Source organism: Streptomyces sp. NPDC048751, from assembly GCF_043198595.1.
Taxonomy (GTDB): domain Bacteria; phylum Actinomycetota; class Actinomycetes; order Streptomycetales; family Streptomycetaceae; genus Streptomyces.
This window is the reverse complement of the sequence record NZ_JBICUX010000002.1, coordinates 112,681-169,434: the sequence shown is the minus strand read 5'-3', so window position 1 is coordinate 169,434 and position 56,754 is coordinate 112,681. Positions and strand designations below refer to the sequence as shown.

The window sequence follows — 56,754 nt, the reverse complement described above, 5'->3', positions numbered from 1 at the left end:
CGAGCGGGGCAGCCGGGACAGGCGGTCGTCGAGGACCGGCCTGATCAGGCCGTCGGGGGACTCCAGCAGCAGGGCCGCGTCGGACAGGACGAGGTACTCGACGGTGTCCGGGGACCAGCGGGCGACGGCCACGGTGGCCTGTGGGGTGCGTGGGTGAGAAAGGTCACAGGTTTTGGCGTGTGCTTCGGAGGTACGCGCGATGGCGCGAGCCAGGGCGTCGGACAGAGGAACATCCGTGAGTGAAACGGTCAGTTCGGTCAACGCCCCACCGAGGCGCGCTGTGTACCAGGGGACCGAATGCAGACAGCCCGTTCCGCTCGACGGCGGCGTCACACCGTCGAGGACGACGAGCGAACCGCCCTGTCCGGAGGCGGGCAGTCCGACACTCGCGAAGTCCTCGTTGGGGCACGCCCTGACGCCGGGCTCCGACACAAGTTCCGTTCGCATCCGGCCAGTCTGCACGAGGTCTGCACAAGGTCCGCAAAAGGTCGGCATCGGACGCCGTACGGGCGCACCGAAGCAGGTCAGGCGCCCGGTTTGAGGCGGAATGCTGCGCTCCGGGAAGGCGTGGCGGCGAATACTGTCAAAGCCCGTCGCCCACGTCCAACCGGCAGGCCGAGCACGGCAGTCGCACACGCCGGAGAAACTTGCCCGCCAACTCTCCTTGGATGTTCACTCCTTCGGGTGGCGGGTCAGGTGATGCGCGACCACTGCCCATCGGCGCTGGGAGGGTCGGGGACCGGTGGGGCCCCCTGCTCCGACGACGCCGAGAGCGCGGGGGAAGGCGTACGCAGCAGTTGACGAAAAGTCACCCCGTCCCATGGGCACACGAGTCAGGAATGCGAGCACCGGTGCAGAAGACGCGGCCGCGGCGCACAGGCAGGCAGACGGCCCCCGAAGGGGGCGCGGAGCGCACCCCCGTCGGCAAGGGCCGCCCCACCCACGTACGCAACCGGCTGATCGTCGCCGTGGCCGTGGTGGCCGCCGCCATCGCCGGGGCCGGAGCCCCGTCGGTCCTGGCCGCCTCCGGGGAGCTCAAGGACTCCCAGGACCTGGTGGTTCTCGCCGAGCAGACCCAGGACGCGCTCGCCCTGGCCCACTCGCTCGCCGACGAACGCGACGAGATCACCTCCTACATCGCGGCCGGCCGCGTCAAGTCCGAGGCACCCTCCGAGCAGCGCGGCGCCCGCGTCGACCGGCAGGTCGAGGAGATGCGCGCCGACCCGGACACGCCGGCTGCGGTGCGCCAGGACCTCGACGCGATCGCCTCCGTCCGCAGGTCCGCCCTCACCGGCAAGGACACCGCCCTCGAGGCGCACCAGGCCTACTCCGCCACCATCGCCGCGCTGCATGGCCTCGCCGAGCAGCTGGCGGCCCGGATGCCGCCCCGCGCGGGCTCCGGCACGTACTCCCTCGCCGAGCTCGACGCGGCCGTGCAGCAGTCCGCCGCCGCCCGCGGACTGCTCCTCGCGGCCCTCAACGTGCCGACCAGCAAGCAGACGGTCGTCAACCCCGTCACCGGCGTCGCGAGCACCGAGGTGGTCTCCTCCGAGGCCGACACCAAGCAGCGCGACGCCCTCAGCGCCGCCGCCCAGCAGGCCCGGCTGCGCTCCGACGCCGCCCTCGCCGACTTCCGGGACAGCGCGCCCAAGGCGGCGGTGACCTCGTACGACTCCACGGTCACGGGTTCCGACGTGCAGTCCGCCGACCGGTACCTCGCCTCCCTCACCGACCAGCCGCAGCTGAGCGACGACGAACTCGGCACCGACCCCAAGAAGCTGGACGAGGCCCTGTCCGCCCGCGTCGACGCGATGCGCGGGGTGGAGTCGTCGCTCTTCGACCACCGCACCAAGGACCTCGAGAAGCTGCGGGACGACGACGTCACGGCGCTGGAGATCCGGATCACGGCGCTGGGCGTGCTGATGCTGGTGGCCGTCGGCATGGCCACCGGCATGGCCCGCAGCCTCACCCGCCCGCTCGCCGTCCTGCGCCTCGGCTCGGCCCGGCTGGCCGCGGCGGAGGACCCGGTGGCGGAGGAGCCGGTGAAGTTCACCGGCCGCAACGACGAGTTCGCCCAGGTCGTCCGCTCCGTCAACGCCCTGCACGCGCACGCCACCGCCCTCCACGAGCGGGTCACCACCCTGGAGGACGACCGCAAGCACCTCGTCGGGCAGCGCCAGAAGATGGCCGACGCCCGCGAGGAACTGCGCGCGGAACTCAGCGACTCCGCCGCACAGCTGGAGCGGCTGCGGGGCAGCATCGGCGGTACGTTCGTCAACCTCGCCCTGCGCACGCTGGGACTGGTCGAGCGGCAGCTCGCCGTCATCGAGAACCTGGAGGAGCGCGAGCAGGACCCCGAGCGCCTCGCCACGCTCTTCAAGCTCGACCACTTCGCCACGGTCATGCGCCGGCACAGCGAGAACCTCCTCGTGCTGGCCGGTACGGAGCATGTGCAGCAGAGCGCGGGTCCCGTGCCGCTGGTCGACGTGGTCCGCGCTGCCGTCAGTGAGATCGAGCGCTACGAACGCGTGCGCATCGCCGCGCTGCCGCCGCACGCGCACATCGCCGGGTTCGCCGCGGACGACCTCTCGCACCTGCTGGCCGAACTCATGGAGAACGCGACGTCGTTCTCCCCGCCCGACCTGCCCGTCGAGGTCTCCGGCTGGTTGCTGGAGAACGGCGAGGTCATGCTCTCCGTCCAGGACGAGGGCATCGGGATGGCGGGCGACCGCCTGACCCGCCTCAACACCCGCCTCGCCGAGTTCGACCCGGAGACGCCGTACGACCAGGAGGGCGAGGAGGGGCTCGGCCTCGGCCTCTACGTCGTCGCCCGCCTCGCCCACCGCCACGGTGTCCGCGTGCAGCTGCGCGAGCAGAAGCAGGGCGGTGTCGCCGCGGTCGTCGTGCTCCCGCAGTCCCTCCTCGCGGCGGCCCCCTCCGCCGCGGTCCCCTCCTCGTCCTCCTCACCCCTCGCCGGTACGACCCCCGCCTTCTCCCTTCCGGGCGCCGACGCCGAGGCCAACTCCAACGTCCTCCCCGGCCGCACCACGAGCGGCGACCCGCTGGTCAGGCTGGCGGAGCAAACGGTGCGGGACGCCGACGCGGCCGACGCGGAGTCCTCCGGGGTGGCCGAGGAGGACGTACGGGAGTCCGAGGGGACTGCCGGGGCCGAAGGGGCTCTTCCCGAGCTTGGAGCCGCTGCGGAGGCGACCGAGGGGGCCGTAGGTGAGTCCCCGGAGGCCGAGGATGCCGTGGAGACGGCCGGGGACGCGCGGGAAGCCGTACCGGAGAAGTCGGAGCAGGGGCAGGAGCAGGAGCAGGAGCCGACGGCGCTCGGTACCGATCCCGAGCCGACCACCGACGCCGAGCCGGAAGCCGCCCCGAGGGCCCCGGAGCGGCCCGCCGAGATGACGATGGAGCTCCTCCTCCCACCCCAGGCATCCACCGAGCCCACCACCCACGAGCAGGACCCGACCGAGGACACCCCCGCCGAGCCCGAGCCTCCGTCCGAGCCCGCGCCTGTCGAGGCCACTGCCCGTGAGCGCAGGGCGGCTCTGCGGGCGGCACTTGAAGGCGCGTCCGGCGAGTCCGCGTCCGCTGGGCCCGCGTCGGGCGCGGGCGAGTCGGCGTGGGCCGCCGGCGAGCCCGCCGAGCCCGAGTCCGCCGAGCCCGAGTCCGCTGGGCCCGTGGCTGAAGAGCCTGCGCCTGTCGAGGCCACTGCCCGTGAGCGCAGGGCGGCTCTGCGGGCGGCACTTGAAGGTGCGTCCACCGAGCCCGCGTCCGCTGGGCCCGTGGCAGACGAGCCTGCGCCCGCCGAGCACACTGCCCGTGAGCGCAGGGCGGCTCTGCGGGCCGCCCTTGAAGAGGCGTCCGGCGAGTCCGCGTCCGCTGGGCCTGCGTCGGGCGCGGGTGAGCCCGCCGAGGGCGTGACGCGCGAGCCCTGGGCAGACACGCGTGCGAGCGAGAACGAGCCCGCTGGGCCCGAGTCCGCTGGGCCCGTGGCGGGCGAGCCGGAGGCCGCCGGGAACACCGCCCGTGAGCGCCGGGCGGCTTTGCGGGCCGCTCTTGAAGCAGCGTCCGGCGAGCCCCGGACCGCTGGGCCCGCATCCGCCGTAGGCGAGGCCGCCGCGTCCGGGTGGGCCGCCGGCGAGCCTGCCGAGGGCGTGGGGCGTGAGTCTTGGGCGGGCGCGCGTGTGAGTGGAGACGCGCCCTCCGAGCACGGGGCCGGGGAGCCAGGCGAGGGCGCCACTCGTGACTCCTGGGCGGCTGCGCGTGCGGGCGAACATGCTCCGACCGAGCCCGGGTCCGGCGAGCCCGCTGAGAGCGCGGCTCCTGACCCGTGGGCGGTGGCTGCGCGTGCGGGCGAACACGCTCCGACCGGGCCCGGGTCCGGCGAGCCCGCCGCGGCCCCCGAGGCCCGGCCCGCTGGGGCCGAGGCCGGTGGGGACACCGCCCGGGAACGTCGGGCGGCTCTCCGGGCGGCGCTCGGAGGAGCGGGTGGGGAGCCCGCGGCCGCTTTCAGTGGGCCCGCTGGGGGCGGCGGGGAAGCCGAGGCGGTGCATGAGCGGGTTCCCGACGAGCCCGAGGAAGTGCTCACCGACAAGGGGCTGCCCAAGCGGACCCCGAAGGTCAACGCGCCTGCCCCGCCGCCGCGGCAGCGCACCGGTTCTGTCGATGCCGAGGCGCTGCGTCGCCGCCTCGGCGGTTTCCGCCGGGGGGCGGAGGCGGGGTACCGCGACGTGGAGGCGGAGATCGCCGAGCAGACCGGCCAGAACCAGGCGCCCCCGGCGCCCGGCGAGGCATCCTCACCCGCACCGCAGCACGCACATGCCGAAGAAGACACGGGGGGCACAGTCGAGGAGGCAAGCAGTTGACCGCGCCCAGTACCTTCGGACTGAGCAGTGAAGCCCGCAACCTGCACTGGCTACTGACGAATCTCGTCGAGGAGGTGCCCGGCATCCAGTCCGTCGCGGTGGTCTCCTCCGACGGCCTGCTCCTCCTCTCTTCCGATGCCGGCCAGAACGCCGACGCCCGCAAGGCGCAGACCGGCAAACCCACCGGCCCGCGCGGTTCCTCCGCCGACCTCGCCACCATCGTCTCCGGCATCGGCAGCCTCACCATCGGTGCCGCCAAGCTGATGGAGTTCGGCGGGGTCAGGCACACGATGGTCGCGATGGACGAGGGCAGCCTCTTCGTGATGTCCATCAGCGACGGCTCCCTGCTCGGTGTGCACGGCTCCGCGGACTGCGACATGAGCGTGGTGGCGTACCACATGGCGCTCTTCGTCGGCCGCGCCGGCCACGTCCTGACGCCCGAACTCCGCAGCGAGCTACGGCAGTCCCTGGAGAACGAGTCGGCGGGGAGCACCCGATGAGCACCGCGCCGAAGAAGCTCCCCACCCGCGGCGGCGACCGCAAGCCCGCCCGCGTCCGCCCCTACTCGCTCACCGGCGGCCGTACCCGCTTCGGCCACGTCCTCCTCGTGGAGACGTTCGTGGCCGCGCTGGAGGCCCCGGAGGAGCGCAAGGAGCTGACGAACGGTTCGCTGAAGACGGCGGTCATGCCGGAGATGCGGGCCATCGTCGAACTGTGCCGCCGTATGCGCACGGTGGCTGAGATCGCCGCGCTGCTGAGGATGCCGCTCGGCGTGGTCCGCGTGCTCCTCAGCGACCTCGCGGACCAGGGAAAGATCCGTGTGTACGGAACCGGGACGGGACACGGCACCGGCCGCCCGGACCGAGCTCTGCTGGAAAGGGTGCTGAGTGGACTCCGTCGTCTCTGACGCCGCTCGTGGTGTCTCCCCCCGCGTCGCACCTCGCGGCGGCGAACCTCTCGTCGAACCCGAGCCCGACGAGACCCTGCAGCCCTGGCAGACGGACCGCACCCGCGCCCCGATCGCCACGAAGATCGTCGTGGCGGGCGGCTTCGGCGTCGGCAAGACCACGCTCGTCACCGCCGTCTCGGAGATCACGCCCCTGCAGACCGAGGCGCTGATGACCGAGGCCAGCGAGGAGGTCGACGACCTCACCGCCACGCCCGGCAAGCTCACCACCACCGTGGCCATGGACTTCGGCCGCCTCACGCTCGACGACGACCTGGTGCTCTACCTGTTCGGCACGCCGGGCCAGCAGCGGTTCTGGTTCATGTGGGACGACCTGGTTCGCGGCGCGATCGGCGCGGTCGTCATGGCCGACACCCGCCGCCTCAAGGACTGCTTCCCCGCGCTGGACTACTTCGAGAGCTGCGGCCTGCCGTACGTCGTCGCCGTCAACCACTTCGACGGCAGCGAGCGGTTCGAACCGGAGGACGTGCGGGAGGCGCTGACGATCCCCGCGCGCATACCTGTCATGATCATGGACGCGCGGCGCCGGATCTCTGTGATCGAGACCCTCCTGGCCCTCGTGGGCCACGCGCTCGACGAAACCCCCGAGTAGGAAGTCCCCCCGCATGCGGAAGATACTCGTCGTCGGAGCCGGCCAGTCCGGACTCCAGCTCGCCCTCGGCCTCCAGTCGCACGGGTACGAGGTCACCCTGATGTCCAACCGGACGGCGGACGAGATCCGCTCCGGCCGGGTCATGTCGACGCAGTGCATGTTCCACACGGCCCTGCAGCACGAGCGTGATCTCCAGCTGAACTTCTGGGAGTCCCAGGCCCCGAAGATCGAAGGACTCGGCGTCTCGGTCGCCGCCCCCGGCTCCTGGGGCGAGGGCCCCGCGGCACGTGCCATCGACTGGGTGGGCAAGCTCGACGGGTACGCCCAGTCCGTCGACCAGCGCGTGAAGATGGCGGGCTGGATGGAGGCCTTCGCCCAGCGCGGCGGCCAGCTCGTCATCCACGGCGCGGCGGTCTCCGACCTCGACTACTTCTCCCGTACGTACGACCTGGTGCTCGTCTCGGCCGGCAAGGGCGAGCTGGTGTCGATGTTCGGCCGCGACGCCGAACGCTCCCCGTACAGCGAGCCGCAGCGCGCCCTCGCGGTGTCCTACGTCCACGGGCTGGGCCCGCGCCCGGAGCACCCGGAGTTCGAGGCGGTCCGCTGCAACCTGGTCCCGGGCGTCGGCGAGCTGTTCGTCATGCCGACGCTGACCACCTCCGGCCGCGCCGACATCCTCTTCTGGGAGGGCATACCCGGCGGCCCGCTCGACGTCTTCAACGGCGTCAAGGACCCGGCGGAGCACCTCTCCCTGACCCTGGGACTCATGGAGAAGTTCACGCCCTGGGAGTACGCGCGGGCCACTCAGGTCGAGCTGACGGACGCCGGTGGCACGTTGGCCGGACGCTACGCGCCGACGGTGCGCAACCCGATCGGCCGGCTGCCCGGCGGGGGTCTGGTGCTCGGTGTGGCCGACGTCGTCGTCGCCAACGACCCGATCACCGGGCAGGGCTCCAACTCGGCGTCCAAGTGTGCGGCGTCCTATCTCGCGTCGATCCTCGACCAGGGGGAGAAGGAGTTCGACGAGGAGTGGATGCGGGGGACTTTCGAGCGGTACTGGGACACGGCGCGGCATGTGACGAAGTGGACCAACGCGATGTTGGCTCCGCCGCCGGAGCACATCCTGAACCTGATCGGTGCGGCGGGGGAGTTGCCGCCAGTGGCGGATCGATTCGCCAATGGGTTCAATGATCCTTCCGACTTTGAGAACTTCTTCTATGAGCCGGAGAAGACGGCGGCGTACCTCGGCGAGGTCACGGGGGCTTAGGGGTTCGTCGCGCTCGACGTCGCCGCCATGGTGCCGGCCATGCCGACAGCTCTTTTCCCGGAGCTGGCCGACTCCCGCTTCCACCGGGCTCCAGGACTCGGGGGCCGCGTTCACCGGGAGACCTGGGATCGCAGGGCTCCCGTGTGATCGGCTGTGCCTGGCGTCAGCGTGCGAACTTTTCGATGGCCGCTGGGGTGACGGGGGTGAAGAAGTTGACGAGGTTGCCGTCGGGGTCGCGGAACAGCAGCGACCGGTTGCCCCAGGGCATCGTGGTGGGCCCGTTGACGAAGTCGGTGACGAAGCCGGTCAGGTTCTGGTGAACGCGGTCCACGTCGTCGACGAGGAACTCGGTGATCACGCTGTGGTTGTCCGCCGGGCGGGCAGAGCCCGGGGCGAACAGCGGGACGGTGCGGGTGCCGGCGATCGCGAGGGTGGCGCCCGGGGTCTTGAGTTCGGCGAAGTCCTCGGTGGCCCACGTCGCCCGCGCCCCTGTGGCTCGCTCGTAGAACTCGACCAGGCGCGCTACGTCGCTGGTGATGATGCGGATCGAGACGAAGTCCATGGGGATCTCCTTGGCTGTGCTGGAGGCGTGCACGTCGCAGGCTAGGAGAAATAGTGGACAGAATCGGTCCAGTATCCGCGTTAGGCTGCGGACATGCCTCGACCGACCGCCCGCGTTCTGACCCTCCTGGAACTGCTGCAGTCGGGCGGCACCCGGACGGTGGCGGAACTCGCCGACCGGCTCGGCGTCGAAGGGCGCACCGTGCGGCGGTACGTGGAGCAGCTGGTCGACCTCGACGTGCCGGTGGAATCGGTGCGCGGTCGCTACGGCGGGTACCGGCTCGCCCCCGGGTACCGCCTGCCTCCGCTCATGCTCAGCGACGACGAGGCGCTGGCCGTACTGCTCGGCCTGGTCGCGGGCCGGCGAGCAGGGCTGACGCCGACGGAGCGCACGGCGAGCGAGACGGCATCGGCGAAGATCCGGCGGGTGCTGCCCAAGCACATCGCCCGTCGGCTCGACACACTTCTGGACGCTCTCGACTTCACCGATCAGCCCGGCGAGTTCGAAACCCCGGACGCCGGACTCCTGCTCACCATCGCTGATGCGGTGCGCAACCACCGACCGGTCTCGATCCGCTACACCGACCGTGACGGGCGGCGCAGCGCACGCACGCTGCACGCGTACGGGATCGTCGCCCATGCGGGCCGGTGGTACGTCACGGGCAAGGACGCCCAGATCGGCGAGGACCGAACGTTCCGGCTCGATCGCATCGCAGACGCGCGGACCCTGCCCGGCTCATTCGAAGCGCCGGCGGGTCCCGGTCCGGCACAGCGGGTGTTGTCAGGGTTCGCCACGGCTGAGTACCGGCATGAGGTGACCTTGCGGATCCGCGGGACGGTTGAGCAGATCCGCGCCCATCTTCCCGTCAGCGTCGCGAGTCTGGAGGAGCACGAGCCCGCGGCCGGCCAGGACCGGGCGACCGAACGCTGGCTGCGCGTCGAGTTGCGGGCGGAGCGGCTCGACTGGTTGCCTCCGGTACTCGCCGCACTCGACCGGCCGTTCGTCATCGAGCGTCCCGATGAACTCCGCGACCTCGTCATCGCGCTCGCCGACCGCCTCACGTCCTACGCCCGCCGACCCTGACAGCGAGGAACCCACTCCCTGGGTACGCCGCCGGGACACACCGCTCAGCAGCCGATCTCGCGCGCAAACTGCGACTCCGTAACCTGCCAGGGCGTACCGGCCGGAGCACTGCGCTGCTCGCCGTCGCAGCTGACTTGCCCGCCTCAGCATGCGCTGAACTGCGGACGCATCGAGGTGCCCGGGCTGCGGCACGCGCTGGCGACGCTGCCGCAGCCCAAGGCGGCGGACAACCGGCCCGGCCGCACCTCGTGGTGCCAGCTGCTGGACGCGGTCCGGCTCGGCCCGGACGACGATGTCGCCGAGGCCACCGCCGTCCAGGTTCGTCGCGTCGTAGCCGACCTGTCAGTCGATGTGCAGGTGCTGGATGCGCCTGTACGGAGCGTCGCCTGTCTGCCCCGCGGTGAAGTACACCCGCTGCTCCACGCCGTCGGCGTCGTTGTAGCTGAACCAGCCGGTGTTCTGCGCGGCGCCCCAGGGGCCCGGCTTCCAACCGGGTATCATCGGATAGTCGAGGTCACCGTGGCCCTCAAAACAGTTGGTGCCGAGGAACGGGGCGACGAAGTAGAACTGCGTGCTGTTGCCCGTGCAGTCGACCCGATGCAGGGTACTCGTCGCGGCACCCGACGGAGCGGCACCGAGCGCGAGCGTGGCGCACGCCGCGGCGGCGATGGCCCCGCCCTTGGCGATGGACATGCGCATGAAGAACTCCTCACTACGATCCGGTACTTACCGGATCAGTCTGGCCACGCCGTCACTGCCCCGAACGCCCCCGGACAGCAAGCTGCCAGCGCGGAACCGCCCCCGTCCTGGATCGGGGGGCCAGGACGGGGGCGGTTGTCAGGAGGCGGACATCCAGCCTCGGTGCAGCCGCCTCGCCCGTGGTCGGACTGTTCGGCACCCAAGCCCCGCGCCCGATGCCTGGTCCAGGAGCGGTACCGCGCAAGCGCGCACCCGTACCGCCGCAGCCGCTTTCGGCGTCCGCTCCACGCAGGGCCGCCGCCAGGCCCTCGAAGCGCCCGGCGCCAGCATCCGCACCTACCAGGGCGTGATCAGCAGGCGTATGGACCGGCATGACCACACGCGGACGCCCGCCGGCAACGCCCAGGGACGCTGTGCGAACTCTGGCACCACCCCCGAGCGGAAGAAGTCGCTCCGCACAGCCATGACGTGTTTGCATCCCCGCGGCGTCACAGGTCAGCGGTTCTGGCAGAGCTTCTAAGAGGGGCGTACTGCTCCCAGTACCGGGTTCGACGCCATCGGGGAGAGCTTGATGTTCTCTCCTGGGCGGGGGGCCTGGATCACCCAGCCCTCGCCTGCGTAGATCGCCACGTGGGTGGCGTCGGGGAAGTAGATGACGAGGTCGCCGGGGCGCAGCTCCTCCAGGGGGATTCGGGGGAGTTGCGCCCATTGTTGTTGGCTGGTGCGGGGGATCGGAGTGCCGGCGTCGGCCCAGGCCTGGGAGGTCAGGCCGGAACAGTCGTAGGACGTGGGGCCCTCCGCGCCCCACTCGTAGGGCTTGCCGAGTTGTCGGACGGCGTAGCGCAGGGCGCGGTCGCCGGCCGGGGACGGGGCGCGGGTGCTGCTGAGCGCGCCGGAGGTCATGAGGGTGCGCTGGGCCTCGGCGACGCCGGTGCGTTCGAGGTCGGCGAGGGCGGTCAGCTGGTCGGTGGTGAGGGAGGCGAGGAGCTTCTCGACCTGGTCGAGACGGGTGCGGACCTGGTCCCGTTCCTTCTTGCGGCGCTCGGTGAGGGTGAGTTGCTCGTCCAGTGCCTTACGGGCCTTCCGGGCGAGGTCGTCGGCCCGGCGCTCGGTGCCCGTCAGCCGGCCCACCGTGTCGGCGCGCTCCCGCGCCAACTGGCCGATGACATGGCCCTGGTCGAGGGCGTGCTGGGGGTCGCGGGCGAGCAGGAGGCGTACGTAGGGGGAGATGTCGGAGGTGCCCTGGTACTGCTGGCGGGCCAGCCGTCCGGCCGCTCGCCTGCTGTCGTGCAGGGAGAGGCGGGCGCGGGCGAGCTCACGGTCCAGCCGGTCGGTCTCGGCACGCTGCCGCTTCAGCTTCTCCTCGGTGGCGTTGTAGGACTCGGTGGCCTGTTCCGCCTCGTGGTACAGCCGCTGAAGGTCCGTCAGCAGCTCGGCCACGGAACGCTCGCCGGGTTCCGGGGCGGCCGCCGCGGACACCGGTGCGAGGGCGAGGTGCGCCGCCACCGCCGCCGTACAGACCAGACGCAGTACCCTTCCTGACACGTCATCACCTCCGGTGCGGGGGAGGCGGTCCCTCCGCCTTCCTCCGCACCGTGAGCATCATGCGGTCGTGCGCGTCGCGCGCGTCGAGCGTGCGCGGTACGGCGCAACGCTGTCACTCGTCCGCGTCGTCCGGCTTGCCGGGCGGCGTGGTGTCCGGCTCGCTGCCGGACGGGGTGTCCGGCTTCGACCAGGGCCACTTCAGGCGGCCGCCCGCCCGTCCCTCGGGGTCGTACTCGTACTTCCATCCCCGGGGCACGCCCAGCTTGCTGTGGCCGCGGGGCGCGCGCCGGTAGACGAGCACGGTGGGCGGACCGCCGGCCGCGTCGGGGACGGGGATGCGGTACGTCTTCGGGGGCTGGCCGGTGGGGCCGACGAGCACGGGCAGGACGCGGCCGTCCATGGGCCCGCCCTCGAAGGGGGTGTCTTCGCTCTTCACGGCACCAGTGTCGATCAGGTCTCGGCGGTGAGCGCACGCCGCACCAGTGCGTCGGTCTGCGGGTCGCGGCGCGCGGTGACGGTGAGCAGGGCGACGAACTGGTCCACGAGCCAGTCCCGCAGCTCGTCGGCGGGCGGCTGCTTGTCCTCGTCCAGCCAGATCAAGGAGGCCGCCTCCACGGCGGTGATCCACATCCGGACGGTCATGCGCAGCCGGGGGCCGGGGTCGGTGATCTCCAGGTGGCTCAGGATGTGCTCGGCGGCGGCCCGCCGCACCCCGTCCACTATGGCGGTCGTCCGGGAGGTCTCCACGACGCTGCCGCCCTGGAGCAGGGCGCTGAAACCGGCGTCGTGCTGGTCGACGAAGGCGAGGTAGCGGTCGAGGGCGCGGCCGAGGCGCGGCAGGAGCGGGCCCTCGCGCGGCTCGTCGAAGCACTGGCGGAGTTCCTCCGCGGCGGACCGCAGGGCGGCCTCGTACAGCTGCTGCTTGCCGCCCGGGAAGTAACGGTAGACCAGCGGCCGTGACACTCCGGCCGCCTCCGCCACGTCGTCCAGCGATACCTCCTCGGGGGCGCGGTGCGCGAACAGTGCGAGCGCGGCGTCGAGAAGCTGGCTGCGCCGCTCCTCGACACTGAGGCGACGGTAGGCGGGAGTGGCGGCGGCGGGGGTCATGACTCGCAGCGTAACCGGCGCACCCGCCCCGACACCCGCGCGAACGGTCCCGGTGCCGTGCGCCGGGCGACGGGTTCAGGCCAGCAGGCCCGACGACCTCCACAGGCGCCGTCCGACTCCCCGCAACACCCCGATGTCGTCCAGGAAGTCGGTGAGCCGCTTGGCTCCCGTCTGCATGACCTCGCGGCGGTGTCCGCTCGCCTGTACCTGGGCCACGGCCTCCCGCTTGTCCAGGCCGACGTTCGTGTAGACCTCGGGGTTGACGAAGGCCAGCGAGAACACCCGGGCGACCTCGCCCGAGGTGATGCGCGTGAACTCCTGGGACCACCTCGGTGCAGTCACCATCTGCCGGCGCAGCTCCTCACGGGCGTAGCGCACGTGCCGGGCCTCCTCCACGACGTGGATCCGCGTCACGCCCCGCACCAGCGGCTGCACGCGCTCGTCGGGGAAGGTGAGCCGCTGCATCCAGTCGAGGACCTCCTCGCCGAGGAGTGTGGCCGTGAAGGACCCCGGAGTGGTGGAGATGGTCTTGAACAGGCGCCCCAGCTGCTGGTGCGTCCGGCTCACCGGGTACCACGGGGTGTCGCCGCGGGAGATCAGGCGCGCGAACATCTTGGAGTGCCGGCACTCGTCCTCGATCTCGGTGAGGGCGTAGCGCACATGGGCGCTCGTGGCGGCCTTGTCGTAGATGTGCCGGACGAGCAGCTGCATCAGGATGATCTCGAACCAGATGCCCAGCGAGGCCAGCGAGGCCGCCTCGTGCCGGGACAGCAGCAGGCGCTGTTCCTCGCCCATCCGCTTCCACAGCGGCGTGCCGTACAGCGACACCAGCTCCGGTGGCCAGAACCACTTGCCCTCCTCCAAGGGCGCGTCCCAGTCGAGCTCCTGGTCCGGGTCGAAGGAGTGCTTGGCGGAAGAGACGAGCAGTCGCTCGGCCACCTGCTCGCGGTCCTTGAGCAGTCCGAGCGCGTCCCGCAGCCCGTCGAGCGCGTCGGCTTCCGTCTGGGTCGTCATGGCTGTTCCACCTCGTCGTACGGGGGCGTTCCGGGTTACCCGCGGTTCACTGGCTCCTTATGAGACTGCTTGTCAGCAAGCTCGTCAATCCCCCGCGCACGACTTGTCGCCCCCGTACAACTCAGGTGTGGGCCGCGCCCGGTTCCGGGACACTGAGCGCATGAACGCCACGCCACACACCGCAGCCCGCCGCAGCCTCGAAGGACTCGCTCTCGGCGACGCGTTCGGGGAGCGCTGGTTCCCGCTCTTCCGCGAGCCGGGCCAGGCGTACGAGGAGGTCCGCGCCCGGCGCACGCCCGAGGAGCCGGAGTGGCACTGGACCGACGACACGGCGATGGCGCTCGGCATCCTCCGGGTGCTCGACGAGCACGGTGAGATCCGTTCGACGGACCTGGCCCGGGCCTTCGCGCTCGGCTACGGCGCCGATCCCGCCCGGGGGTACGGGTACGGCATGCACGAGCTGCTGCCCCGGCTGCTCCAGGAGCCGGAGCGCTGGGCCGAGTTGGCGCGCGGTCTCTTCGGCGGCGAGGGCAGCCTCGGCAACGGCGCCGCGATGCGGGTGGCGCCGCTCGGCGCTTGGTTCCACGCCGATCTCCCGCGCGTCGTCGAGCAGGCGACCCGTTCCGCCGAGGTCACCCACGCCCACCCCGAGGGAATCGCGGGCGCGGTCGCCGTGGCGGTGGCGGCGGCGTTGTCCGCGCGGCAGGAGCTGGACCTGGAGCGGGTGGTGGCGCTGACGCCGGACAGCGCGGTGCGCGAAGGGCTCGTCCGGGCCGCCGAGCTGCCCCTCGCGACCGAACCCTGGAAGGCGTCCGACGTGCTCGGCAACGGGCAGCAGATCAGGGCCGACGACACCGTCCCGTTCGCCCTGTGGTCGGCGGCCCGGCACCCGGCCGACCTGGTCTCGGCGCTGTGGACCACCGCCGAGGGGTTCGGCGACGTCGACACCACGTGCGCCATCACCGGTGGCGTCGTCGCGGCGCGGACGGGAGTCGACGGGGTGCCGGAGGAGTGGCTGAGCCGTCGGGAGCCGCTGCCCGGAAGGGCTCGCAACACGCCTTAGACGGAGCAGCCCAGGTCGTCGGGGACGTCCAGGGCGACCGGCTCTCCGACCCCGGGCGGGAAGGACGTCCGCAGGGTGAAGGCGTACGGGGTCGGGCCGTGGGTGCGCAGGTGCAGCAGGCGGGACTCCGCCTCGGCGACCGTGGGGCGGTGGCCGGCCGGCACCCACCACAGGGTCGCCATCGCCTCCTGCACCCGCTCGAACCACTCTCGGCGGCGGGCCAGCATCTCGCGGTGGTGGCCCTGGTACATGTAGGTGGTCAGGGCGTCGGCGTCCCGCCACACCGACATGTTGATGATCAGCCAGTCGTCGCCGAAGACCGCGATGTCCGTCGCGTCGCCCTCCTCGCTCTGCAGCCGCCAGACGAACCCGTCGGCGTTGTCGGCGTCGGCGTTGACGGGGTCGAGGGCGTCGACGAAGTCCTTCAACTGGGGTGAGTCCAGAGGGGCCTTGAGGCGGGCGAGATTGACCTGGGCGAGTTCGAATGCTGCTGCGGCGTCAGTCATGACCGAACGTTAGGTCGGGCGTGTCGTCTCCGGTAGCCCCCGTCTCAAGAGTTGAGCACCGCCTCCATCACGGCCCGCGCGATCGGCGCCGCCATCCCGCCCCCGGTGATCTCCCCCCGGTTGCCGGACGCGTCCTCCACGACCACCGCGACCGCGACCCTCGCCTCCAGATCGGTGTGGCCCTGCGCCCAGGACACGAACCAGGCGTACGGCGTCCCGGCGTTGCCGATGCCGTGCTGGGCGGTGCCGGTCTTGCCGCCGACCGTCGCGCCGCGGATCGCGGCGTTCGTCCCCGTGCCCTTGCGCACCACGTCCCGCATCAGCTGCCGCATCCGGGCCGCGGTCGCCGGGAGCATCACCTGGCGCGCGGGAAGCGAACCGGCCGTGGACACCGTCGCCCCGTTCGCCCGGAGCCTGCGCTCCACCAGGTACGGCGGCCGCAGCTGCCCGCCGTTCGCGACGGCCGCAGCGACCATCGCCATCTGCAACGGCGTGGCCCGCGTGTTGTACTGGCCGATCGACGACAGCGCCAGCTGTGCCCGGTCCACGGACGTGTCGAAGGTGCTGCGCGCCACCGCGAACGGAACCCGCAGGTCCGTGTCGTTGAAGCCGAAGGCCTGCGCCGTGGACACCATGGCCTCCGCCCCGACGTCCACGCCCAGCTTCGCGAACACCGTGTTGCACGACCACTGGAACGCCACCCGCAGCGGCGCGTTCTCGCAGCCCTCGGACTCGTTGGCCAGCTTCGTCGTCGTCCCGGGCAGCCGGTACGGGTCGGGGGAGTCGGTCGGCGCGTCGACGTCCCGGACCACACCCGCGTCCAGCGCGGCCGCCGCCGTGACCACCTTGAACGTCGAACCCGGCGGATAGGTCTGCCGTACGGCCCGGTTGAGCATCGGCTTGTCCGGGTCGCCGGTCAGCCGCGCCCACGCGCCGGCCGTGGCCGGGCCGTTGCCGGACAGCTCCGCCGGGTCGTAGGAGGGGGCGGACACCAGCGCCAGGATCCGCCCCGTCGCGGGTTCGATCGCCGCCACCGCGCCCTTCCGGCCGCCCAGCCCCTTGTACGCCGCCTGCTGCGCGCCCCGGTCGAGGGTCGTGACGACGTCGCCGCCGGGGTTGCGGGCACGGGTGACGTCGTTGAAGAGGGGGAGCGGGGTGAGCAGCGGATCGGTGCCGGACAGGACGCCGTCCTCGGTGTGCTCCAGGAAGGTCGTGCCGTACCTCTGCGAGGAGTAGCCGGTGACGGGCGCGTACAACGGCCCTTCCGGGTACGTCCGTTCATGGCGGAGCCGGCCGCCGGTGTCCCGGGAGCCGGTGACCGGCCGGTCGCCGACCAGGATGTTGCCGCGAGGCTGCCGGTAACGGGCGATGTCGGGGCGGCGGTTGGCCGGGTTGTGGTCGTAGGACGGGGCCTGGACGACCTGGACGCGGGCGGCGTTGACCAGGAGCGCCAGGAACAGCAGGGCGCAGAAGGCGGCCGCGTGCCGGATGTGCCGGGTCACGGCGCCCCCTGTCCGTCGAACTGCCGGCGGGCCGAGTGGCTCACCCGGATCAGCAGGGCCACGATCGCCCAGTTGGTGACGACCGACGAGCCGCCCTGCGCGAGGAACGGCATCGCCATGCCGGTCAGCGGGATCAGACCGGTCACCCCGCCGGCGATGACGAACACCTGGAGCGCCCAGATCGACGCGAGCCCCACCGCGAGCAGCCGTCCGAAGGGGTCGCGCAGGGCGAGGCCCGCCCGGTAGCCCCGCTCCACGAGGAGGCCGTACAGGAGGAAGATCGCGGAGAGGCCGGCCAGGCCGAGCTCCTCGCCCGCGGTGGCCAGGATGAAGTCCGACTTGGTGGCGAAGCCGATGAGGACGGAGTGGCCGAGGCCGAGACCGGTGCCGAGGACCCCGCCGGCCGCGAAGGCGAACAGCGACTGCGCGAGCTGGTTGGGGCCCTGGCCCGCCTCGATCGACGCGAACGGGTGCAGCCAGTCCTCGACCCTGCCGTGCACGTGGGGCTCGAGGCGGCCGACGGCGACCGCGCCGAGCACCGCGAGGAGCAGACCCACCGCGATCCAGCCGGTGCGGCCGGTGGCGACGTACAGCAGGACCACGAACAGGCCGAAGAAGAGCAGGGAGGTGCCGAGGTCGCGCTCAAGGACCAGGACGCCGACGCTCAGCAGCCAGATGGCGAGGACCGGGCCGAGCGCGCGGCCCGTGGGGAGCTGGAGCCTGGTGAACCTCCAGACCGTGCGGCCCGTGTACGCGAGCGCGCTGCGGTTGGCGGCGAGGTAGGCGGCGAAGAAGACGGCCAGCAGCACCTTCGCGAACTCGCCCGGCTGGATGGAGAAACCGGCGATCCTGATCCAGATACGGGCGCCGTTCACGGCCGGGAAGAAGATCGGCAGGGTGAGCAGGACAAGGGCGGCGACCACGCACACGTAGGCGTAGCGCTGGAGGACCCGGTGGTCGCGCAGCGCGGCGACGACCACGATGAACAGGCCCACGCCGAGCGTGGACCACACGAGTTGGGTGGGCGCCGCCGAGTCGTCCGGGGTCTCCAGGTCGAGCCGGTAGATCAGCACCAGGCCGAGGCCGTTGAGCAGTACGCCGATGGGCAGCAGCAGCGGGTCGGCGTACGGGGCGCGCACCCGCACCGCGACATGCGCCAGCAGGGCGAGTACGCCGAGCCCGGCACCGTAACCGGCGGCGCCGGGCGGGAGGGTGCCGCTGCGGGCGATGCCCACGTCGCAGTAGCCGCACACGGACAGCAGGACGGCGACGAGGATGAGGGCGAGTTCGACGCCCCGGCGCCGGGGGAGGCGCGCGGCGGGCGCCTGCGCGTCCGTCGCGGCCAGAGGGGTGCCGACCTTGGTCATGTCCGGAACTTATCCAAATGGGGCCTCTTGTGAGGCTTGCGCGGCTTGAGTGTTGCCGTTCGAAGGGTCAGCACCATCGCGGAGGAGTTCCGATGGTGGCGATGTACCGGGCCGACCCCCAGGCCCAGGCGCCGTCCGTGAGGCGGTACCACGTGCGGTTGCCCAGCACGTTCTGGCCCGTCTTCTTGCAGTAGATGGTGACGTAGTCACCCCGCACGGCGAACCGGAGCGCCCGGCTGCCGTCGGTCGGCTCGCTGCGCAGCACCAGCCGGTTCGCCGTGACGATGCCCTTGTACAGGCGCGGGGCGCGCGTGTCGCCGCCCTGGGCGGCGGCGGTGGTGGGGGCGGCGAGGACCGTGGTGAGAGCGGTGGTGACGGCGGCTATGAGCAGACGTGCGGCACGCGGGCGAGCGGGCATGGGATACCTCCCTGAAGGGGGCAGATGCTGATCATTCGCCACGTTAGGACGGGTGCGCGGACGGCGCCCGTCACACTGCGCCATCGGGGACGCCCGGCCCCCGCTGGGGCAACGTCAGGGTCGCCACCGCCCCGCCGTCCGGCGCGTTCGCGAAGTCCAGCCGCGCGCCCAGCACCTCCGTCTGCCCCAGGGCGATCGTCAGTCCCAGCCCGTGCCCCTTCGCCCCGCCCTCGGTGCGGAACCGCTGCGGCCCGTGCACCACGAGGTAGTCCGGATAGCCGTCCCCGTGGTCCCGCACGGTCACCACGGGCCCGTCGACCGTCAGCACCACCGCCGGGCGCCCGTGCCAGTGCGCGTTCGCGATCAGGTTGCCCAGCACCCGCTCCAGCCGCCGCCGGTCGGTCTCCACGCGGGCGTCCCGCACGACCCGGACCTCGGTGTCGGTACCGGAGGCCCGTACGACCCGCTCGGCCAGCGCCCCGAGCTCCTCGGTGTCGACCTCCAGCCGCTCCCGCCCGGTGTCGAGGCGGGAGATCTCCAGCAGGTCCTCGGTGAGGGTGCGCAGCGCGGCGACCCGGTCGCGCACCAGCTCCGTCGGCCGGCCCGCGGGCAGCAGCTCCGCCGCCGCGTGCAGACCGGTCAACGGGGTGCGCAGCTCGTGCGCCACATCAGCGGTGAACCGCTGCTCGCTCAGCAGCTTGCCCTGCAGGGAGGACGCCATGGAGTCCAGTGCGGCGGCGACCGCGGCCACCTCGTCCTGGGGGCTGCTCGACTCCTTCGTCAGCGGGTCGTTCACGCGCGCGTCCAGATCTCCGGCGGTGATCCGCCGGGCCACCCGCGCCGTCTGGTGCAGCCGTCCGGTCACCCGGGTCACCGCGAACGCGCCCACCATCAGCGTCGCCCCGATCGCCAGCCCCGACGACCACAGGATGGCCGAGTCCAGCCCCTGGATCGTCCGGGCCTGCTGTCCGTAGTCGACCGCGACGGCCAGCGCCCGTCCGCCGTCGGCGGGCCCCGCCGCCCACATCGTGGGCCGCCCGCGGTGCTCGGCGACCATCGTCCCGCGCTCCCCGGCCGCCGCCAGCTCCCGCAACGGCTCCGGCAGCCCCTCGGGGTCGACGCCGGCATCGGGCCGCAGCGAGTCCCCGGCCTCGAACGCCGCCGTCGCGTCCGTCAGCCGCGACAGCGCGAGGTCACGGGCCTGGCCGACGGTCTGGTTCGTCACCTGCACATGCACGAGCACACCGAGCAGGGCGGCCAGCGCGCAGCACATCACGGTGATGAAGACCGCGGCCTTCACGGCGAGCGTGGCGGTCCACCGGGGGAGCGCGAGTCTCATCGGAGGGCCGCCGAGGAGGCGGCGGAGTCGGTCCCGGCAGAGCCGGTAGAGGGGTCGGCGGAGTCGGTCTCGGAAGAGTCGGTCGAGGAGGCGACGGAGTCGGACTCGTCAGAGCCGGTCGAGGGGTCGGCGGAATCGGTCTCGGAAGAGTCGGGCGAGGGGGACCGGGACGGTTGGGGGGAGCGGGTGGAGCGGGGGGCGTGCGGGGGGTGTCTTCTGCCGTCGCTGCGCAGCATCTCGTCATGGGTGAGCAGCATCGCCTTCTGCTCCTCGTCCCAGGTCCACTGCAGGCGGTACTCGTACCCCGCGATGTCCGACGGCGAGCGGACGATCACGGACCGCCCGGCCAGCTCGACCGCGCTCACGGCGTCCTCGTAGTGCATGACCTGCACCAGCCGGTGCTTGTCCACGGTGTAGACGCGGACGGCCGTCAGTGTGCCGGGCAGCAGCCGGAAGCCGAGCGTCAGGTCGTCGCGTCCGTCGCCGGTCAGGTCCCGGTAGTACGGCTTGAGCACGGGACACCGGGCGCGGTCCCCGCCCGTACCGCAGTCGCCCATCCGGGCCGCGGTCTCGCGGTACGGCGCCTTCCCGCCCTCGTAGTCGCCCGGGTTCCCGGCGATCTCCTCGCGCACGATCGCGGCCGGGTCCACCCTGCGGAGGTCGTCGCCCGGGACGGCGACGCCCTTCACCACGTCGGTCTCCGCCTCGTCGAAGTCGAAGGCGGGGGAGGACGCCGGCGGAAGGTCCGGCCAGAGCCGGGCCGGGCTGATCGCGGTCGGGGTCGCCCCGGCGCCACGCAGCCCACCGGCGTCACCGCAGGCCGCGGTGGCGGCTGCCAGAAGGGTGACGGCACCGAGGGCGAGGACTGCGCGCGAGGGACGTCTGGGAGGCACGGGGCTCCTGTGGTCGAGGACGGGCAACGGCCCCGTACACCTTATTCGTAGGGAAGTCCTATTTGCGTTCGCGTGGTCGCTGCGCCCGCGTCACCAAGGGCTACTCGGCCAGCTCCTCCAGCAGCCGGGCCGTGGAGAGCCCGGCCCGCAGGTACTCGACGAACAGCTCGTTGTGCAGCGCCCACGGAGAGCGGCGGGAGCGTATCAGCCGGATCGCCTCCTCGGCGGAGTGGCCCCGGCGGGCCAGGGCGTGGGCGACGACCAGGCCCGAGCGGTTGTACCCGTGGAAACAGCGCACGAGGACCGTGCGCCCCGCCTCCAGCGCGTCGCCCGCGGCCTGCGCGAGCCGCATCACGCCCGCGAGCTGCGTCCCGTCGAGCGGACCGTCGGGGATGGGCCACACCTGGTGCTCCACGCCTGGTCCCGGCCCGTGCCCCGGCAGCCGCAGCAGCGTCTGGACGAGGTCGAACTCCTCCCGCACGACGGCGAACTCCAGCTGTCCGGCGTGGCTCCGGAACTCGTGCCCACCCATCCACAGACCGGGCACGATCTCGCTCCACGCGTTGTCCGGAGCCGGTACGTCGGGCTGCTTCCCGCGAGTACGCAAACGCGCCTCCCCAAGTCCCGCTCCCAACTCCCTCTCAAAGGTAGCCGGGTTCTTGCCCCTGGAGCACCCCGCCTGTTCCCATGGTCATGGGGTGATGCTCATGAGTGGACTGCGCGTCATACCGACCTGGCGCCACGGCCAGGAACGGCTGTACGTATGTCTCCCGGACGGCAGGAACGTCGCCTGGTACGACCGTGAGGCGGCTCGGGTCAACCTGCTGAGCGAGGACCGTGCCGAGGACGTCCTCGAAGCCCTCCGGCCCTTCCTGACCGGCCAGGTCACGGTGGGTCCGCCGCCCGTCCCGACCCCCGCCGAGCTGGCCCGGCTCTCCCTCCACCCGGACGACGACCTCGCCCCCAACCGCCCCGGCGAGGCCCTGCTGGTCGCCCTCGACCGCGACCCCGGCCCGCCCCGCCGCCTCCGCCCCGACCCCCGGCGCCGGGAGCTCGCGGCACAGCAGGCGGTCGGCGACGCCCTGGACCGGCTGGACGGCGCGGGCTGGCACACCCTGCACTCCGTCCCGCTGCCCGGCGGCGACCTCGTCCACCACCTGGCCATCGGCCCGGGCGGCCTCTTCGCCGTCCACGCCCTGTACGCCCACAAGCACCGGGTCCTGATCACCGACCCCATGGTCGCCCTGAGCCGCCGCGACCCCCACCCCCTCCTCCGCCGCCTCCGCTCCACCGCCGACCGCGCCTCCTACGCCCTGACCGCCGAGGTCCACCCCGTCCTGGCCCTGACGGACCCGGCGGAGATCACGGTCACGGGCCCAGTGCGGGAGGTGCGTGTACTGAGGGACACGGAGATCGCCGATCTGGCCCGCCTGGGCGGTGTGCTGAAGCCGGCGGACGTGGAGGCGTTGCACGCGGTGGCGAGGGACAGGAGGACATGGACACGGGTGTGATGCGACGCAGGTGAGTGGAGACGCTTGGGGGCGCGGGGAACTGCGCGACAAGCCACAACGAGCCCGCACTCGCAAAACAACAGATCAAGGCAGTACCCCGGCGCCCCCCACATCAAGAAGCGGCGCCAACAAATCACCGAGATCCCGCACACGCGACGCGACGTCCCCCGCCAGAAACGTCAACCCCGCCCCACCCTCACACCCCTCCACCTCGTCCCAGGTAACCGGCGCCGAAACCGCCGGCTCCGCCCGAGCCCGCAATGTATACGGCGTAGCCGTCGTCTTCCGCGCCGCGTTCTGACTCCAGTCGACGAACACCTTCCCCGGCCGCAAGCTCCGCGTCATCCTGTGCACCACCAACCGCGGCATCACCTTCTCCGCCTCCACGGCCAGCGCCTTCGCGTACTCCGTGGCCCGCTCCGAGGACACCGGCCGCAGCGCCGCCAGCAGATGCAGCCCCTTCGAGCCCGACGTCTTCGCGTACGCCTCGATCCCGTCCGCAGCCAGCCGCTCGCGCAGCCACAGCGCGACCTCGCAGCACTCGACGACGGTGGCGGGCGCCCCGGGGTCGAGGTCGAACACCAGCCGGTCGGCGAGGGCCGGTGCCTGGATCAGCCACTGGGGGGTGTGGAACTCGGTGACGAGGTTCGCCGCCCACATCAGTGAGGCCAGGTCCTGCACCAGCACCATCCGCGCGGGCCCCTCCGACCGCGGCACCTCGGCGGTCGTGACCCACTCGGGCGTACCCGGCGGCACGTTCTTGGCGAAGAACACCTGCCCGTCCGGCCCGTCCGGGTAGCGCAGGAAGGACAGCGGCCGATCGCGCAGGTGGGGCAGGAGGGCGTCGGCGGTCGTGGCGTAGTAGTGCAGCACCTCGCCCTTGGTGAAGCCGGTCGCCGGATAGAGCACCTTCTCCAGATTGCTGAGCGCGAGCCGCCGCCCCTCCACCTCTGTGATCGGCGTCATACGATGAGAATCTCAGACATGACGGTGGAAAGTCATACAAGCCACCCCGAACCGATCGAAAGGGTGCCGCACGTGAGATCCATCTGGAACGGCGCGATCTCGTTCGGGCTGGTCAGCATCCCGATCAAGCTGGTGAACGCCACGGAGAGCCACTCGATCTCCTTCCGCCAGATCCACATGGAGGACGGCGGCCGCATCCGCTACCGCAAGGTCTGCGAACTGGAGGACCGCGAGGTCAGCGGGGCGGAGATCGGCAAGGGGTACGAGGACGCGGACGGCACCATCATCCCGATCACCGACGAGGACCTGGCCCACCTGCCGATCCCGACCGCCCGGACGATCGAGATCGTCGCCTTCGTGCCGGGCGACCGGATCGACCCGCTCCAGATGGACGCCGCGTACTACCTCCAGGCCGGCGGCGCCCCGGCCGCCAAGCCGTACACGCTGCTGCGCGAGGCCCTCAAGCGCAGCCAGAAGGTCGCCATCGCGAAGTACGCGCTGCGCGGCCGCGAACGGCTGGGCATGCTGCGGGTGGTCGGCGACGCCATCGCCATGCACGGGCTGCTGTGGCCGGACGAGGTCCGCGACCCCCAGGGCGTCGCCCCCGACACCGACGTCACCGTCCGCGACCAGGAGCTCGACCTCGCGGACGCCCTGATGGACACGCTGGGCGAGGTCGACCTGGAGGACCTGCACGACGAGTACCGCGAGGCCGTCGAGGAGGTCATCGCGGCGAAGGCGGCCGGCGAGACCCCGCCCGAGGCCCCGGAGCCCGCGGCGAGCGGCAAGGTGCTGGACCTGATGGCGGCCCTGGAGAAGAGCGTGCGGGCGGCGAAGGAGTCGCGGGGCGAGGAGGCGGAGGTCGCCCAGCTGTCCTCCCGCGCCACCCCGAAGGAGACCGGCGCCAAGAAGTCGACGTCCACCGCGAAGAAGACGGCCGCGTCCGGCTCCGCGAAGAAGACCGCCGCGTCCGGCTCCGCGAGGAAGTCCACGGCGAAGACGGCGAAGTCGGCACAGGGCGCCAAGAAGACGGCGGCCAAGAGCACGGCGAAGAAGTCGACATCCACGGCGAAGAAGACCGCAGCGAAGAAGACGGCGTCCCGCAAGCGCACCGCCTGACCGCACGCCCCGGCCGGGACCGCGACCCCGCCCACCCACGTGGTGGGAAGCGGGGGTCTCACGTGGTCGTCGAGGCCTCGCGTGGTCGTCAAGCCCTCGCGTGGTCGTCGAAGCCTTCGACCCACAGCCCACCGCGAGCCGTACGAACCAGGCAACCCCCGTCACGTCTCGGTCCACGGGGCGGCCGAGAATGGACGCCCGCCTGGTCCGCCGCCGTGTTCCTCTGGTCGGGGCCGTGGGGCTGGGCCGCACAACCCCTCGTCGCCACGGTGGGCGGCCCGGCCCCCTGGTGGGGACTCGGGGCGGCCCTGTCCGTGGCGTCCCTGGCCGCATTCGCCCTGCTCGCCGCCCGGGGAACCCCGCTCATCTCCGTCGGCGCGCTGCGCCGCCGGGCGACGGTGGCCTCCTCCGTCGCGACCTCCCTGGTGATGCTCGACCTGCGGCAGGCCAGAGCCGGACTCCCCTCCCTGAAGGAGAGCCGGTCCCGCCCCACCGTACGACTGCCCATGCCCCGCCACCCCCGACTCCTGGTCCCCTGGCGGGACGCGACCGCGCTGCTGCGCGCCACCGGCCGCCTCGGCTGGGCGGCGGTGTGGACCACGACCGCGGTCGCGCTCACCGTGACGGCCACGCAAGTCCGCGCGGACGCCCGCGAGTTGGTGTGTGTCGTCGCCCTCGTGGCCCAGTACCTGGCCGCCGCCCAGCTGACCGAGCCCGCCCGCCTGGAGAGCGACGACGTACGCCGCTCCACCGCACTGCCGTGGACCGCACGCCAACTGGCGCTCTGGCACGCGGTCGTCCCCACGGTCCTGCTCTACGCCGGACTGGGCGTCGGCGCCGCGGTGTGCGCGCCGGCCGGAGCGGCCCGACCCGGCCTCGCGGTGCTCGCCGCCGCGGTGCCCGCCTTCGTCGCCGCCGCGCTCGTCAGCTCCTACCGGGGCGTCATCCCCGCGCACATCCTGGTCGGCACCCAGACCGCCACGGGCAGCACGGCCCCGGTGCAGACCTTCGTGTGGTACCTGCGCGGCCCGCTGGCCGCGCAGATCGTCACGGTGCCGGTGCTGGTGAGCGTGGTCCACGACGGGACGTACTCGCCGCTGCGGCTGATCGGCCAACTCACGGCCGGAGCGGCCGGGTTGTGGTGGGCGGGGCGGACGGCGCATCGACTGCTCAAGGGGTGAGGTCGTCCGTTCGCACAAACCGGAAGCCACGCACGCGGAGCCGCATCCCCATCTCCTGGCCGCAGACATTCCGAAGGTACCGCCGGGAGCGCACCCCTCTCGCTTGCTGGCGTCAGACTTTGATGACGGTGACGCGAGAGCCGCACAGGGCGCTCAGATCCTCGACGTCGCCTGCATGTGCGGCCCCTGGCAGCGCGTCCAGGGGCCTCGTCGTTGTCGGATGTCTCAGCTCAGCGGATAGCCGGAGTGCGCGATGTCCCGCGCGAGATCGGACAGGGTGATCTCTGAGTTCAAGGCACTGACCACGCGCTCGGTCAGGGGGCGCGATGCGAAGACGTGACGAACCGCTTCCAGGTCGACAGGGACCTCGTAGTAGTCCTCGGCCCACTCCTGAAACGCCTCTGGCGAGCGATCCACCAGCAGTTGGAAGAGGTACTCGGCGCCATCCGGGTCTTCCGATGTCTCCTCGGGGAAGTCGATCGTCCCTGTTCTCCAGCCGTCGTCTCCCGTCTCTCGCCACATGCACGCAGTGACGAGGGGCATCCCGTCCTCATCCGAGAACGCGGGCTCCTCAACGCAGGGCCGGAAGACGGCGGGAACCTCATCGAGCACCCCGGGCCAAGGCCCGTCCTCTGCGTAGGGGCTCATGGGTGATTCGTGATCGAACCCACGGATGTAGGCGCCGCCGGCCGTGAAGACGATTGAGTACTCGTCTCCCGATCCGTTTTGCATGGAGGCCATCGACGCGCCCTCCGACCAGTTGTCGTTGAAGGAGTGGTAGCGGTCCCCCCATTCAGGGCTCAGGACTGCGTCCAGGATGGCCAGAGAACGGCAGTGCTCACGGAGGACGGCTATCCCGGGCAGCTGCCCGGCAACATCTTGAACGGTCACGCCCTCATCCAAGCGCACACCGCTGACCGGCCAGGTCCCTGCTTGGCGGGTGACGGTCTAAGTAGACGTGAGAACCACGGAGGGCCTGCCTCACCTGCGGCAATGCCCCAAGACCCCGTGCACGCCCCGTCCGCAGCCCCCGACATACAGCCGCCCCGCCTAGCACACCCCTGCACATAGGTGAAGACCCCGTCTCAGCAAAAGCGCTGATGGCGGGGTCTTTGGGCACCTTATCCAAGGTGTCCCCGGCCGAATTCGAACCTGCGCACACGGCTCTGCGAGAGACCGTCTTCGTGACCAAGCCGGACCTGGCCCGCACGATGATCGAGCGGTTCTGGGACGCCGGACACGGCGTCGGCTGGGTCACCGGGAACGAGGTCTACGGCGGCAACCCGAAACTGAAGAAGCTCATCGAACCCGTTCGACGCGCCGGGTGGCAAGGGGCCACCGCGGACCTCACCGGTCGCGGCCGGGAGGTGCGGGCCTCACGGGGTGGCGCGCGTCCGGCTGCGGGACCGGTATCCGGCGATCTTGGCGAGGTTGCCGCAGCGTTCCATGGAACACCAACGGCGGCGGCGGGCCTGGGAGTCGTCCAGGAAGAGCAGGGAGCAGTCGTGGTTCCCGCACTTCTTGACCCGCTCCAGCAGGGGGCCGCGCACCAGCAGGACGGCGTCCCGGGCCACCGTCGTCAGCGCGGCACGCGCCGGATGCCGGGCCGTCCAGCGGCGTTCGCCCAACTGGGGGGCCAGGTCAGGGCGGGCCGCGCTCTCGTTGACCAGCACCACGTCGGCCGGGTCCGGATCGTCGTCGGCCATCGCCGACCGCAGGACGCGGTAGAGCGCCTCGCGCAGCACCCGGGCCTCGGTCAGGTCGCCGGCGGTGACTTGTACGGGGCCCCCGTCCGGCGTGAGCCCGGCCTCGTGGAACCAGCGGGCCAGCGCGGCGGCGTCGGGGATCCGCTCGACCGGGGTGGCGTGCCGCCTGCCGAGCGTGGCGACGAAGTCCAGGCAGGGGCGGCCCCCGACGAAGGGGAAGGCGAGCACCGGGTCGGACGCACTGGTCATGCGAACGATCCTAACCCGCCTTGACACCGGTTCATGTGGTGTCGCAGGGTGACACCACATGAACCGGTGTCAGTCGTCCCGGCGGCTGCGACAGGAAGCGGGTGGGGTATGCGTGCGGTGCGGATCGACAAGTTCGGCGGGCCCGAGGTGCTGGTGCCGGTCGAGGTGCCCGATCCCGTGGCGGGGCCCGGGGAGGTGCTCGTACGGATCGCCGCGGCGGGCGTGAACCGGGCGGACGCCCTGGTCAGGTCCGGGGTCTACCACCGGGCCGGGCGGCCGCCGCTGATTCCGGGCGCGGAGGCGGCGGGGACCGTCGCCGCGGTGGGGGACGGAGTGACCGGGCTGGAGGTCGGGCAGCGCGTGGTGGCCCTCGACGCGGGCGCCGCTCCCGGCTTCTACGCCGAGTTGGCAGCGGTGCCCGTCGGGCAGGTGGTGGCCCTGCCCGACGCGCTGGACCTGACGACCGCGGCCGCGCTGCCGATCGCATGGCTGTCGGCCTGGTACTGCCTGCGGCACCTCGCCGGGGCCGGCAAGGGGGACACGGTCGTGGTGAAGGCCGCCGCGAGCGGGGTGGGCAGTGCGGCCGTGCAGATCGCCGCCGAGGCCGGCGCGCGCGTCGTCGCGCTCGCCGGGTCACCGGAGAAGGCCGCGTGGGCTGGGGAGTTCGGCGCATACGCCACCGTCGACACCTCCGCGTACCCCGGTGACGCCGAGGTCGAGGAGGTGCTGCGGATCACCGGCGGGCGCGGCGCGGACGTCGTCCTGGACACTGTGGGCGGCAGTGCCTTCGCCCGCAGCCTGCGCGAGGTGGCGCACGGCGGCCGGGTGGTGGCGCTGGCCAATGTCGCACTGGAGCCCAGCACCGTCGACACCCGCGACTTCTACCCGAAGAACGCCTCGATCCTCGGCTTCCAGCTCACCAACCTGCAGATCCACGGCTACGACCCGCGGGCCGACCTGCGGGAACTGGCCGAGCGCGTCGCGGACCGGACGTACCGGGTGCCGGTCGAGACCGTGCTGCCGCTCGAGGAGGCCCGGGCCGCCCACGAGCGGCTGGAACGGCGGGACAACCGCGGCAAGATCGTCCTCGCCGTCGGGGAGGCCTGACCTCAGGCGTACAGCTTGTCGAGGAAGGCGAACACACCGCCCTCGCGAAGATCGCTGCCGGGTTCGGACTCACGACCTGACCGCGGCCCGCACCCACCGGATCATCCGCATCTGCGAGCGCCAGGGCGTCCCCGTCCTGGCCGCCCCCGCCTACCAGGGCGGTGGCCCCTGGGTGACCACGGGCATCAAACGCAGGCCCCTGTAGGAACTCAGCCTCACCGAGAAGACCGTCAACCGGGCCCTGACGGCGGCACGGGCACCGGTCGAACGCGGCGTCGCACGCCTGAAGTCCTGGCGGATCTTCCGCAGATCCCGCTGCAGCCCCAACCACATGACGTCAATCGCCAAAGTCATCCTCACTCTGGAGCGGCAACGCTGAAGAAGCTCAGTCATCCCCGCGGGGAGTGGTTCACCTGTTTCAGCGGGTTGCGATGGCATCTGCGACGCTGAAGACAGCGTCGCACTCGGCGCATTGCGCCTTACCGAAAAGATAAGTCAACTTGCCCGCGACATCGGCCTGGTTGTCGGCGAGCGCGCGACTGTGCAGTCTTTGGGCCAGCCCCTCCAGCGCTGAGGAGTCTGCAGGCTGAAGAGGGATCTTCTTTGCCGCGGTCTCGTTCATGTACATGCTGTCTGTGGTCGAGAAGAAGCCGTACTCACCGAAGGCTATGAAGTTCTCGGCGCTACACGCGGGGCAGGGCACCTCGTACTCGTCATCGTTCAGGCCGTCGAGTTGTTCGCCCCAAACCTCGACATCTTCAAAGCCGAGGAGTGCGGCGAGCAAGTAGACGTAAGTTCCGGGGTCATCGCTGAGGCTCGGCTCCCGAAGAGCTTCCTCAGTCAGTTGCAGCAGGTCGGACATCTCCGGGGCGTAGGCCACGTGGGGATCTTGCTCGCCGTATGGCTGGTCAGTACTGGCCGCGATGGCGCCAGCCAGCAAGAGTGGTTGCTGCCTGTCCGCAGGCGACCACTGGCGCGCCAGGTCTCGTAGGGCCGACAAGGCCGCGTGGCTTGCCGAGTAGACGGTGCCCTGATGGCACAGTCGGGACCAGAGCTCGGTCCAGTCTGAATCGTTCGGGGCTTGGCTCACCGCGTCGAGCAGACCGGGAATGTCTTCTGCCGTGCCGTAAGCGTGGTGGAGCTGCGACCAGTCCGTCATGCCAGCGATCTAAGCAGTCGGGCGCCGCAGACTTCACGGCTGGGGGCGTGCCAGTCGCGCTGCCGTCGGAAGCAGTCGGCGACCTGCGGCGATGCTCCAAGATCCCGGCGATGCCTCGTCCACAGACGCTGACATACGGCCGCTCCGGACTGCATCTGCCTGCACATACGCGAAGACCCCGGCCTCAGCGTTTCCGCTGGTGACGGGGTCTTTGGGCGCCTCGTACAGGGTGCCCCCGGCAGGATTCGAACCTGCGCACACGGCTCCGGAGGCCGCTTAGCTACCAGGCAATCTCGCTGGTCAGGGCCCCCTACATGCTCAATCGACTGAGATAAGTCCACAGATGGTCCGCGGAGTCTAGCCACCACTTCGGGGATCCCATGACAGCCTTACGGGCTTCCGAAGGAAGCTGGGACGCCACGCCTGGATGCCAGTGGCTTCATCTCCCGCCCCTACTTGGCGCCATCTCACGGGACCTGCTCGCAGGGCGGGTCCTCAGTACTCGGTGCGCGGCCGGGTGGGCCAGCCCCGCCACAAGCCGGAGTCGCTGTTCGCCGACCGCGGATACGACCACGATGCCAACCCGGCCAGGTCTGCGACTGCGGCATCGTGCCAGGGATCACCCGGGCTGGGCACCTACCGATGGGTGATCGAGCGCGGTTTCGCCTTGCTGTGCGACTTCCGTTGCCTGCCTATCCGCTGGAGATGACGGGCTTACATCCAAGCAGCACTCCGCGAACTCGCCTGCTGCTTGATCACCCATTTAGCAGCAACTCATTGCGCCAGTAGAACTCAGCCGAGCTCGGTGACAGCCGCGTGAATCGCGCTGCGCAACGTCACGTCAACGCCCCGCTCGTTTCTGAGCTCCTGAAAATGACAAGCGCTGTGAGGATGCTGGCGGAGGACTGAGGCAACGATGGTTGCGGCCTGCCCGTCCAGGGAGCGCAGCCAGCGCCTGATCGAGTCCTGCGGTTTCCACTGGTCGAACGCGCCATCCCAGGCGCACATGCTGTCCGTCGCGGCATCTAGGAGCTCCCACTGCCTTTCACGGCTGGCGAGGGAGGCGATGCTCTGCAGCCACCAGATGGCCTGGTCGGCTTCACTGAAACGCGGCCACTGCCCCTGCTCGTCGCCCGCGACATGGGCGGCGAGGGCCTTGACCACCGCGACGGCCCGGGGAACGTCGGACAGCAGTGCAACGTCAGCGAACTTCACGTCGAGCGCGGTGACTGCCTCCAGGTAAAGCTCGTAATCGCCGGGCCGGTCGGCTGCCAGAGCGATCAGGGCGTCGGCCGCCGCACCATCTCCTCCGCCCGCCGTTTCCAGCAGTTGTCGGCCTCGGAGGATCGGCAAGCCAGGAGCGGGAGCCGTCTCCTTCTCGACAAGGTCGAGGAAGGCTGTGATGTTCTGCGGCCGCTGCTCGGGGTCGCGGTGCGCTGCCCGGCGCACGACCCCGTACCAGGGGCCCGGCGCTGGCAGCAGGGGGACGTTGGGCTGGGGCCAGGTGCCGGTCAGGACCCACCCAATGACCTGCCCGAGGCTGTAGATGTCGCTGGCGAAGGTGGCCTCGTGCGCGCTGCTGAACAGCTCGGGGGCGGCGAACCCCTCGGTTCCGATCGCTCCGTTGGTGAGGACGCCGAGGTCGCTGGTCTGGCCACGCGGGCGACGCACGATGCCCCAGTCGGCCAGCACCCACCGGTCCTCCAGGTACAGGATGTTGGATGGCTTGATGTCCCGGTGCAGCCACCCGTGCTCGTGCGCTGCGGCGAGCGCCGAGGCGACGGCGTCCACCAGGACCCGCAGCTTGCCCGGCGCCAGGAGCTCCGAGCGCAGGTCCTCGGCGGTGGCCCGGGCCATCGGCATCACGAACCAGGAGTGGTCCGGGCTGAAGTCGAGCACTGGCATCACGTGGGGGTGACTGCCTAACCGCTGCCCAAGTTCGATCTCCCGGGCCATGCGCCGGCGCTCCCGTGACCCCTTACTCAGCCGGCGCTTGAACGCCACGCTCACGCGCGACGCCTTGTGTACGGCTTCGAAAACCTCGGCCTGCCCGCCCTCCGCCAGCGGCAGCCGGGCGAGCCGGTAGTCCTTCCTCTCCCCACGGGCGGAGCCGCTCACCAGTCCGTACTCCTGCATCCGTGCCCCATCTTGGGAGGGGTCCCCCTGGCCGAACTCTTCGGCTGGCCGGTGCTCGGCGAGCTTGACCACGACAGGACGCACCTGGGACGGGTCGTGGTCCGGCAGGGAAGCGAGCAGGTAGACAGGCCCATTGGCTCTCTCGGCTTGGGCGAGGCCGAAGACCTGGGCGAGCCGGAGATCGGCCACCGTCTCAGCAGAGCGCTCTGCCACGAGGGTGCGGTGCAGTAGGACGTGGTTGCCGGACCCGTCGGGTGAGGCGCTGAGCACGCCGCCGTGCCCGTCGGCCAGCAGGTGCGCAGGGTAATGGCCGGCCGTCGGGATCCAGTCCTCACGCCGACCGGCGTCTGTGCTGCGCCCTAGGTCCACTATGGCGCTACTCCCGCCCGCGGCCAGGAAGAAGCGGCGTCCATCCAGCCAGACGGCCGAGCGGACCGCTGCCTCGAAGGCGATGGGGTAGCGCAGCTGGTCGCCGAGCTCGCTGCCGACGCGGGTCAGGGCGAGCGTGCCATCGCCGGTGCTGAAGGTGACGCCGGAACCGGAGAGCACCCACGGCTCCCCATCGGGTCCCGTCAGCAGTTGGGCTCCCTCTTCGAAGGCGCCGGCCAGGACGGTCAGGGCGCCGTCGTGCCAGCGGACCAGCGCCGGCCCACACATCACCAGCAGCTCACCATCGGGCTGAAGAACCGGGCTTCCGTGGCATCCGGACAGCTTCAGGCGCCAGCGCGCAGCGCCGCGCCCGCCAATTTCCGACACGCCGTGCGCGCCTGTGATCAGAAGGCTGCTCCCGCCAGGCCACGAAAGAGTTGCAAGTCCCGAAGGAGGATCCGCCACAGTCGGCCCCATGAAAAGCAGCTCAGCGGTCAGAGGTGCCTGGGTCTGCACCTCAACCTGAACCATCGGGCGCAGACGCGCCGCAGGCGTCATCGTCCATACGTGATCCGGAGGGCGGGAGGCGGTGAGTAGCTCCGCGAGCGGGACGTGGGTCTGACGCTGCCGGAAGGTGTCGCGGATCAGCTCTGGAAGGGACCGTAGGCCGGCTACGGCCGCGTCCAGATGAGTTCGGTCCAGCACCACGCCGAAGGCCCGCACGGCGTCCTCGACCCGGTCCAAATCGTCGTCTTCGGGCGTGACCGTGACCGTCCACCACAGCAGAGCCCATCGCTCGGACTCCAGCCCCGATCGGCGTGCGGCGAGCACTGCCCGGCCCATGGCATCGGTCGGACCGATGGCCAGACTGAGGAGGTAGTCCCGCCCTTCGTACTCGAAGCCAAGCCCGGGCAGCCCCTCAAGGTCAAGGCGCTGCACGGCGCCATCGTCGGTGACTTGGTTCAGGAGAGCGGCCACCAGTTCGGCGAGCCTCTCGTACCTCTCCGCATCGGTCGCGGTGTCGTCCTTAGCCCACTGGCCATAGTCGGCCAGCAGCGCCCGTGCCCCATCCACTCTGTTCGTGTTCTCCTGCGTCGCTAGGACCGGCCCCTGAAGCGCGGCCAGCGTGAGCGCATTGTGTCCCATCGAGTCCGCGCGGCGCCGAAGTTTGATGGCATCCGTCCCCACCAGCCACCCGGACAACGGCGAAGCTGGCGTGACATGAGGCCGTGGTTGCGGCGACGGGACATGCGACCGAACCTCGGGCTCACCGACTCGCTTCCTGCTGACACCCTTTTATATCGATCCTGTAGGATGACCGCCGCCCCAACTCCGGGGTTGGCTAAGCCACTTTCAGTCCACGGACTCGCTGCTGGCGTAGCCCACTGCACCCTCCCCAAGGGGGAGGCCGAGTGATGGAGGGCTCATGCCCAAGACCGCGTACATCTACGTCCCCAGCCCTTCGCGCGAGAACCTTGAGATCGGGCTCGACCAGGGCCTGTGGGGATGGCGCCGAAGCGCCCTCGACCGCGCCGGCGCTCGCCAGGCAGTCCAGTCCCTGAGCGAGGGTGACTTCCTAGTCCTGGGGCATCGGGGGCCCAACAGCCGGGTTGCTTCAGGCGGATGGACCAACGCGACCCTGCAGCGCGTCATCGTCACCCAGGTCAGCCGGCCCTACTTCACCGACAGTGCGCCCGTCTGGCCGGACGACGACTACCCCGAGCGCATCGGCATCGACGTCCTGGAGGAAGAACAGGACGTCCAGGGCACCGCCCTCGGTGCCGACGCCATGGAAGCGCTGCGCCTGTCCGCCAACAAGCAGGGGGCCGCGGTCCTCCAGTCCGGTATCGCAGCCGTCGCCCAGCTCGCCGACGCCCTCTCACCTGTTCCCGACCTGCCGGGCGACGGAACCGTAGACCACGCGGGCGCCGACAGCGCCGTCGTCCAGGTGCTCGTCCGTCGCGAGCAGGCCAAGCTCCGCAAGAGCCTGCTCGGCGGCGCCACCGAGGCGGCCTGTGCCTTGTGCGGTCGTGTCCTACCTGCCCGGTTCATCCGAGCCGCGCACATCAAGCGGCGCAGCGCTGCCAGCCGCCAGGAGCGGCTGATGATGGCCAACATCATGCCCGCCTGCCTCATCGGCTGCGACGAGCTCTTTGAGCACGGCTACGTGTACGTCACCGACAACGGCAGCATCGCCGTCAGCCCGAAGAGCAACAACACCCCTGACCTGGCTGTCGCGGCGAAGGCTCTCGAAGGCCGCACCGTTGCCGACCACGGCCCCCACCGCCTGCCCTTCTACACCTGGCACCGCACCCACATCGCCGACTGAGCGAGCGAAGCCGGTCTGACCAGCAGGCAGACCAATTTCGAGTGGGTGGCTCACTTCGACAAGCGAGCCACCCACCTGACCAGCGCGATGTCACAGATGCGCTCAAGCTTGACCGACTGCCTACCTGAACTCGTTGGCAGTTCGCCGTCCGGCCCTGCCCCTTCCTGGCCGTGCCACGGGTGACGGCCGGGGGACGCCAGGCGCGCAGGTCCTCGTCGGTAAGCCCATGCGCGCCCTGCTGGGTCTGGCGGTAACCGGCGAAGAAGGCCGCCGGGCAGCCGCTGTAGAGCATGTTGAATTCGCTGCGCCACTGGTACAGCCACGGCTGCAGCTCCAGCGGGCCAGCGAGGAACGGCGTGATCTCCTCGGTGGTCCGGGCGGTGTTGGTGAAGTGCGTCGCCAGCGCTTGAGCCTGCTCGCGGTGGTTCCAACCAGCCCAGCCGTACAGCTCGGGGATGGCGTTGGTCTGCCCGTAGGAGATAAACCGCTCCTTGGGCACGTCCAGCCTGCCGCGCGCCTTCCAGAAGGAAGGGCCAGGAAGTCGGCCGAGGTGTACTTCGGCGGCACGGGGATGGAGTCCCGGATCTTCCGTTTGGCCGACTCGTCGGGCGCGGCGTCCTCCCTGCGCTGGAGGTCCGACACCTCCTCCGGAGGGCCCTTCGGTTGGCTGAGTCCCTTCTGGTCAGCGACGTGTCACCGCTCTTGAGTGGGCACCCTGTCCACGAATGGTCCACGGATTCGGAGACATCGATGGCTGCCGAATGCGGGTCGACCTGCTAGAGATCACGGACGTGGACGGGGGAGCCCAACTCACGAATTCGTTCGGCAAGGCCGTCAGCGGACTGGACGTTGACCACCATCTGGAAGCTGGCCTGCAGGAACGAGACGTCACCCCGGTCGATGATGTCGTACAGCTGACGGAACAGCTGGCTCAGGTCCTCGGCATTTCCAGTGTTGTTGAGCATGCTCTGCGTCACGGAGAACGCGATCTGCTTCTCCTGAAGAGAGATAGGACCGTCCTCAGGCTCGCCGGGGCTTGTTTGGCCCCCTGATTCGGTTCCAGGGACGGGGCCAGGCTCGGGAGTGCTGTCAGCTGGGCCTGGCTGCGCATCGTCGTCCGAGGTCGGCGCCATGGGCTTGCCGAGCCGGAGCCGTTGGCTAGAGAGGTTGATCTCCGAGACGCCCGTGACCGCTACTTCGTCTCCCTCGCCGTCGACGATGCGCAGCAGACCGGCCCGGACCGCGTCGAAGAGGGCCTGCCGTAGGTCGCTCTGCCCACCGTGCAGGAGGGGAAGCCGCGGTGTATTCCAGAAGGAGTCTCGGAGCTCGTCGAGCGGTCGCCCGTAGTCGTTCTCACGGAGGTTGTGGAGCAGCGCCTTCGCAGAGAACGTCCCCTGATCGAAGGCTTTGCCCTTCTCGACGAGCGCCTTCCACACGATGGTGCCGTGGAGGGCTGTTTCCGTCTTGTCGTCAAACGTCACTTCATCGACGCCACGTGTCGTGTCGTCGTCCGGCTGGGCCAGGAAAAGGATGTGCTGGAATGCCCGCTTGATAGTCGTCTCAAGGTTGCGCTTCGCGTCATTGCGCTCGGTGATGGCCTTGGCCTTCATGTCCGCGTCGTCCTGCGTTTCCTGGACTCCGAGCACGCGCTCCGCCGCGAGATAGGCGGTCGCGAGACGGCGTGCAGCATGCCGTTGTTGTGTATTGGCTACGGCGAAAACCGCGGAGGACGCCCATCGCGCAGGTAGCTTTTCGGCGCCAAGTCCTACGGCTGCCTGAACAGCTTCGCGAGTTGCGCGATCTGCGCCATTCCGGAGAGTGAACTGGGCAGGATCCAATACCACGAGGCGCGAGACCCGGGCATCGTCGATGCCGGCCCCGGCCAGTACGTCCCGGGCAGAGAGGCCATCTGTCGAAGCTCGTACGAACAGCTTGCGGTCGAACGGGCCGGTATCAGTGAGGTGTTCAGCGAACTCGGCGATGACCGTATCGCGTTCGGCGTCGGTGATGGTGTCCCTCATGGCACGCTGCAGCATGAGCAGCGTCTGCTCGGTAGACAGGAAGTACCGGGGCTGCTGACCCTTCTGCCCGGGGGTGACTTCGATGCTCACGAGGCCGGTATCCGGGTCGGTGAGGTCCTTCAGGACGGCGTCGGCATCGGCGAACATGTAGGCCGGATCCGGCACAGCGGTTGCGGCCTTGACCTCGGCATCCGTGGCGCCGCGACGGCCTTGGCTGCGTCCCGACACGATCGAGGTGAGGAAGATGGCTGTTGCGGCGCGCTCGGCAGCACGGGGATTCGAGTGGTGCCAGAGCGCGCGGTCGTCGGTGCCTCGGTTCACGTCGAGAAGGCGAGCCGTTCCGCTTGCGTCCCTGACGCCGACGATGTCGTTCTGGGCGAGCGAGCGGTAGTTGTTCTGGGTCTTGGTATCGCTGATCAGGCCGGACCCGATGATCGACTCGCGTACCTGAGTGTTGGACAGGGGGAGATCACCCGGACCGATGAGCAGGGGCACCCATGAGTGTGCCTTCCCGCGCTGCTGAAGGGCGTAGACGGTCGCGGCAAAGACCTTTATCGTCGAGCGGACCTTCTGGAAGCCTGTGCGGTTTGCCCACTCGTGTTCGGCCATGTGCATGAGCTGCGGATGGAAGGGATAGGTCCGGCTCACTTCCTCAGCGAAGTTCACCGTCCAAGGCGCATGCAGCCCGTCGTAGACCTTGTTCTTCCAAGGCCCGTTGTCCATAGCCTCCTTGAATTCGCGGACGGTGGCATCGACCACTTCCTTCGCCGGCGGCTGAGTGAAGAGGCGTCGCCGCAGGATTGCCGCGAAATCGTCGTTCTCATGGGCGCCGACGGGCTTGCCGTTGCGTTCAAGCAGGCGCTCAAGATCGAGACGTCGGCTCTGCCCTTCCGGGCTCAGGGAGATGGAGTCCTTGTCGGAGGCAATCATGACGGCGAGCATCGCGGTGTGCGGCGTCTTCGTGACGGCGTCCAGAAGGGCGCGCATGAAAGCCTGGTCCTGTGCCGTGAGAGCCTCATCGCCCACGCCGTCGAGCCCGTTGCCGAAGTAGTTCATGATCTCGTCGACGATGATCAGGACCGGCCTGTCGAGCGACCTGATGGCTTCGGAGATCTTGGACACGTTACTGAAGTGCTCGCGGTAGGTGGCGTATCGCGAGTAGTCGCCGTCGAAGAGCCGCCACAGGAAGCGTTCGTAAAGGCTCTTGGTGGGGCCGTCATGCTCGACGACCGTAGCGCCCGGCGTCATGTTGTCGCACGGAAGCACCACAACGTGCGGGTTGTCGAGGTTCTTGGGCAGGGGACGGTTGAGGATGGATTCCGCATGGCGGAGAACGGCCTTGCCGACGTCCGTCTTGGCCAGGCTGAGCGGGGCAGCGGCGAGATGGTAGGCGCCGATGCAGGCGTGGGACTTTCCGCCGCCCATACCCTGGTCGAGTCGCAGGAGCGCAGGCACCTTGGTGTAGTCGTTTCCCCCGCCTAGGCGGATGGCGATTCGCGCGAGAAGATCAGTGAGCGCCCCCGTAGGGTGGGTGATCTCCCCGTAGTACGAAGCGTCGGCATATTGGGGGCGTTGATCTCCGGTCCCGTACACGGCGTGGTACAGCGACATCTGCACATCGGCGATGGACCCCGAGGCGTCCAGGACCTCAGGTCGGATCCGCAGCGCCTTCCACCACGGCGTCACACCGCTCTGCTTCACTCCAACTCCTCGCTTTCCATTGGTCTTTGGTCAGTGCGTCGCATCAGGCTGGACTACCACAGGGTGGGGTGGGTGTCCTTGCCAGCGGTTTCACGGGCCGTGCGGATCTGCGTGTTCGCGATGGTCCGGGCAGCCACGTCAACGCCACGTCGAGCCCGCTGCAAATTGTTCCAGGCTGAGGCATCGGCCTCGCCCTCGGGCAGCCTGTTCGCCAGGTAGGTGATCGCGGACCACAAGTACTCGTCGTCGTTGTCCCGTGCGGCATCGACGAGGACTTCGGCAACAGCATCGAGACCGTCCGGCCATGCCTGGGCCATGGCGAAGGCGACGTCGATGACCGAGGAGTCCGGCGTGATGGAGCCCTTGAACTCCTTGGCCGTGAGCAAACGGCAGCCCTTGTCGCCCTGGTGAAGGAGGTCCTTCACGTCCGCCATCTCCAGGTCGGCGGCCAGGACCTGCCACCGAAGCTCGGATTTGGGCGCCAACTGCTGGCCGTAGAGGCGTACCCACCACAGGGCGAATCGAGTGCGGGCATCGAACGAGTCCAAGGGCAATGAGACGACTTTGATGTCTGCAGATTCCTGGACCGCCTTACGCGCCACGATCAGGAAACGTTCGAGATCGACTTCATCACCCGTGACGTCGAGGATCCGCGAGTAGCGGCCGGTCACCTCCATGGCTGGCCCCGCGGAGGCCATGAGCATGTCGGTGTGGGCAAGCCCTGAGCGATCCCACAGTTCAACACGTGCTTTTACTTCGGCTTTGACCTGGCTCTCCACAGCAGCGAGGCGTCCCTCGCGCCTGTTCGCAGGAGCGGGGCGGCAGGCCATCGTCAATGTCGTCACGATGTTCGCGGCCGTGGCCGATGCTCCGCCCGCTTCGGTCTTGGCGGGCCATGATCCGGTCAGTACCAGGCCGGCTGAGGTGATGGCGCTGAGCAGTCGGCGCCATACCTCCAAGTCACCGTGCCCGAAGACGATGGTGACCACGCCATCCTCGGTCACGACCCGGCGGGCCTCGGCAAAGGCCATTGCGAGGCTGTCGTCGTAGTGCTGCTGCGTGCGGTGGTCCCCGCCTTGGCTTCCGCCTCGCTTGACGGTGATGTCGTCGTTCTTTTCCTGCACACCGCCGGGATGCATCGTCATCGACAGCATGGGATCGGCGGTGTACATAGCCCGCTTGGCCCACACGTAGAACAGATCGCTGGAGTCGCTGTAGTCGATCATGTCGTCGTACGGCGGGTCCGTCACGACAGCGTCCATGGAGCCGGGCCGGAACGGAAGGGCTGTCGCAGTGCCTCGCTGGATCACTGCCGGCAACGCCATCGCTCGCTGGCGAATATTGCGCAGCGTAGTGATGGTCTGCCGAGACAGGGATTCCCACGAGCCCGGACCGCCTGACAGGCCGCTCTCGAACCAGTCGTAGGAGAAGGAGACCGCGGACTGGTTGACGAAGATGTCACCGACGCGGGTGCCGCCTGTGATTTGCAGGCGGGCGCCACGGGTGGATCGGCGCATCTTTCTCATCATTGCTGCTGTGGCATAGCCAGCCAGCGCTCGCGCGTAGTCGGAAGAAATCCCGGCCTTCAGGCAGTCTTCGGTCGCCTCGTTGATGGCGCGGGCCAGCCGTACTAGCCCGAGGGTCTGCCGGGCCTCGCAGAGGTCACCGTAGGTGCGATCACCGTAGTTCACGGATTGGATGGTCCACGTGTTGCCATCCGGAATCGTCTCGTCAGGGCGCGCGGGCAGGACCCCGAACGGCGACTCGCTCTTCAGCGCGTCTGCCGCTCGCCGGGCAGCGTCGAATTCCTTGTCCGTGGGGGAGCGGAAGACCTTGGTGCCGTCGTCCGGGTCGATGTCGGCGGCGACCAGGAGCATGTCGCGGCGCTGGCCTTCTGCGCTGAGGCGGGTGTGGACAGCCTTGGAATGGACGTGGCTGCAGAATGGGCAGACTGCGACACGGCCGGTTGCCGAGTACTTGCTCTTGCCGGCCTGCACGCGTGTGGGTGTGCCGGTGGGCGGTCCGTCGTGAACGGCGGCTTCGCACACGCCCGACTGCGGGTCGGCAACGACCCGGAAGCTCTGGCCTTCGTCGTTCTTCTTCGGGCGGGCCCGTCGCAGTTCCAGTTCGCCGACCAGCGGGAAGCGACGACCGCATTCCTGGCAGGGGAGGGTTGACGCCCACAGGTAGCCCCATGGGTAGACCCCCCGATACTTCGGGTAGAACTCGTCCATGGACTGGCGGAAACGTGAACCCACTTCCCCGAGGAACCTGGCTACATCGGTCACGATCCGATCGGAGTTGTCTTCGATCTCGACCTGGCGCTGTTCATCCTCGGTGAAAGGAAGAGATGGTTCCTGAGACCAGTCACGGAACGGCAGCTCCGACAAAAGCGTGCCGCCCAGAGCGGCAAAAGGCGAATAGTCGATGCCGTATGCCTGTGCTTGGAGGCGGCCTGCCTCCAGAGGAATCATGGCCCGGCCCGAGAAGGGATCAAGGACGCGCGGAGGCTGCGGGTACTCCTTGTCGAGGATCTGCTGGATCTCGCTGGCCGCAACGGTGTGTCCCGTCAGGGCCTTTCGGACCAACCCCTGCAGGTCCCGCTGTTCCTTCTCGTCCTCCGGCCATGGCAGCAGGCTCGTCAGGACAGCAGCCTTCGCTTGGGCTACGGGACGCTTGGCGAACCACACCCACAGGCTCGACTCGGTGTTGCCGCTGCCCCAGCCCTCCGAACACGCATCACTGACCTCTGTGCAGGGAAACCAGCGTTCGATCATGCGTGTCATTCGGAACTCTCCTGATGGCGGTCACGGGCGGTGCGCAGCGACGATCCCGGAATCCGGAATACGGCGTCTCCGCGGATGTCACCGGCGAAGACGGAAATCGGGTCACGGAAGCTGCCGAACTGCGTGCCCCGACCGTCAGAACATCGGTCGACGACATACAGCCAGAAGTCCCGCCGGTGCTGCATGGCCATGAGCACCTCGTTGCCGGTCAGCCGGATTCCTCGTGAGGCCGCCGAGTCCCATACTCCCTTGACCTCAACTAGGCGCTGGTCGCGGCCCCTCACCGCTCGAAGATCGTATCCGCGGTTCTCTGCGTGCACGTCCGAAACGACCCAGCCGTCCTCTTGGAGGAGGCGCTGTACGTGGCGCATGGCGATGCGCTCGGAGTCCTTCTCCTCGGTGGACGTCTCGACAGCGCCCGCATACACCCGCATGCGCGCCACGCACACGGGCGGGGTGATTTCCACCTTGCTCAGGCGCTCAAGTTCTTCAAGCCGCTTCTGCGCCTGGTCGCGCAGACGGTCCCGCAGCGTCAGGCGCTCGTTCCGGTCGCGGATCTGATGGGTGAGGTCGATCGGCAGGTTCTCCAGGTCACGACGGGCCGACGCGAACCAGTCGTCACGTACTTCCTGGTACTTCGTACGGGTATCGCTGGCAAGCTGGTTGGCGCGCGCCTCGGCCAGCTGCTCGCGGGCGGGATGCGGCGTACCGCCCGGCTTGGTGGTCGGGACCAAATTGGCCAGGGTCTCCCAGCGGACGGGGTAGGCGTCGCCGGTCTCGTCGACGCGGATGAGACCGGCCCAGGCTGTGCGGCGCCGGCCTCCAACTTCGGTCAATGTGGCCTCGTAGGCGTGCAGTTCGTAACCGGTGATGCTGGTGGGGTCCTCCGCGGCACCGCCGCGGTACAAGTCAGGTGCCAGGGCCTCGGAGACGTGGTCGATGAGGTCACCGAAGGCCAGGCTGCCTGGGCCGAGCGCGAGGGCGCGGGAGGTGTCGGCGTTCCCTGCGTTGTCCTTGAGCGCCTGGCTGCTCGTGGCGACCAGAGCATGTGCCTCGCCACCGAGGCCGGCAGGCAGGACGACGTCCGAAGTGAGGAGCAGGATGCCGTCACCGGCCGCGGTGTTCTGCACGCGTAGCAGTCCCGCGGAGTCGAGCCGCTTGAGGAAGGCTTCGACGATCGCCGGGTTGATGCGTTCGAGGAGGTCCTGTTGCAGCAAGGTCAGTGCTGCCATCGCTTCGACCTTGCTGGCCAGTTCGGCTTCCTGGGCCCGGACCTGTTGTGCCCGTCGGCGGAGGTCGGCGACGGTGATGCGACGGGCGGCGTCCTCCGCGGCGCGCCGTCGCTCCTCGTCGTCGCCGTAGAGAGCCTGAAGCCATTCCTCGTACCGGATGCCAGCTAGTTCGGCGACCAGCGAGAGACTGTCGAACATCTGGCCGTCGAGTTCGTTGGCAGCCGTAACGAACCGGTCGAGCAGGCGATGGAGGGTGGCGCCTTCCCGGGTGTCGACAGCAACCAGATTGAACAACTCGACATCGCGAGTTTGGCCGACTCGGTGGATACGGCCCATGCGCTGTTCCAGGCGGACGAGAGACCAAGGAATGTCGTAGTTGATCAGTACGTGTGCGACCTGCAGGTCAATGCCCTCGTTGCCGGCGTCAGTGGAGACGATGACTTGGAAGTCACCGCGCATGAACGCGGCCCGTACCGCATCACGCTCTGCATTGGGCTGCCGCCCGGAGTACATCCGCGCGCTGTAGCCCTCGTGCTCAAGCCGCTCAGTGATCCACTGCGCCGTGTCCGCGAACTCGGTGAAGACCACGGCTTGCTCACCGTTACCGGGGAAGATCCCTTCCGGAGCCAGGCAACCGTCGACAAGCACTCGCCACTTCGAGGGCGAGATCATGGGGTCCTGCAGGATCTGGTCCACCTGCTCGACCAGATCGGAGACAGCCTTGCGCTCCGCACGCACCGCGGTGGAGTCTGCGTTGACGACCTGGGCCTCCTCGCGGCCGGCCTCATCCTCGCCATAGGGGTCCGCCAGGACCGAGGCTTCGGCCGCTGCAAGCCGTCCCATCTGCTCGTGCCGGCGCCGCAGGGTTTCACGAATGGCAAAGAGGGAGGAGGCGGCCCGCTTGCCGTACACCATCCGGGCAAGCGGCTGCGCGTTCGGAAGCATGTAGCGGTCCACCAACGCCAGCGCCTGGCTGTAGATGGAGTGCTCCTGGCGACTCAGCGGAATCCGGTGATTCGTCGCCCGGCGGCGCTTGAAAAGACGGCTCTGACCGTCGTAGTCGACAAGATCCTCCTTCATGCGGCGAAGGAAGTGGATCGGCCCGGGCGTGAGCTTTGGCAGGTCTTGCGACTGGTCTTCGCCCGGATCCGGGTAGATATCAGGGTCGACGAGATGCAGCAGATGCCGGAATAGCCACTCGGAGCCGCGGTGAGGCGTCGCCGTCATGAGGAGCGTGCGAGGTGCCCGAGACAAGAGCCGCCCCACCCGGTGGTATGCCTGGGCGGTAGGTGTCAGCCTGTGCGCCTCGTCGAACACGACGATGTCCCAGCCCGCACGGTCCGGGCGGATGGCCTCCTGGACGGCACCGTTGACCGCGGCCAGTTCCAGGGATACGACCCACATGTCATGTGTCACATCGAGAGCATGCTCGCGGACGGTGTCCGAGGTGATTCGCCGGAGGCCGCCGTCGAAGAATCGATCGAAGTCCGCCTGCCACTTGGACGCTAGGTTGGCTGGCGCGACGATCAGCGCCTTCCGGATGAGTCCGTACCGCTGCATCTCACGCAGGTACAGTCCAGCCATGATCGTCTTACCGGTTCCGGGTTCGTCGGCAAGCATGAACCGTAGCCACGGCTGGGGAAGCATGGCGCCATAGACGGCATTGGCCTGGTGCGCGTAGGGGTTCAGCGGCGAGGAGGCCAGCAGCGTGCTGTTCGCGTTGGTCGCAGCAGCCGCCATCCATTGCGTCCACATGCCGGCCAAGATGCGTGCCGAAGGTGCGCCGCCGTCCTCCGCTAGGATCTGGACTCGGTCAGCTTCATCGGCTGTTAGTTCTGCCTTGTGAAGACCTTGGTCATCATCGATGACATAAAGCGACCAGCTCCCGTCGGGCAGCTTCCGTGCGTGATCGATCGTGACCCAGCCTGGCACAGTCTTCGGCAGACTCACGCGCTGCCCCTGCTCGAACGCCATTGCCACGAACCTGCTGCTCCCCGCTATACCCGCGCCCGTCTCTATCTGGCTGCCTCCGGTCGACCAGCACAGGTCCCCCACCCTAATGCCCGGAGACTTGAAGCAAGTACGGGGACGGACGGGATCAGTCGTGGTGACGGTGGCCACGTGGTTGTGGTGCGGCACTCTGTGTTCTCAGCATTCCTGCGGTCGCGGGACGGGCAGGCGGCCCTGCTTCTGGCGTCGCTACGGCGCTTTGCCTCCGTCGGGCCTGCCACGCTCAGCGGACGAGGAAGGGCGGCCCGTCGGTACGCGTGGCGAGATAGGTCCCGGGGCGGCAGCCACAAGAAGGACTGCATCCTCGGCGTCGAGCTGGGGCTCGCGGTGATCCGCGGCAGGAGGGTGTGCCACTCCCGAGTGCTGCCCTCCTCGCATGCGAGCTCGCGCAGGGGCAAACTTGGCGCAAGCACCCGACCAATCCGGCGGCAAGAAGCACCCCATCGTGCCTGAGGTCCATCCCTGGGTGGTAACTCGAATGGTAGGGGCGGCTGGCCTGCGGGTTCGTTGTAGACGCGTTCGGCTTGTCTGTCACTGCCGGTCGCTGTTGAGTGGCCTCGGGGAACCTCGGACGGCCCAGGGTTGATCACCGTGGACGTCCGGTCCACTGGTGTGGCCCGCCCGGACCTCAGCCCACGACAGTCAGCCACGACGGCGGGCGCGCCGACCGACCACGCGCGCGTATGCCTCGCCGCACCCCCACCGGCCTCCGCCACGCTGCCACGTCGTCGACCAGAGCAAGCGCGCCGGCCGGTTTGTGACGGCGATGCCTGAGCCCTCAGCTTGGGAGGCTCAGGGCGTCTAGCGCTTGCTCCAGGCCTGGCCTGCGGCGGCGGTACGCAGACGGACAGGAGACGGCCGATTGCTTCCCCGCTGTTCCCCGTGGTTCCCCGCACGATCTGGCACGCGTTTGGCACGAGTCATTCGTCGTCGCACCGCTCCAGGCCTGCGGAGCCTTCTTCGAGCCCGTTGGTCTCCTCCAGATGGAGATGAGCACCGTCCGGTGTGCCGTTCTGGGCCAGTGTGAGGAGGTGGCCGGCCAGGGACTTCAGCCCGGCGGCGTTAGCCTCAATGACGATCTCTCCGCCCAAGTTGCGGACCTCGATGCGTGCGCCCTCCTGCCACGTGAAGACTCTGGTGATTCCATCGGTCACCGCACTTACGTGAGTGGTCGTCGCCGGAGCAGCGCTAGGTTCAAGGGTCATACCCAAGCATCGCGTACTCACGGACCGTCAGACGCAGAGGGCGCCCCGCTTTTCAACTGTGGTGGTGGGGTGGTCGGGTGAGTGCAGGGACGTTCATCTGTAGGCAACGCCAGGCGTCGGTCTCCTCTGAACGGCCGTGAACCGGGCTGAATGAGACGGGCGCAGGCTACGTCTGCCGTGCAGCTCAGGGCCTAGGGCCAGATGAGCCAGGGTCAGGATCGGGCGGCGGAGACGTGTTGGAGGGGGGACGGCGAGCGCCGGATACACGTCGGGTTAGTGCCAAGGCGTCCCCCGCGATTCGGACGATGTACGCGGCTCCGATGACGGAGAGGAACTGTCCCAGCGTGCTCAAAGTCGCAATGAGAGCGCGAGAGGCATTGCCGGCCGGATGCACCCAAGCGAACAGGTTGGATGTACCGAAGGCGACACCAGCCACGATCCCGATCAACGAGCTGACGAGAGTCGTTTGCAGGATCACCTCTACGAGGTGATCGCGCAGAGCTTGGCGGTCTTGCTGCAGCTCTCGGAGCAGTGTCTCTCGGCGCATCGCAGTGCGATGTTCGAGCCTGCGGTCAAGCAGGCGATCAAGTGGCCGCTTCCACAAGTCCATGCCGAGGCCGATGACGGCGCCGACGACGCCACCCAAGATGAGCCCCAACCAAAATACCTGATCCATTGCGGCATCGTGGCTGCGTGAGGCAGGCATGGCAAACGTGTCTGGCAACGCGGGTTGACACGAGGCTGGAGAAGGGGCCCCGCCGGGGCATCAGCTTGGGAAGCTCGGGTCTACTGGTGGCAGTTGCTGCGCTGACCTGTGGTGGAGCGGCATCTGAGCTAGTACTACGGAGTCCAACGCGCCCCAGCGTGGAGGAACCTACTTCCTGCGCCACACCGCCCCGGGCACCTGGCCGAACTGGTCACTACTGCCGCTACTGCCGGGCAGCAGTGAATGGTCTCACTCATGCACCGTCATCCCACAATTTACTATCTGCCAACTGCCTTCCCAGGTTGTCGAGTTTTGGAATAACTTCGGCTATCCGAGCCCGATTACGCTTGGCAATAGACGACATCTCTGCTCCGTCTGCTTCCAAATCAGATGCGAGTGTGATTACACCTACAGCCACAGGACCGTTTTCATGCATGTACCAAATCGGAGCCGACAGATAGCTTCTCCACCTTGTCGGTGCCCCAGGGGGCGTTTCACCAAGGATCGGACGACCATTGGTGAACGCTAGCATCGCGCTATTCGTAGGCTCCCGACCGCCGCTCTCATCCTTACTACTTATGTTGAGTTTTTGCATCGAACTAGCATCCGGCCAAGTGCCCGTGGACGAGGCCCACAGGCACAGCTTTCGCTCCGCCTTCGGATTCCATCGAAGCCATACCTCTATTTTGAGGTGCTCCCCAGGCGGCGCCTTGAGTTTTGGCCGAACCTGCTCGTCCAGCATGCGCATCAGGTACTCATGATGCTTCCTTTGATTATCTGCTGGAAATTCGAATGCCCACTTCCACCAGCCATCCCACCATGAAACCAAGCGGGCCCCATAAGTGGCTTTTGAGAGAGGATGGTCATACCGGCAACCGCCTCTCCTCTCTTGCACGGCCGTGCGCACTTCCTGCAGAAACTGGCCGATCTGAATATAAAAATCGGTAAATATTGGCGTCACATTGAACTGGGCCAGGCGCTCATATATAGCCCTACGGAGATCGCGAGAAATGTCGCGCGGTATCTCCTTCCATTTATCGTCTTGCAGTGATATGAGCGCATACCGCTTTTTACCGTTCACTCTCGAATGCTCCGCGGTATGGAGAAGGGACGTCATAAGTGGTGGATCTACAAGACTTGACCCGAGTATCAGAACGTTACTTCTTTCGAAGACTCCGGTAAGGAGTTCCGTGCTGCATACCGCGTTCCTGAGGAAATCCTCCTCGCTGAGAACCGGATGGGCTCGCGACTTCCCATTTCTGGGTGCATGGCCGCAGAGGTACACACATGCTGGCGTGTCTTTGTTAGGAAGTTCAATATCTATGGGTGGGCCGTCAGGGTCCACGAAGAAAGGCTCTGTCGACTTGTGCACCTTGTCCCTCAATTCCGTTTCGATGTAGTCATCGAAATTGGGGGTGACAACGCACGCCCGGCGATCGTGCTCGTACCAACGGTCAATAAGTTCGGCTATATTCTTGGCGAGTGCCCCCCCGGCCCATGTTCCCTCTTTGTATAGGGCTACGCGCACTCGATCAAGTATGCGCCCCTTTGCATCTTTATCGTACAAGTCCTTGTAGAACTGGCATGCGGCGGAAGCTGCCTTCTGCGGGTCCAACGTCTTCATGAGCCATTCCCGGGACTCCGTACTTTGCATATGTGGTTCAAGCAATTCCGTGACCAAGCGTTCCCAGCTTAGTGCGCTCATGTCCATCGTCGCGCCGGCACCTGCATATATCACAAGTGCCTCATGTCCTGCGATCTCGTTTATGAGCTCCTTCGTTTCTGCCCGATGGAAGAATGCCTCGTCACGGTAATCAGCCATAGCGGCCTCCCCGAATGCGGCGCCGCCGCGCTTGCGGTCTTGGGAAATAAGAGAGACAAACGCCCAACGCGGCGTGGGCAGGACTCACCATGCAGGTCGGACGCCAAGGTGCGCCCCGCAGGCCCTGCCCCGTCCATCACTTCAAGTGTGCGTCAGGCGGGCTAGCGTTGCATCTCGATCATCCATTCTGCGTGCGCAGTCGAGTGGATTGGGGGCTGCGTGCCCTTGTGCATGCAACCTGGCTCTGGGCACGTTCTAGCTCTACCGCCGGTTGTTTTCGTAACGTGACGGTGGGTTGCTCGTTGCTCCGTTCGTGGCTAGTGGGAAACAGCGGTCAGTTCATCTCACAGTTTCTGGGGAAGGCCTAGACTGGGTCATCGTTACCTATCGCCAGAAAGTTCCGTTCACCGTATCCGGCGACCTCAGGCTGGCTTCGGTAAAAACGGGTGGGCTGCGGAACTGCTGTTCACGACTCTGCCTGCGCGCTGTGTGCCATGCGTGAAAATATCCGTGCCGTCGGATGCAGCTCGCGGCACACCGAATTAGGTCGGCGGAGCGGCTTTGGGCTGGACCTGCCCGGTAAAGCACGACGTTGGGGCCATGATCTTCGAGGCTCGCGCCATAGTGGCTGCCTAAAGCCGTGGAGCCGACCGCCCCAGCCACGACGTACCCCTTCTCTGGCGTCAGGCGGCTGATTGCTGTGCACGCGGCACGGGCGTCGGCCGGGCTGGAGCGGGACGTAGGCAGGAGCGCAGGCCCGGCCGGCGCCCGTGCCGCGCGCGGGGAGCGGAGCGAGCCGCCTTGAACCCGTAAAGAAGGTCGTTACTCAGGTGGTGGCTGGGATGTGCCACAGTGGGGCTGTGTACCGCTCCGGTTGGCTGTTGATGAGCAGTCGGCGCAGGTCATCACGCTGTGAGCCGTTGAGGTTCAGGACCTCCGTGAGGTGGCGGAACGTCGTGTGAGTGATTCCGCGGCTTCGGGCATCCGCCTCGAACTGGGCGAGCTGGGGAAGTGCCGACTCGGCGTCGAGCCTCGCCGGCCGTTGCTCCTTGAGCCAGAGGGCCTTGTTGCGCTCGTAGTCGACTTCGGAGAAGCCGCAGACCTCGCGGCTCAGTGCCTCCACCTGGTCCAGGGTGGTTGTCGACATGATGGCGCGGGCCAACTCGTTGCGACTCACTGCCTCGTCCAGGTCGACCTCGTGGACCGTCGGGCTCTCGTCGGTGAGGGGGATGGGAAGTCCGGCATCTCGGACCTCGCATGTGCCGCGTACGCCTCGGGCTGTTGCCGCGAGCATGCCTGTTGCCTCTGAAGGGTGCCACTCCAGTACCGGGCTGACTGGCTCCACGTCCTTCGCCGTGAAGGTGTGGACGAGTGGGCCGAGCATGCTTCGCAAGTCCTCGTGTGGCAGCTCGCCGTCCAGGCCGGGGCCTGCGACCAACAGGCGGATGGGTGCGTTTACCTGGCAGCAGGCTGCCAGTGTCACGGAGTCGGCCAGTGGGCTCTTCAGTGTCGGTTCGTCGCCTCGGGCCAACACGTCGCCGCCCACGTCCAAGAGATCGATAGACGTCGGCTTCAAGTGGGTCACCAGATCTTCGATTTGGCGTGTGACGCCCTCCGCGCCGTGCCTCGCGTCGATCAGCGCGAAGGTGTGGGGGAGCTCTGCGGCGAGTCGTGGGAGCGTGGAACCTGCTGGTGCGATCGGGCGGGCTTCCGCCGGCACCTTCCAGACGGCTGGTGTGAGCGGTTCGAGGCCGGTGAAGTTGTCGGCTCCTCGAGGGCCCGGCAGTGGGTCGATCAGCAAGCGATCCCACGCGTACGTGAGGATCACCGCCTGGTCGTCGCCGCCATAGAGGGCGGCGTCAAGCATTGCGGCGGCGACTGCGTCGCCCCCTCCTCCTGCTGCGACGATCAACCGCGTCATGAGCCCAAGACTACGGGGTCGGGCCCTTGACCACTCACCCTATAGTGGCTAGAGGCTATAGCCACTTGGACGAGGAGGAGACATGCCTCAGATTGAGGAGGCGCAGCCGAAGTATCTACAGATCGCGCACTTCATCCGCGATCAGATCCTTCGGGGTGACCTGCGGCCGGGGGATGAGGTGCCCTCGGAGCGACAGTTGGCGACGGACTGGAAGGTGTCCCGGCCGACCGCGGCGCGGTCGTTGGAGGCGCTGAGTCATCAAGGGCTCGTCGAGAAGCGGCAGGGGTCCGGCACGTACGTGCGGAGCCTTGAAGTGAACCGGCGGGCGCGCGAGTTGTACGGACGAGCCAGGCAGACCGGGAAGATCTACACGCCCGGCGAGTACGCGGTGATCACGTCCGCGGGGTGGCTGGACGCACCGGATCACGTTGCCGAGGCGTTGGGCCTGGTGAAGGATCGTCGGGCCGTGCACCGCCGGCGGGTCACCAACAATCAAGACGGGCCCATCACGCTGTCCACTTCGTGGTTCGCGCCGGACGTCGGCCAGCGGGCGCCCAAGCTGCTGGAGCCGGAGCGGATCCAAGAGGGGACCCTGATGTACGTCGAGAACATGACGGGGCGGCAGGGGAGTTATGCCGAAGACCGCATGTGTGCCCGGCAGGCGACGGACGAGGAGGCAGCGGACCTCCAGCTTGAGCCGGGATCGGCTGTCCTGATCGTGCATCACGTCGTCTTTGACCTCCAGGACCGGCCTTTGGAGTTCGCTGAAGCCACCTATCCGCCGCAGCGCTGGGCGTTCGAGCAGGGGTATCCACTCACCTGATGTTTCATCACTTCGGGGAACAGCTTGCGCGCCGCAAGTGGCTAATGCCACTATCCAGTAAGTGGCTAAGGCCACTTGATCGGAAGGAGGCACGGAGTGACGAGTCGGTGGCCGGACCAGGGAGCGCACTTACCTTGCCGAGGTTGTCGGGGACGTGGCTGGAAGAGGGTCAGTTCGCGTACGTCCCTGGCGCTCGCCGCTGCCGCCGACCGCACGCGTGCCACATCGAAGCGGCGCTGCCTCGACTGTGACGGCAGCGGCAAGGAGTGAGCGCGGATGGCTTACACGATCGACCGCTACCCCTCTGAGGACTCACCGCGACTCGGAGCAATGACCTTGCATCCAACCCCGGAGTCCGTACCCCGGGCGCGACGCTGGTTCCGGAAGTTCATCGCCCCCTATGAACCGGCCTGCTCGGTCGAGGACTGCGCGCTGATGATCTCGGAACTGGTTACCAACGCCATCACCTATGGGCAGGCTGATGACCCGTGGGTAGTGCGGGTGGAGTGGTTCCGCGAGAAGACCTCGCTGCGGGTCGAGGTGCATAACCCCGGCTTCCCGGCGAACGTCCGGCTGAGGTGCCCGGACGCCAACGACGCGCACGGCCGCGGGCTGCTGCTCGTCGACTCGATCGCAGAGTCGTGGTACTCCGGGCCCAGTTGCTTCGGTGGAACGGTGGTCTCCTTTGTGGTCGCCGATGCCTGGCCGTCGTGACGAGGGGAATACCTTCTGTTGGTACTGCGTGGGCGGAATCGTCGCTAGTCTGGTTGACCAGTTGACTTGGCCAATCTCGACAGGCGGCGGCGTTCATGGCGTATGAAGTGGAGGCACCGAAGTACGTACGCCTCGCCCAGACCATCCAGCAGCGCATCGAGGACGGCACGTACCCGCCCGGCACCCGCGTGCCCAGTGAGAACCAACTGGTGCAGGCGTTCGGAATGTCCCGTCCTACCGTCGTCCGGGCGCTGGAACTGCTGAAGCGTGACGGCTGGCTGGAGTCCCGGCAGGGATACGGCACTATCGTGCGCGGGAGACCTGCCGTCGTCGAAGACGACAAGAGCCGCCGGGGGAGTGAAGCACTCGCGCGTGATGAGTCGCAGACCCCGGGGCGGCTGGTCGAGGTCGCTCATGTCCCTGTGCCGGCGCGCGTCGCCTCCGTGCTCGGCTTGCCGAAGCGCGCCAAGGTCCTCATGCGCCGGTTCCTTGTCGAGGAGGACGGCGAACCCGTTGAGCTGGTCTCGTCGTACTTCCCCGCGGGGCTGGTCGAGGGCACCGAGTTGGAGAGTGCTGCTGTCTTGAGCGGCGGCACTCGCGCTCACCTTGAGACGCGTCAGAAGGTTCGCTTCGACCATGTGAAGGAACGTGTCTCGGCTCGGCTGCCTGAGCCGGGTGAGGCCGAGCTTCTGGAGCTCCCGGACGGTGTGCCCGTCCTCAGCGTCCTGGTCGTCGCGTGCGACGCTTCCGGTCAAGCCTTGCAAGTCTCTGAACTGCTGCTTCCCGCCGATCGGCAGGAGCTCGAGGACACTTACCGGCTCAGCTGAACCAGCGGGCTGCCCACTGCTGGGCTGTGACGTCCTGTCTCAGGTGCGTCGGGTGGCGAGTCGATAGACCACGTATGTAAAGCCAAGGATGACGTCGACCGCCGCCCATAGGCCGATGATGAGTCCCACGCCGATTGTGGTTCCGACGTCGCCCGCGTCCTCGCACAGCTTCAGGTCGTCGCCTGTCAGTCCTCGGCAGTCTTCGGGTGTGCCGCTCCCGCTCGCGGCGCCTGTGATCACCCAGATCAGGAACGCGATCTGGACGGCCAGGAAGAGCCACAGGAAGACGCGGCGTCGCTTCTTCGGCTGGGGTGTCGTCACGCCCTGGTAGGGGCTGCTTGGCGGCTCTTGCGGCGGCGCCGGCCAGGCGTCCGGTTGTGGTGTGGAGCCTTGGCGGTTGCGTGGACCCCATGACTGCGGCTCTTGAGCGCGGTGTTGTCTGCCCATGTCGCGCCCTCCTCTGCGCTGTTGGCTTCATGGTGCGCTTGCGGTGTCGGTGGCGCTCGTTGGCGGCTACCCAAGCAGCTTGACAAGTCAACTTGGCATCCCTAACTTCGAACTTGCTAAGTCAACTTGTCAGGCGGCAGGTTGATCCATCTCAGAAGGAGAATGCTCTGTGCGTGTGATCCGCGTTGACGCCTCGTCCGCGACGATCCTGCTGACCGAAGGGCCCGCACCGAAGGTGCGTGACCGCCAGACCGGTGAGATTGCCAAGGACGCCGTGAGCGGCGAGGCGCTGATGACCGTCGGCGTCGTCTTCATCGACGAGGGGGACTCGTCTCTCATCCAGGTCACCGTTCCCGAAAGCGGCGTGACGGAGGGCCTGACCGTCGGTGCCCCGGTGTCGTTGCCGGGGCTAATCGCCCGGCCATGGGAAAGCGTGTTCAACGGCCAGCAGCGGCACGGCATCGCCTACCGCGCCACCGCCATCGCGCCGGGCGCGTTCCCGGTCGCTCAGGCGGGCTGATCGTCGTGACGGACCTGATCACGTTGGCCGAGCTGGGCGCGCCGCTCGCTGCGATTGGCGGCGCGGCCTACGTCCGGCACGCCAACCCGGCCGCGTACTGGTCCTCGGTCGGGCTGCCGGTCTCGGTGGCCCGGCTGCTGGCCTCGTACTCCTCGACCATGGACGCTTGCGGCCTGACCGTCGAGCCGTCCCGGTTGCGGGTACTGGCCATCAAGGCGACCAGCCGCAGGGATATACGGCCCCTCCCGCCTCGCCGAGGCATCATCCGTCCCACCACCACCGGCCTGCGTGTCCGGCTTCGGCTCGCGCCGGGCCAGGAACCCGCCGACGTTGCCGCTTCGGCGGAACGCCTTCGCCATGCCTGGGGCGTTCACGCCGTGTACGTGCGGGACGTCAAGCCCGGTGTCGTGGAACTGCGGCTCGTCGGCTTCGACGTCCTGCGGAAGGTGCGGATGCCTCGCCGGACCGACGTCGGTCCGCTCCGCGTGCCGGTGGCTCTGCGGGAGGACGCAACCGCCTTCGTACGGGACTACCGGGCTGTGCCCCACGAACTCGTGCTCGGCGCCACGCTGTCCGGCAAGTCCATGTTCCTGCGGAACCTGCTGGCCGGGCTGGCCGCTCAGCCGGTGGTCCTGGTCGGGATCGACTGCAAGCGCGGGGTGGAGCTGGCGCCGTTCGCTCCCCGGCTCTCGGCGCTGGCGACCGACCCGGAACAGGCGGCCGAACTGCTGCCCGTGCTCGTCAAGGAAATGGAGGACCGATACGACCTGATCAAAGCGCGGCAGGGCATCGCGCCCGGCACCCCGGATGAGCTGATCACCTCGGACGTCTGGGGCCTGCCGGAGGACGAACGCCCGGCTCCCATCGTGCTGTTCGTCGACGAAGTGGCAGAGCTCTTCCTCGTCGCCACGAGGAAGGAGGAGGAGCGACGGGACGAGATGGTCACCCAGCTCATCCGGCTCGCCCAGCTCGGCCGCGCGGCCGGCATCTACCTGGAGGTCTGCGGGCAGCGCTTCGGAGCCGAGCTGGGCAAGGGAGCGACCATGCTCCGGGCTCAGCTCACCGGCCGTGTCTGCCACCGGGTGAACGACGAGGCGTCCGCGAAGATGGCGCTCGGTGACATCGCCCCTGAGGCTGTCCTGGCCTCCTGTGCCATCGCGGCCGAGTTGCCCGGCCTCGCCGTCATCGGCGACACGTCCGGCGGCTGGTCCCGCATCCGCACCCCTTACCTGTCGCTCGCCGACGCTGCGGCCATCTGCCGCGAGACGGCACACCTCGCCCCGGACGTTCCGGCGCTCGCGCCGTTCCGGCCCCACGTCCCGCCCGTGCCGGTAAAGGAGTCCGGCCCCCTGGCCACTCCTCAGCCGATCACCGAGTAACCGACTCGCTCCCACGGTCGGCGCGGCCGTCCCGCGCCAAGTCCCTACCCCACCCATGCCTGGAACCGGAAGGAGTGGCCGTGCGCGCCCTGCCCGTCCGTGTGGACGCCGTACTCGTTCAAGCCCTGATCGCCGCCGCGCTGTCCTTCGCTCACCTGCATGACCTGGCGCTGGCCGCCGGACAGGACGGTTGGAAGGCGTGGGCCTATCCGGTCTCCGTCGACCTGCTGTTGGTGGCGGCCTGGCGGCGTCTGCGCTCCGGTGAGGCGAAAACGGCCGGGTGGTGCTGGTTCCTCGTCGCACTGACGGCGTCCCTCGGCGCCAATGTCGCCACCGCCGGACTGCTCGACTTGGAGAACGTACCGGCTTGGCTCCGCATCCTCGTCGCTGGCTGGCCCGCAGTCGCCTTCCTGGGCGGCACGCTGCTCGCTCACGGAGCAACGAATCCCAGCACGGACCTGGCGGCGGCACCGGAACCACCTTCGACGGCACAGGCGCCGGAGCCGACCGCCACAGACATCGAGCCGCCCACGGCTGCGCCCGAACTACCGGCCTCCGCACCGCAGTCGGCTCCACCGCCTCCGTCCCCGGTACCACCCGCGCTCGTCACCCTCGCCCGCAAGGTCGCCGACGAGCACCGCGCCCGGACCGGAACTGACATCGACACCTCGACCCTTCGCGCCCGGCTCGGTGTCCCGATGCCGCTCGCCGAAGCCATCACCACCCAACTCACCTGACCCGGAGGAATCTCCCCCTTGCGCCCGTCCACGCTCCGCGCGCTGAAGCGCGCCGCCGAGCTGACCCGACAGAACCGCCTGACCGAAGCCGTGCTGATCGCCGAACCGGTGATCCTCGCCGCCGACAGCTACGAGGGCGACGAGATCTTGCGCTGGCTGGCCGACCACGTCACCGACTTCACCGGCGAGACCAACAAGGAGATGCCCTGATGTCAGCCAACCGCCGTTTCCGCCGCGTCGTCCGCATCGGCCCCGTCCAGGTCGGCACCTACTACGACGGCCGGGGCCGCGAGAAGCACACCGCCGCCTGCACGGCTCCCCGCTGCGGCTTCGCCACCGACTACGACAGCCGCGCCGCCGCCGAGCTGGCCGCGCGCACCCACCGCTGCCGCGTCCGCTGAGGAGTGCCCGTGACCGTCTCGCTGCCGCTCGTCTTCGTCCTGGGCGTCATCGCCTGGGCCGCGATCAAGTTCCTCGGCGTCCGCCTCTGGGTCGCCGTCGTGATCGCGCTGTTCGGCTTCTGGCTCTCGCACACCATCCTCGCCCCGGCCATCGAGTCCGGCACCCGCTCCGGAGTCGACGTCGTCAACGGCACCCACGAATAACACCCCGACCGACAAGGAGTCCCGCGATGTTCCGCCCCAAGCTGCCCGACACCCCACACGTTCCGAGCATCACCACCCACATCCCGCAGGATCACGCCCCGGCTCCTTCCGCCGGCCGCTCGGTCGCCCCGTTCGTGGGGGTCGGCGCCGGTGCGGTTGCCGCGGTGGTGGTCGTCGGTGTTGTCCTCACCGCGCTCCTGGCGGCGGTCGCCGTTTCGGCCGTGTCCGTGGCCATCGCCGCCGTGGTCCTGCGCTCCCTCGTCACTGGCGCCAACAGGCGCTGACCGGCCGCCGGGGCGGCAAACGCCGCCAAGCATCCCGCCGCCCCGGGGCCGTACCTCCCAACCGCGAAACAGCCGAAAGGAAGACCCATCATCACCCGGCAGACTCCGCCCCCGCTGGCGGAACTCTCCATGCTGGCCTCCCTCGGCACCATGCCCGAGCTGGCCCGCCAACTTTCCGGCCTGGGCGGCTGCACGAATCCTGTGCGCCTCGATGGCCACCGCACCGAGTACGCGGTTGACCAGACGACCGGAGAGATCGGGCGCGTCCTCCACCACCTCGATTCGTCCTCCCTGCCCGCCGGATGTCTCCTCGTCCGCTGCAACAACCGTCGCGCCACCCGCTGCGCGGCCTGCGCGGAGGTCTACCGCCGAGACACCTTCCAC

General features: G+C 69.0%; 50 protein-coding genes and 3 pseudogenes (2 of these 53 cut by a window edge). 26 read left to right on the top strand and 27 right to left on the bottom strand.

Annotated features, from left to right (window positions below):
* Positions 1–447, bottom strand: partial view of a hypothetical protein gene (locus ACGFNV_RS07640; protein WP_393620279.1) — the 5' portion only. Its footprint begins 342 nt before the window's first position; the window shows 447 of its 789 coding nt (coding positions 1–447); the start codon lies at positions 445–447; its stop codon lies off the left edge, out of view.
* A 404-nt stretch (positions 448–851) separates the two neighbouring features.
* Between ACGFNV_RS07640 and ACGFNV_RS07635 the strand changes: the two genes are divergently transcribed.
* The 5 genes from ACGFNV_RS07635 to ACGFNV_RS07615 are packed head-to-tail and all read left to right on the top strand — an operon-like array spanning position 852 to position 7,700.
* On the top strand, positions 852–4,874 hold the full coding sequence (locus ACGFNV_RS07635) for a nitrate- and nitrite sensing domain-containing protein (protein ID WP_393620278.1): 4,023 nt from the start codon (positions 852–854) through the stop codon (positions 4,872–4,874).
* A complete protein-coding gene (locus tag ACGFNV_RS07630; protein ID WP_393620276.1) occupies positions 4,871–5,374 on the top strand; it encodes a roadblock/LC7 domain-containing protein in 504 nt (167 codons plus the stop codon). Before ACGFNV_RS07635 ends, ACGFNV_RS07630 begins: the two co-directional genes overlap by 4 nt.
* A complete protein-coding gene (locus tag ACGFNV_RS07625; RefSeq protein WP_393620274.1) occupies positions 5,371–5,781 on the top strand; it encodes a DUF742 domain-containing protein in 411 nt (136 codons plus the stop codon). Before ACGFNV_RS07630 ends, ACGFNV_RS07625 begins: the two co-directional genes overlap by 4 nt.
* The gene (locus ACGFNV_RS07620) at positions 5,762–6,433 is read left to right on the top strand and encodes an ATP/GTP-binding protein (RefSeq protein WP_393620272.1); all 672 of its coding nucleotides are present in this window, start codon (positions 5,762–5,764) and stop codon (positions 6,431–6,433) included. Before ACGFNV_RS07625 ends, ACGFNV_RS07620 begins: the two co-directional genes overlap by 20 nt.
* Before the next feature lie 13 nt (positions 6,434–6,446).
* A complete protein-coding gene (locus tag ACGFNV_RS07615) occupies positions 6,447–7,700 on the top strand; it encodes a styrene monooxygenase/indole monooxygenase family protein (RefSeq protein WP_393620270.1) in 1,254 nt (417 codons plus the stop codon).
* Positions 7,701–7,863: 163 nt separating this feature from the next.
* Here ACGFNV_RS07615 and ACGFNV_RS07610 read toward each other — a convergent pair whose 3' ends face one another.
* Positions 7,864–8,262: a VOC family protein gene (locus ACGFNV_RS07610; RefSeq protein ID WP_393620268.1), complete on the bottom strand. Its 399-nt coding sequence runs from the start codon at positions 8,260–8,262 to the stop codon at positions 7,864–7,866.
* Positions 8,263–8,355: 93 nt separating this feature from the next.
* Here ACGFNV_RS07610 and ACGFNV_RS07605 point away from each other — a divergent pair, with 93 nt between their 5' ends.
* On the top strand, positions 8,356–9,345 hold the full coding sequence (locus ACGFNV_RS07605) for a helix-turn-helix transcriptional regulator (RefSeq protein WP_393620266.1): 990 nt from the start codon (positions 8,356–8,358) through the stop codon (positions 9,343–9,345).
* Between the two features lie 72 nt (positions 9,346–9,417).
* Positions 9,418–9,687 (top strand): annotated as a pseudogene (locus ACGFNV_RS07600) (transposase); the annotation flags it as partial.
* On the opposite strand, the gene ACGFNV_RS07595 reads toward ACGFNV_RS07600, so the two are convergent.
* The 5 genes from ACGFNV_RS07595 to ACGFNV_RS07575 form a co-directional block, all read right to left on the bottom strand.
* Positions 9,688–10,044, bottom strand: coding sequence for a hypothetical protein (locus tag ACGFNV_RS07595; protein WP_393620265.1), 357 nt, complete (start codon positions 10,042–10,044; stop codon positions 9,688–9,690). It abuts the pseudogene before it with no gap.
* 516 nt (positions 10,045–10,560) lie between these two features.
* Positions 10,561–11,589 (bottom strand): NlpC/P60 family protein, encoded by a 1,029-nt coding sequence (locus ACGFNV_RS07590; RefSeq protein ID WP_393620264.1) that lies wholly within the window; start codon positions 11,587–11,589, stop codon positions 10,561–10,563.
* A 112-nt stretch (positions 11,590–11,701) separates the two neighbouring features.
* Positions 11,702–12,025, bottom strand: a complete 324-nt coding sequence (locus ACGFNV_RS07585) for a hypothetical protein (protein WP_393620262.1) — start codon at positions 12,023–12,025, stop codon at positions 11,702–11,704.
* 14 nt (positions 12,026–12,039) lie between these two features.
* Positions 12,040–12,696, bottom strand: coding sequence for a TetR/AcrR family transcriptional regulator (locus ACGFNV_RS07580; protein WP_393620260.1), 657 nt, complete (start codon positions 12,694–12,696; stop codon positions 12,040–12,042).
* A 75-nt stretch (positions 12,697–12,771) separates the two neighbouring features.
* The gene (locus ACGFNV_RS07575; RefSeq protein WP_393620259.1) at positions 12,772–13,710 is read right to left on the bottom strand and encodes a diiron oxygenase; all 939 of its coding nucleotides are present in this window, start codon (positions 13,708–13,710) and stop codon (positions 12,772–12,774) included.
* 160 nt (positions 13,711–13,870) lie between these two features.
* Here ACGFNV_RS07575 and ACGFNV_RS07570 point away from each other — a divergent pair, with 160 nt between their 5' ends.
* The gene (locus tag ACGFNV_RS07570) at positions 13,871–14,773 is read left to right on the top strand and encodes an ADP-ribosylglycohydrolase family protein (protein WP_393620258.1); all 903 of its coding nucleotides are present in this window, start codon (positions 13,871–13,873) and stop codon (positions 14,771–14,773) included.
* Here ACGFNV_RS07570 and ACGFNV_RS07565 read toward each other — a convergent pair.
* From ACGFNV_RS07565 to ACGFNV_RS07535, 7 genes are all read right to left on the bottom strand, one after another.
* Entirely contained in the window at positions 14,770–15,279 is a 510-nt protein-coding gene (locus tag ACGFNV_RS07565) for a DUF3291 domain-containing protein (RefSeq protein WP_393620256.1), read from the bottom strand. The genes ACGFNV_RS07570 and ACGFNV_RS07565 overlap by 4 nt on opposite strands.
* A 44-nt stretch (positions 15,280–15,323) precedes the next feature.
* Entirely contained in the window at positions 15,324–16,781 is a 1,458-nt protein-coding gene (locus ACGFNV_RS07560; protein WP_393620254.1) for a penicillin-binding transpeptidase domain-containing protein, read from the bottom strand.
* Positions 16,778–18,148, bottom strand: coding sequence for an FtsW/RodA/SpoVE family cell cycle protein (locus ACGFNV_RS07555; protein ID WP_393620252.1), 1,371 nt, complete (start codon positions 18,146–18,148; stop codon positions 16,778–16,780). The genes ACGFNV_RS07560 and ACGFNV_RS07555 overlap by 4 nt, the downstream gene beginning before the upstream one ends.
* 67 nt (positions 18,149–18,215) lie before the next feature.
* Positions 18,216–18,566, bottom strand: coding sequence for an SH3 domain-containing protein (locus tag ACGFNV_RS07550; RefSeq protein WP_393620251.1), 351 nt, complete (start codon positions 18,564–18,566; stop codon positions 18,216–18,218).
* Between the two features lie 70 nt (positions 18,567–18,636).
* The gene (locus ACGFNV_RS07545) at positions 18,637–19,905 is read right to left on the bottom strand and encodes an ATP-binding protein (RefSeq protein WP_393620249.1); all 1,269 of its coding nucleotides are present in this window, start codon (positions 19,903–19,905) and stop codon (positions 18,637–18,639) included.
* On the bottom strand, positions 19,902–20,798 hold the full coding sequence (locus ACGFNV_RS07540) for a hypothetical protein (protein ID WP_393620248.1): 897 nt from the start codon (positions 20,796–20,798) through the stop codon (positions 19,902–19,904). Before ACGFNV_RS07540 ends, ACGFNV_RS07545 begins: the two co-directional genes overlap by 4 nt.
* A 100-nt stretch (positions 20,799–20,898) precedes the next feature.
* Positions 20,899–21,405 (bottom strand): dual specificity protein phosphatase family protein, encoded by a 507-nt coding sequence (locus ACGFNV_RS07535; protein ID WP_393620247.1) that lies wholly within the window; start codon positions 21,403–21,405, stop codon positions 20,899–20,901.
* A 100-nt stretch (positions 21,406–21,505) separates the two neighbouring features.
* Between ACGFNV_RS07535 and ACGFNV_RS07530 the strand changes: the two genes are divergently transcribed.
* Positions 21,506–22,309, top strand: coding sequence for a nuclease-related domain-containing protein (locus tag ACGFNV_RS07530; protein ID WP_393620245.1), 804 nt, complete (start codon positions 21,506–21,508; stop codon positions 22,307–22,309).
* Positions 22,310–22,393: 84 nt separating this feature from the next.
* On the opposite strand, the gene ligD is transcribed toward ACGFNV_RS07530, so the two are convergent.
* On the bottom strand, positions 22,394–23,275 hold the full coding sequence (ligD, locus tag ACGFNV_RS07525) for a non-homologous end-joining DNA ligase (protein WP_393620243.1): 882 nt from the start codon (positions 23,273–23,275) through the stop codon (positions 22,394–22,396).
* A 72-nt stretch (positions 23,276–23,347) separates the two neighbouring features.
* On the opposite strand from ligD, the gene ACGFNV_RS07520 reads away from it, so the two are divergent.
* Entirely contained in the window at positions 23,348–24,394 is a 1,047-nt protein-coding gene (locus tag ACGFNV_RS07520; protein ID WP_393620241.1) for a Ku protein, read from the top strand.
* Positions 24,395–24,609: 215 nt separating this feature from the next.
* Positions 24,610–25,575, top strand: coding sequence for a hypothetical protein (locus tag ACGFNV_RS07515; protein ID WP_393620240.1), 966 nt, complete (start codon positions 24,610–24,612; stop codon positions 25,573–25,575).
* 225 nt (positions 25,576–25,800) lie between these two features.
* Here the strand turns inward: ACGFNV_RS07515 and ACGFNV_RS07510 are convergent, their stop codons facing one another.
* Positions 25,801–26,466: a hypothetical protein gene (locus ACGFNV_RS07510; RefSeq protein WP_393620238.1), complete on the bottom strand. Its 666-nt coding sequence runs from the start codon at positions 26,464–26,466 to the stop codon at positions 25,801–25,803.
* 485 nt (positions 26,467–26,951) lie between these two features.
* The gene (locus tag ACGFNV_RS07505) at positions 26,952–27,530 is read right to left on the bottom strand and encodes a CGNR zinc finger domain-containing protein (RefSeq protein WP_393620237.1); all 579 of its coding nucleotides are present in this window, start codon (positions 27,528–27,530) and stop codon (positions 26,952–26,954) included.
* Between the two features lie 108 nt (positions 27,531–27,638).
* Here ACGFNV_RS07505 and ACGFNV_RS07500 point away from each other — a divergent pair, with 108 nt between their 5' ends.
* Both ACGFNV_RS07500 and ACGFNV_RS07495 read left to right on the top strand, forming a co-directional pair.
* Positions 27,639–28,637 carry a zinc-binding alcohol dehydrogenase family protein gene (locus ACGFNV_RS07500; protein ID WP_393620236.1) on the top strand — a complete coding sequence of 333 codons (999 nt, stop codon included), beginning with the start codon at positions 27,639–27,641 and terminating at the stop codon, positions 28,635–28,637.
* A 64-nt stretch (positions 28,638–28,701) separates the two neighbouring features.
* A pseudogene (locus ACGFNV_RS07495) lies at positions 28,702–29,016 on the top strand (transposase family protein); the annotation flags it as partial.
* Positions 29,017–29,055: 39 nt separating this feature from the next.
* Here ACGFNV_RS07495 and ACGFNV_RS07490 read toward each other — a convergent pair.
* Positions 29,056–29,796, bottom strand: a complete 741-nt coding sequence (locus tag ACGFNV_RS07490; RefSeq protein WP_393620234.1) for a hypothetical protein — start codon at positions 29,794–29,796, stop codon at positions 29,056–29,058.
* A 792-nt stretch (positions 29,797–30,588) separates the two neighbouring features.
* Entirely contained in the window at positions 30,589–33,489 is a 2,901-nt protein-coding gene (locus ACGFNV_RS07485; protein ID WP_393620232.1) for a serine/threonine-protein kinase, read from the bottom strand.
* A 238-nt stretch (positions 33,490–33,727) separates the two neighbouring features.
* Between ACGFNV_RS07485 and ACGFNV_RS07480 the strand changes: the two genes are divergently transcribed.
* Positions 33,728–34,630, top strand: coding sequence for a hypothetical protein (locus ACGFNV_RS07480; RefSeq protein WP_393620231.1), 903 nt, complete (start codon positions 33,728–33,730; stop codon positions 34,628–34,630).
* 172 nt (positions 34,631–34,802) lie between these two features.
* Here ACGFNV_RS07480 and ACGFNV_RS07475 read toward each other — a convergent pair.
* The 5 genes and pseudogenes from ACGFNV_RS07475 to ACGFNV_RS07455 all read right to left on the bottom strand — a co-directional run.
* Positions 34,803–35,278, bottom strand: a pseudogene (locus ACGFNV_RS07475) (DUF7008 domain-containing protein); the annotation flags it as partial.
* Positions 35,279–35,406: 128 nt separating this feature from the next.
* The gene (locus ACGFNV_RS07470) at positions 35,407–38,352 is read right to left on the bottom strand and encodes a DUF499 domain-containing protein (RefSeq protein ID WP_393620229.1); all 2,946 of its coding nucleotides are present in this window, start codon (positions 38,350–38,352) and stop codon (positions 35,407–35,409) included.
* Positions 38,353–38,405: 53 nt separating this feature from the next.
* On the bottom strand, positions 38,406–41,138 hold the full coding sequence (locus ACGFNV_RS07465) for a DUF1156 domain-containing protein (RefSeq protein WP_393620228.1): 2,733 nt from the start codon (positions 41,136–41,138) through the stop codon (positions 38,406–38,408).
* Positions 41,135–44,344, bottom strand: a complete 3,210-nt coding sequence (locus ACGFNV_RS07460; RefSeq protein WP_393620226.1) for a helicase-related protein — start codon at positions 44,342–44,344, stop codon at positions 41,135–41,137. The genes ACGFNV_RS07465 and ACGFNV_RS07460 overlap by 4 nt, the downstream gene beginning before the upstream one ends.
* A gap of 956 nt (positions 44,345–45,300) precedes the next feature.
* Positions 45,301–45,534 carry a hypothetical protein gene (locus tag ACGFNV_RS07455; protein ID WP_393620225.1) on the bottom strand — a complete coding sequence of 78 codons (234 nt, stop codon included), beginning with the start codon at positions 45,532–45,534 and terminating at the stop codon, positions 45,301–45,303.
* A gap of 439 nt (positions 45,535–45,973) precedes the next feature.
* Between ACGFNV_RS07455 and ACGFNV_RS07450 the strand changes: the two genes are divergently transcribed.
* Positions 45,974–46,282, top strand: a complete 309-nt coding sequence (locus ACGFNV_RS07450) for a hypothetical protein (RefSeq protein ID WP_393620223.1) — start codon at positions 45,974–45,976, stop codon at positions 46,280–46,282.
* Positions 46,283–46,544: 262 nt separating this feature from the next.
* Here the strand turns inward: ACGFNV_RS07450 and ACGFNV_RS07445 are convergent, their stop codons facing one another.
* Entirely contained in the window at positions 46,545–48,113 is a 1,569-nt protein-coding gene (locus tag ACGFNV_RS07445; RefSeq protein WP_393620221.1) for an SIR2 family protein, read from the bottom strand.
* A gap of 826 nt (positions 48,114–48,939) precedes the next feature.
* Positions 48,940–50,034: a DUF1152 domain-containing protein gene (locus ACGFNV_RS07440; protein WP_393620220.1), complete on the bottom strand. Its 1,095-nt coding sequence runs from the start codon at positions 50,032–50,034 to the stop codon at positions 48,940–48,942.
* An 82-nt stretch (positions 50,035–50,116) separates the two neighbouring features.
* Between ACGFNV_RS07440 and ACGFNV_RS07435 the strand changes: the two genes are divergently transcribed.
* From ACGFNV_RS07435 to ACGFNV_RS07425, 3 genes are all read left to right on the top strand, one after another.
* Positions 50,117–50,857, top strand: coding sequence for a GntR family transcriptional regulator (locus ACGFNV_RS07435; protein WP_365674829.1), 741 nt, complete (start codon positions 50,117–50,119; stop codon positions 50,855–50,857).
* A 276-nt stretch (positions 50,858–51,133) separates the two neighbouring features.
* Positions 51,134–51,571, top strand: a complete 438-nt coding sequence (locus ACGFNV_RS07430; RefSeq protein WP_365674831.1) for an ATP-binding protein — start codon at positions 51,134–51,136, stop codon at positions 51,569–51,571.
* Positions 51,572–51,666: 95 nt separating this feature from the next.
* Positions 51,667–52,398 carry a GntR family transcriptional regulator gene (locus tag ACGFNV_RS07425; protein WP_393620219.1) on the top strand — a complete coding sequence of 244 codons (732 nt, stop codon included), beginning with the start codon at positions 51,667–51,669 and terminating at the stop codon, positions 52,396–52,398.
* A 39-nt stretch (positions 52,399–52,437) separates the two neighbouring features.
* Here ACGFNV_RS07425 and ACGFNV_RS07420 read toward each other — a convergent pair whose 3' ends face one another.
* Positions 52,438–52,719, bottom strand: a complete 282-nt coding sequence (locus ACGFNV_RS07420; protein ID WP_393620217.1) for a hypothetical protein — start codon at positions 52,717–52,719, stop codon at positions 52,438–52,440.
* A gap of 295 nt (positions 52,720–53,014) precedes the next feature.
* Between ACGFNV_RS07420 and ACGFNV_RS07415 the strand changes: the two genes are divergently transcribed.
* From ACGFNV_RS07415 to ACGFNV_RS07380, 8 genes are all read left to right on the top strand, one after another.
* Positions 53,015–53,365, top strand: coding sequence for a hypothetical protein (locus ACGFNV_RS07415; RefSeq protein WP_365674837.1), 351 nt, complete (start codon positions 53,015–53,017; stop codon positions 53,363–53,365).
* A gap of 5 nt (positions 53,366–53,370) precedes the next feature.
* Positions 53,371–54,744: an FtsK/SpoIIIE domain-containing protein gene (locus tag ACGFNV_RS07410; protein ID WP_393620215.1), complete on the top strand. Its 1,374-nt coding sequence runs from the start codon at positions 53,371–53,373 to the stop codon at positions 54,742–54,744.
* Positions 54,745–54,824: 80 nt separating this feature from the next.
* Positions 54,825–55,481 (top strand): DUF2637 domain-containing protein, encoded by a 657-nt coding sequence (locus ACGFNV_RS07405; RefSeq protein ID WP_393620213.1) that lies wholly within the window; start codon positions 54,825–54,827, stop codon positions 55,479–55,481.
* 18 nt (positions 55,482–55,499) lie between these two features.
* Complete coding sequence (locus ACGFNV_RS07400; RefSeq protein WP_358483832.1) at positions 55,500–55,691, top strand: hypothetical protein; 192 nt, start codon at positions 55,500–55,502, stop codon at positions 55,689–55,691.
* Positions 55,691–55,882, top strand: a complete 192-nt coding sequence (locus ACGFNV_RS07395) for a mobile element transfer protein (RefSeq protein WP_086606144.1) — start codon at positions 55,691–55,693, stop codon at positions 55,880–55,882. Before ACGFNV_RS07400 ends, ACGFNV_RS07395 begins: the two co-directional genes overlap by 1 nt.
* 9 nt (positions 55,883–55,891) lie before the next feature.
* Positions 55,892–56,086 (top strand): hypothetical protein, encoded by a 195-nt coding sequence (locus tag ACGFNV_RS07390; RefSeq protein ID WP_185013164.1) that lies wholly within the window; start codon positions 55,892–55,894, stop codon positions 56,084–56,086.
* Positions 56,087–56,112: 26 nt separating this feature from the next.
* Positions 56,113–56,370, top strand: a complete 258-nt coding sequence (locus tag ACGFNV_RS07385; RefSeq protein WP_104783031.1) for a SpdD protein — start codon at positions 56,113–56,115, stop codon at positions 56,368–56,370.
* 129 nt (positions 56,371–56,499) lie between these two features.
* Positions 56,500–56,754 carry the 5' end (the start) of a replication initiator gene (locus tag ACGFNV_RS07380; RefSeq protein WP_393620210.1) on the top strand. 1,065 nt of this gene lie beyond the right edge of the window, so only the first 255 of its 1,320 coding nucleotides appear in the window; its start codon is at positions 56,500–56,502; its stop codon lies beyond the right edge, outside the window.

Bases quoted from the DNA above. Each gene is read 5' to 3' on its own strand.
- ACGFNV_RS07625 (WP_393620274.1), top strand. From the start codon at position 5,371: ATGAGCACCGCGCCGAAGAAGCTCCCCACCCGCGGCGGCGACCGCAAG.
- ACGFNV_RS07615 (WP_393620270.1), top strand. From the start codon at position 6,447: ATGCGGAAGATACTCGTCGTCGGAGCCGGCCAGTCCGGACTCCAGCTC.
- ACGFNV_RS07610 (WP_393620268.1), bottom strand. From the start codon at position 8,262: ATGGACTTCGTCTCGATCCGCATCATCACCAGCGACGTAGCGCGCCTG.
- ACGFNV_RS07605 (WP_393620266.1), top strand. From the start codon at position 8,356: ATGCCTCGACCGACCGCCCGCGTTCTGACCCTCCTGGAACTGCTGCAG.
- ACGFNV_RS07595 (WP_393620265.1), bottom strand. From the start codon at position 10,044: ATGCGCATGTCCATCGCCAAGGGCGGGGCCATCGCCGCCGCGGCGTGC.
- ACGFNV_RS07580 (WP_393620260.1), bottom strand. From the start codon at position 12,696: ATGACCCCCGCCGCCGCCACTCCCGCCTACCGTCGCCTCAGTGTCGAG.
- ACGFNV_RS07575 (WP_393620259.1), bottom strand. From the start codon at position 13,710: ATGACGACCCAGACGGAAGCCGACGCGCTCGACGGGCTGCGGGACGCG.
- ACGFNV_RS07570 (WP_393620258.1), top strand. From the start codon at position 13,871: ATGAACGCCACGCCACACACCGCAGCCCGCCGCAGCCTCGAAGGACTC.
- ACGFNV_RS07565 (WP_393620256.1), bottom strand. From the start codon at position 15,279: ATGACTGACGCCGCAGCAGCATTCGAACTCGCCCAGGTCAATCTCGCC.
- ACGFNV_RS07555 (WP_393620252.1), bottom strand. From the start codon at position 18,148: ATGACCAAGGTCGGCACCCCTCTGGCCGCGACGGACGCGCAGGCGCCC.
- ACGFNV_RS07550 (WP_393620251.1), bottom strand. From the start codon at position 18,566: ATGCCCGCTCGCCCGCGTGCCGCACGTCTGCTCATAGCCGCCGTCACC.
- ACGFNV_RS07545 (WP_393620249.1), bottom strand. From the start codon at position 19,905: ATGAGACTCGCGCTCCCCCGGTGGACCGCCACGCTCGCCGTGAAGGCC.
- ACGFNV_RS07530 (WP_393620245.1), top strand. From the start codon at position 21,506: ATGAGTGGACTGCGCGTCATACCGACCTGGCGCCACGGCCAGGAACGG.
- ligD (WP_393620243.1), bottom strand. From the start codon at position 23,275: ATGACGCCGATCACAGAGGTGGAGGGGCGGCGGCTCGCGCTCAGCAAT.
- ACGFNV_RS07505 (WP_393620237.1), bottom strand. From the start codon at position 27,530: ATGACCAGTGCGTCCGACCCGGTGCTCGCCTTCCCCTTCGTCGGGGGC.
- ACGFNV_RS07500 (WP_393620236.1), top strand. From the start codon at position 27,639: ATGCGTGCGGTGCGGATCGACAAGTTCGGCGGGCCCGAGGTGCTGGTG.
- ACGFNV_RS07490 (WP_393620234.1), bottom strand. From the start codon at position 29,796: ATGACGGACTGGTCGCAGCTCCACCACGCTTACGGCACGGCAGAAGAC.
- ACGFNV_RS07480 (WP_393620231.1), top strand. From the start codon at position 33,728: ATGCCCAAGACCGCGTACATCTACGTCCCCAGCCCTTCGCGCGAGAAC.
- ACGFNV_RS07465 (WP_393620228.1), bottom strand. From the start codon at position 41,138: ATGACACGCATGATCGAACGCTGGTTTCCCTGCACAGAGGTCAGTGAT.
- ACGFNV_RS07460 (WP_393620226.1), bottom strand. From the start codon at position 44,344: ATGGCGTTCGAGCAGGGGCAGCGCGTGAGTCTGCCGAAGACTGTGCCA.
- ACGFNV_RS07450 (WP_393620223.1), top strand. From the start codon at position 45,974: ATGCACCCAAGCGAACAGGTTGGATGTACCGAAGGCGACACCAGCCAC.
- ACGFNV_RS07445 (WP_393620221.1), bottom strand. From the start codon at position 48,113: ATGGCTGATTACCGTGACGAGGCATTCTTCCATCGGGCAGAAACGAAG.
- ACGFNV_RS07440 (WP_393620220.1), bottom strand. From the start codon at position 50,034: ATGACGCGGTTGATCGTCGCAGCAGGAGGAGGGGGCGACGCAGTCGCC.
- ACGFNV_RS07435 (WP_365674829.1), top strand. From the start codon at position 50,117: ATGCCTCAGATTGAGGAGGCGCAGCCGAAGTATCTACAGATCGCGCAC.
- ACGFNV_RS07430 (WP_365674831.1), top strand. From the start codon at position 51,134: ATGGCTTACACGATCGACCGCTACCCCTCTGAGGACTCACCGCGACTC.
- ACGFNV_RS07425 (WP_393620219.1), top strand. From the start codon at position 51,667: ATGGCGTATGAAGTGGAGGCACCGAAGTACGTACGCCTCGCCCAGACC.
- ACGFNV_RS07395 (WP_086606144.1), top strand. From the start codon at position 55,691: ATGTCAGCCAACCGCCGTTTCCGCCGCGTCGTCCGCATCGGCCCCGTC.
- ACGFNV_RS07385 (WP_104783031.1), top strand. From the start codon at position 56,113: ATGTTCCGCCCCAAGCTGCCCGACACCCCACACGTTCCGAGCATCACC.